Here is a 55,859-nt window from a genome sequence, read left to right on the forward strand (position 1 = left end):
CGATTCGCCGAACTGCATCGCCTGCGCGCAGGCGATGCAGTTCGATCATCAACCGATCGAGCAATCGATTAACCTTGAAACCCCGGACTTCCAAAGTTTGATTGGCAGGGTGGAAGGGGGCAGGTCATCTCGCCCCACGACTCGAGAGATTCAAACGACATCTCTTGCAACTCCAACAACTTGAACTTGAGAAGTACCTTGGCAGCGTGGCCAGCATGTTTGCGAGGGCTGGCACGAAACGCCGCAAGGCGCGAGCGCGCTACATTCAAGGCCGCTGCCAAATCGTGGAAGACCGGCCCATGTCCCGGAACAATTGTGTGCGGCGCAAGTGATTCAATCAAATCGAGCGTGGATGCGACGCCATCGAAGCCATCATCACCCTCAAGTTCTGGAAAGACGACACCAAAGCCGTTTTCCCAAAGCGCATCCGCTGAAACTAAAACACGCGATTGCGGCTCGTAAAGAATCACCGAATGCGGGTCATGGCCTGGCGCGGCATGCACTTGCCACTGCCGATCGCCCAGAAGGAGCGTCGTGCCTGGATTCAAAACGTCATCGATCGAAAAACGCGGACATCCTTGCCCGGTTGGCACGTACGTCAGAGCGACCGTGTCCCAGCTACGCACGGCGTCTGCCTGACCAGGAGGAATCAGAGTCCTCAGCGCAGGATAACGAACTTGCAGTTGCTCGTTTCCGCCGCAGTGATCGCTATGCAAGTGCGTATTGATCAGCAGATCCAGCGTTTGTTCGCCTAGTGCTGCCTGAACCAGACGCAGAGTCTGCTGCGAGTGCGTCCAATACCCGCTATCTATCAATGCCGACCTTGTCGGGCCCACAAATAAAATATTGTTAGACGACAGCCATCCGCGCTCGAAGACAGTCATACCCGGCGGAAGAGCCGCGTTGATTTGCGTTGTGGGCACCGACTACTACTCGGGATGAGATGACTTCACTTGCCGGCCCGCAGTTCGCGCCGAAGGATTTTGCCAACGTTCGTTTTCGGCAGATCGTCTCGAAACTCGATGTACTTCGGGACCTTGTAGCCGGTGAGGTTCTGTCTACAGTACTTTGCAACGTCGTCTTCCGACAATGTAGGCTCGCTTTTCACGACGAACACCTTGATGGCCTCGCCCTGCTTCTCATCGGGTATTCCAATCGCTGCGCATTCAACGACGCCTGGGCAAAGTGAGATCACGTTCTCGAGTTCGTTGGGGAACACGTTGAACCCGCTGACCAGGATCATGTCCTTCTTGCGGTCCACGATCTTGGTGTAACCCTGCCGGTCCATGATGCCGATGTCGCCGGTTCGCATGAAGCCATCGCTGGTAAACGCTTTCTCGTTCTCTGCTGGCTGGTTGTAGTAGCCGCGCATGACGTTCGGCCCCCTGATACAAATCTCGCCTGATTCGCCAATGCCCAAAGACTTACCGTCGTCGTCCTTGATGGCGATATCGATCCCCGGCAACGGTAGCCCGATAGTGCCGGTAAATTCCCTGCTCGTGACAATGTTGTTGGTGCCGATCGCACACGTCTCACTCATGCCCCAGCCTTCGACCATGGGGCAGCCAGTCAATTGTTGCCATTGGCGTGCTGTGCCCTCCGACGCGGCCATGCCGCCCGCCTGGGACAGACAGAGCTGGGAGAAGTCTATCGATTTGAACTGCGGGTGCTGCATCAGCGCGTTGAATAGTGTGTTCACCGCCGGGAACAGATGGAAGGGCCGCTTCTTCAATACCTCGATGAATTTGCCGAAATCTCGTGGATTGGGCACAAGCGTGAGGTGCGAGCCCCATCGGATGGCCAGCAGACAAAGCGTCAGAGCAAAAATGTGATACAGCGGCAATGCCGCGATGCTGTTGGTCTTGCTCGGGTCTCCGATTTTCTTGAGCGCGGGAGTGAACCAAGCCTCGGCCTGCAGGATTGCCGCGACGATGTTTCGATGCGTCAGAACGGCGCCTTTCGATAGCCCCGTCGTGCCGCCTGTGTACTGCAAAAAGGCAATCGAATCCAGCGTTTGCGACACAGACTTCAACGTCATGCTCGACCCATCGGCAATGGCGCGATTGAACGGCGTCACTTTTCGGCCATCCGTCAGTGGCAGCTTGTAAGCCGGCACCATCTTGGCCAGGTGGCGCACCGCAAACGTGATCCAGGTGCCAAAAACAAACCCAAGCAGATCACCCATCGAGGCCATCACCACGTTTTTTACGGGTGTACGGTCGATCACCTCTTCCAGCGTCTTGGCAAAGTTCTCGAGGATGACGATCGTCGTCGCCCCCGAATCTCTCAGCTGATGCTCTAGTTCCCGCGGCGTGTAGAGCGGGTTCACGTTCACGCACGTATAGCCCGCCCGCAGGATCGCCGACATCGTTACCGCAAATTGCGGGATGTTGGGCAGCATGATGGCAACGCGAGCCCCGGGCTCGAGGCCCTGTGCCTGCAACCACGCACCTAGGGCCGCCGACAGCGAGTCGAGCTGGCCGTAGGTCATCCAGCGTTCCATGCAGACGGAAAACGGGCGTGAGGCGTTCTTCCTGAACGATTCCTCCAGTAGCTGCGTCAGCGAGTTGTATTCCGACGGATTCACGTCATGCGGAACACCCTCGGGGTAGGTCTTGATCCATGGCTTGTCCATTGCACACTCCTTACGCGAGCGATTGTCAAAGGCGCCGGTCAAACCGGTTAGCGGGCTTGTCCTAACGTCCGTGCCAAATCCGTCTCGCAGGCGACAAGTTCATCGTCGAACAGGCTGCGGATCAGGTCTTTCTCTCGGCTCGCGATCAGGCCCAGAAATGCCTCGGCGCCCGCCGGCCGGCGCGCCATGGCTGCAAACGTGTCGAAGCCATGCTCCAAAAAGCGCTGCAAGGAACTGAGGCCTGCAGCCGCAGCAGGTGCACGCATCATCTTCAAGAGTGTCCGCAAGCCCGCAGTGCGCGTCAGTTTTGTCATCTCGCGACCGATATCGAGCACAACGGCGAGTTGCCCTTCGCGATCAGCGCGCCGTCCCACTGTTCGCCACGCGGCCACATAGCGCGCCGCCTCGCCTGCCGTATTTGCTTCCAGCCCCGCCGAGGCGACTGCCATGGCGTGATCGAGCTCCTCGGTCAGCGCGTGAAGCTCGGCGAGAGCAACCGCCGTTGCCACAACCTGCGATGGAAAGAATCGTTCGATTGCTCCAGCGATCCGCGCAAACTGGGCGTCTCGCTCCGCGTAATCCTTGTCGCTGTACAGCTCATCGAGGAAGAACTGCGCCGCCTCGGCGTACGGGCCGCTCGCCAGCAGGTCCGTATAAGTGCCCACGAAACGGCGAGCCTGCAGATTCTTCACCTGCACCAATGCACTGCGCACTGACGGTGAAGCAGACGCCGATTCACGCAGCGCACTGACGCGCTGCACAGCGTCACGTATTTTTCGGGCGGCTTCCATGCAAACCCCGAGTCTATCTAGGCTCCGGCCCCTACAGGGCAGGCAGAACCCCATGCCATAGTGCGCCGCATGCAAAGAAGAAGGTTGTTGGCGCTGGGAGCGATCTCGGCAGCCGTTCTTGTCATAGGCGGAGGCTCCCTTGCCCTGCTGCGGCCCGGAATGGCTGATGCGCGGCTCACGCCGACAGGCAGGGGTGTATTTCTCGCGGTCAGCCAGGCCATTCTCGATGGCTCGCTGCCGACGGTGGCGGCGCAGCGCGAGTCCGCAACGGCGGCGCTGCTCGACCGCATCGACGAGCTGATTGCGGCCTTGCCGCCGCACGCGCAAGCCGAGCTCTCCCAATTGATCACGCTCCTCGCCAGTGCGCCCGGCCGGCGCGCATTGATCGGGCTGTCAGCCAGTTGGGCTGAGTCCAGTGTCGCCGAGGTCCAGCAAGGGCTGCAGTCGATGCGTGTGTCGGCCATCAGCTTGCGGCGTCAGGCGTACCAGGCGCTTCACGACATCGTGGGTGGTGCGTACTTTTCCGATTCACAGACATGGAGCGCGCTTGGGTATCCCGGGCCGCAAAAGATTGACCAATGACAGCAGTTCGTGACCCGATCCGCGAAGGTTTAAAACGCGGATGGAAAGTGTTGGGCGGCTCGCACGGCGAATTGCCTGCGACGATCACGTGCGACGTGGCGATCGTTGGCTCGGGTGCCGGCGGTGGCGTTACGGCCGAACTGCTCGCCCGCGCTGGTCTGGACGTCGTCGTCATCGAGGAAGGCCCGCTTCGCAGCAGTTCGGACTTCAAGCAGCATGAAGCAATCGCCTACCCGTCGCTCTACCAGGAGAGCGCGGCGCGAAAGACTGCCGACAAGGCGATCAACATCTTGCAGGGGCGCTGCGTTGGCGGCTCGACCACCGTCAACTGGACGAGTTCCTTCCGCACCCCGAGCAGCACCCTGCGTTACTGGCGCGAACACTACGGGCTCTCGACTTTCGACGATGACACGCTCGCGCCGTATTTCCAGCAAGCCGAGCAGCGCTTGTCGATCGGGCCTTGGCTAGTGCCGCCCAACGAGAACAACGACCTTCTGCGACGCGGCGCGGCCAAGCTGGGCATCGCGGCCGCTTCCATCTCGCGAAACGTCAAAGGTTGCTGGAACCTCGGTTCGTGCGGCATGGGCTGCCCGACAAATGCCAAGCAGTCCATGCTGGTCACGACCATTCCTGTGGCGCTCGACAAGGGTGCGCGCCTGATCGTCGAGACGCGTGTCGAGCAACTGCGCATTGCCAACGGACGTGTTCAGGCAATCGAATGCAAGTCGGTGAAGCCGAATGGAGCGCCGGTTTCGGCAGCCAGCGTACACACCACCATCATCGCCAAGCACTATGTGCTCTCGGCCGGCGCGATCAACTCGCCAGCAGTGTTGCTGCGTTCGCAGGCGCCTGATCCGCATGGGAAGCTGGGCAAACGTACGTTCCTGCATCCGGTGGTGATGTCAGCTGGCGTCATGCCGGCCAAGGTCGAAGGCTGGAGCGGCGCGCCGCAGACCATCTACACCGATCACTTTCTCGAGACGCAAGCCATCGACGGGCCCATCGGCTACAAACTGGAAGCGCCCCCATTGCACCCGGTGATTTTCGCGTCCAGCGTCTCGGGGATGGGCGCGGAGCAGGCGGCCCTGCTCAGGCAATTCCCCAACACGCATGTGTTGCTCGCTCTCTTGCGGGACGGCTTTCATGACCAGTCGCCAGGCGGCGAAGTGTCATTGCGCGCCGACGGATCGGCCAGCCTCGACTACAAGTTGACTGACTTTGTGATGGACGGTGCGCGCCGGGCGATGCTCACAATGGCAGAACTGCAATTCGCCGCAGGCGCCAAGGAAGTTTTGCCGGTGCATGAACTGGCTCGCCCCTACCAGTCCTGGACCGAAGCAAAGGCAGCCATCGCCGCGCTCCCGATGCAGCCCCTGCTCACCAAAGTAGTCAGTGCCCATGTCATGGGCGGATGCGCGGCGGCGGCCGACGAAAAGCGGGGCGTGACGCGCCCTGATGGACAGCACTGGCAACTGGCGAATCTGTCGATCCATGACGGCTCGATCTTTCCGACAAGCATCGGAGCCAATCCACAACTGTCGATCTACGGCATCACCAATCGCCTCGCACAGGGTTTGGCAAGGCGGCTCGGTGCCGACGCTGTGACGCTCGCCTGATGCAAAGTCACTCCGCGCTCGCCCGCCTGCAGCAAGTCGTCACAGTGACGCTCGCCGCCTTGTCGCTTGGGTGGTTCGCATGGCACTGGAATGCATCGCCGGGCATCGCAGTCGCCGGCTTTGTGCTCATTGCCTTTAGCTACGCCGCGTTTCTTGCGGTCGAATTTGTGGCGCTTCACTTCGTCGGTGGCGATCCACAAGCGCGCCCCGGCGCTCTCGACCTGATCCGGGCATGGGTTGGTGAAGTGATCTCGGCACCGCGAGTTTTCTGCTGGCGGCAGCCGTTCAGGTGGCGTGCCGTGCCCGACTTCCTGGGGCCGGTTGATGGCGGCCGGCGCGGCGCCGTGTTCATCCACGGCTTCGTCTGCAACCGTGGTTTCTGGAACCCCTGGCTCGATCGCCTGCGTGCGGCAGGCCACCCGTTCGTGGCGGTGAACCTGGAGCCGGTCTTCGGCTCCATCGACGAGTACGTCCCCATCATTGAAGACGCGGTCGAACGCGTGACGCGGGCCACCGGAATGCCACCCGTACTGATCTGCCACAGCATGGGCGGCCTGGCAGCGCGGGCCTGGTTGCGTGTGGCCAAAGACCATCGACGAGTGCATCGTGTTGTCACGATCGGGTCGCCGCACAACGGCACCTGGCTGGGGCGCTTCAGCCACCTGACGAATGGCCGGGAAATGCGGCTGGATGGCAAGTGGGTCCGTGAGCTTGCCAAGGCGGCAAACAGCCAGTCGCACGCGTTATTTACCTGCTGGTATTCGAACTGCGACAACATCGTCTTCCCGGTTTCCACGGCCACATTGCCCGGCGCGGACAACAGGCTCGTGCGGGGCGTCGCCCACGTGGACCTGGCCTTCGATCGTCTCGTTGTCGAAGAGACATTGGCGTTCGTGCTGGCACCCAGTGGCGATGTGAATTTCTCACAGGAATAGCGTTCATTTTTGCCAGCGCGCAGGCTCGACAGTTCCTATCCTTTGCCTACACAAAGAAGGTTGGGGGCCCGACATGGATGGACTGGCAAAACAAGGCGCTGCCGCAAGCAGCCTGCACGCCGAAGCGACTGCAGGCCTGGGTGCCGGCCTCGCGCTGCTAATGGATGAGCTGGCGCACGGCGTCCTCGTGACGGACATCGCAGGGCGCTTGCTTCACGCCAACCAGGCTGCGCGAATTGAGCTGTCGCGCACCCGTGTGATCGTGCTGCGCGATGAGGCCGTCCATGCCTGCGCGCCGGACAGCGCGCGCATCCTGCAGGAAGCGCTGGCAAGAGTCGCCAATGGCAAGCGGGGCCTCGTGAGCCTCGCCGCCCCGGTGGGTCCGTCGCTGACGCTGGTCATCCTGCCGCTTCGGCCTGCCATCCCGGGCGGGCCGATGCGCGCCGCGTGGCTCTTCTCGCGCGCCATGGTCTGCGACTCGCTCATGCTGTGCTTCTTTGCACGCGCGCATGGCCTTACTGCCGCCGAAGAGCAGGTACTCGGCATTCTGTGCCAGGGGCTGTCTGCACCAGAAGTCGCAGTTCAACTCAAGGTTGCCGTATCGACGGTGCGCAGCCATATTCGCAGCCTCTGCGCCAAGACCAAGTCCAGTGGCGTGCGTGAGCTGGTGAGTCGCATCGCCGTACTGCCACCCGTTGCGCCCGCGTTTTGGCACGAACCGATGCACTGACTGCGCGCAAGCTCGTCGGCGGCGCCCGCTCATGCTAGAGTCCGCCGGAATTGGGGAACGTCGTCATGAACATGCCTGGCCCTTCGGCGGCACAAGAAAAACTGCTCACTGCGCTCAGTCCTGGCCTTCGGCAACTTGCACTGCGCGGCACGCTTCGCAACTATCGCAAACACGCCGTCATCGTCAATGAAGGCGAGATCGGCGATTCGCTCTTTGTCCTGCTCCAGGGCCGCGTCAAGGTGTTCTCCAACGACGCGGACGGTCGTGAAATCACCTACAACGTGGTGGAGGCGGGCGACTACTTCGGTGAAATGTGGCTTGACGGAGGCCCCCGCTCTGCCTCGGTCATGACGCTCGAGCCGTGTACCTGCTCCGTCGTTGGCCGGTCCGCCTTGCGCGAGCACCTGGCGGAGGAGCCGGAATTCGCGCTCGATCTCGTCGCTCAGGTGATCCGCCGTGCGCGCGCTGCCACCGAGACGGCGCGCAACATGGCATTGCTCGACGTGTATGGCCGCGTCATCGTCACGCTTGAAAGCACGCAGGGCCCGGCCAAGCCGGGAGAGCCGATCGTTCTGACCCAAATCACTCACCAGAACATCGCCAGCCGCGTCGGCGCCTCGCGCGAGATGGTCAGCCGCCTGCTCAAGGACCTCGAAAAGGGCGGCTACATCGAACTGGGCGTCAAGCGCATCACGCTGCTGAAAAAGCTACCGGCTCGCTGGTAGCGGGCGCCTTAACCCATGAAACGCATGTCCGGCTGTGTCTGCTTCGCGGTGCCGCGAAAGTTGATCCAGCACCTGGCCGATCAATCAGACGATGAAGGTCGGGCGTTACTGCAAGCGCAGATCAAACACTCCACCGGGCTGCGCGGCCAGCGCTCGGGCCTGAGCGCCGCAGCGGCCCACCCTGAGCCTGCAACCCAGCCCTTGCAGCGCCGCGTGTACGACGCCCAGGGCCGGACCTTGCTGCCCGGCACGCTGCTGCGCGACGAGGACGACGCGCCCACGCGCGACGCGCAGGCCAATCAGGCGTACGACAACATCGGCATCGCGCTGCAGTTCTTCAAGAGCGTCATGGGGCGCGATTCGGCCGACGGCCGCGGAATGCGCATCGACACCTCGGTGCACTACGGTTTTCGATTTGCGAACGCCATGTGGACGGGCGAGCAGATGATCGTTGGCGACGGAGACGGCGCTCACTTCAAGGGGATGGCCCATTCTCTGGGCATCATTGCGCACGAGTTCTCCCATGGTGTGACCCAGCACCTGGTCAAGGGTGGCCTCGGCGTGGTGTGGCCGTCGGGCATGCCTCCCACGCTCAAAGGTGAGGCGGGTTCGCTCAATGAGTCGTTCTCGGATGTCTTCGCCAGCATGATCAAGCAGTGGCACAAGGGCCAGACCGTCGATCAGGCGGACTGGGTGATCGGCGAAGACATCTTCGCCCCGGGTGTCGGCAAGGCGGTGCGCTCCTTGAAGGCCCCCGGCAACCGGCAGGCGACTTGGGCGCAGGACGACCAGATCAGCGACTACCGGCGCTTCTCGCCAACCGACGATGCGCACAAGGCGAGCGGCATTCCCAATCATGCGTTTTATGTTGCTGCGATGGCTCTGGGCGGCAAGTCGTGGGAGACCCTTGGCCAGACCTGGCTCAAGGGGTTCGACAAGTTGCGGGCGCGCTCCACGTTCCTTGATGCAGCCCATGCGACAGTAGACGTTGCAGCGGCGCTACATGGCAAGGGCTCGAAGGCGCACGACGCCGTGAAGGCGGGCTGGAAAGCCGTCAATGTGATGGTCTGACACCGCGCGCGCGTAACATGCGCGCATGGAGTGCCACGGGTGTCACGCACCTAATCCCGAGACGAACCGATTTTGCGAAAACTGCGGCAGCGCGCTCGCGCGGCAGTGTTCGTCGTGCGGTTTTGCCATTGCGCCTGCAGCCCGGTTCTGCGGCGGGTGTGGCACGCCCCTGGGCCGCGCTGCGGCAGCCGCTCCCGCCACGCGGCCTGTCGCACTCGCTGGAGTCACACCTGCCCATGGGTGGGGTGAACTCAAGCAGGCCACAGTCCTCTTCGCGGACGTCGTCAGTTCAACAGAGCAGATTGCATTGCTCGACCCAGAGCAGGCCATGGAGCGCCTGCAGCCTGCAGTGATGGCGATGTGTGAAGTCGTCGAGCGATTTGGCGGCACCGTCATACGCACACTCGGCGACGGCGTGATGGCTTTGTTCGGCGTGCCGCGCGCACTGGAAGGCCATGCGCGGCTTGCTTGCGAGTCGGCGCTGCAAATGCAGGCGGCGTTCAACGAACCACATGGCCTGCGCATTCGCGTAGGCCTGCACTCCGGGCTTGTTGCCTCCGACCCGCATGCGCAAGACGGCGGCAAAGGAGGCGGCGCGCACGGCCTGACGATCCACCTGGCCAGCCGCGTCATCGGCGTCGCACCGCCCGGCGGCGTGACCATCACGCTGGACTGTTACTCGCTCGTGCGCGGGCTCGTCGACGCAGAATCGATCGGCCTCGTGGCACTCAAGGGCATTTCCGAGCAGGTGGAGATATTCGCACTCGAAGGGCTCAAGCCCGCGTTCGCCAGCCAGCACTTCAACCAGGCCAAGCTCACACCATTTCGCGGGCGCGACAAAGAACTCGCGTTGCTGCAGCAAGCCCAGCGGCTGACCGAAGCTGGCAACGCACAAGTCTTCGGTGTGAGCGGTGGGCCCGGCTCGGGCAAGAGTCGCCTGTGTTTTGAATTTGCGCAGTGGTGCCGTGCACGCGGCCGCCCGGTGTTCGAAGTCAGGGCGCAGCTGTATGGCAGCGCAACGCCCCTGCAGCCGGTTCTCGAGTTGATGCGCGTCTTTTTCTTTGGCATCAATGCCAACGATGCACCTGGCGTGGCGCGCACGCGCATCGAAGCGCGGCTGCGGGAGATGGGATCTGCGCAACCGGGTGACTACGCGCTGCTATGCGACTTTCTTGGTGTGGCCGAAGCTGCTGAAGATGCGGCGCCGCCTTTGCCGGCCAAGGCCCGCCGTGCCAGGTTGCTTTCCATCGTCACGGCACTCGTCAAGCACTCTGCGAACACGGTGGCCGTGATCCTCATCGAGGACATGCACTGGCTGGACGACGCCAGCGAGGAATTCGTCGCAGCGCTTGTCGAAGCAGTGGCTTCGACCAAGACGATGGTGGTGCTCAATTACCGCTCGTCTTACCGCTCCCCCTGGGCCGGACTTGAGAATTTCGGCGAGGTTGAAATCGGGGAGCTGAGCGCTGCGGACACCGATGCGCTCGTGCGCGAGCTGATCAGCCATCGCCGCGAATTCCAGGACATCTCGCAGCTGATTGCGAAGCGAAGCGGAGGCAACCCCTTCTTCGCGGAAGAACTGGTCCGCTCAGTGGCCGAGCGCGGGATGCTGTCAGGCGATCCATCGCACGGCAGCAACGGGATCGAGTCGGTCGAGCGGGCGCTGCCAGCCACGGTGCAGGCGGTGATTGGTGCGCGGATCGACAGGCTGAGCGAATCTGAAAAGTCATTGCTGCAGATGTGCGCCATCATCGGCAAGGAAGTGCCGATGGCCGTGCTCGACAAAGTCGCCGGCGCCACGCGCGCGCAGATCGAGCGCGCGATGGACTCGTTGTGCCAGTCCGAGCTGATCCAGCCGCAACCGGCCGCGGGCGGTCGGCGCTTCACGTTCCGCCACCCGTTGATCCAGGAAGTTGCGTACGGCACGCAGATGAAAGCCAAGCGCGCGACCATCCATGCGGCGGTCGCATCAGCGATGGTCACCTACTACGCCGACCAGCTCGACGAATTCTCTGCGCTGGTCGCACACCACTACGAAGCGGCGGGGCAGGTGCTGGAAGCGGCGTCGTACTCCTCACGCGCAGCGCAGTGGCTCGGCTCCACCAACCCGGCGCAAGCCATTGAACAGTGGCACAAAGTGCGTAACCTGCTCTCGGGCTACGCCGCTGATGAGCGGGCCGACAGGCTCAAGGCCATGGCGTGCAGCCAGATATCGCTGTTGGGCTGGCGTGAAGGCCTCAACCTCGAACAGGTCCAGCCCTTCATCGACGAAGCCATGCAGTTGGCTGTCAAGGTCGACAAGCGGCTGACGCAGTTGCTCCTGACGATCGAAGGGCGCATGTTGCAAGCCAGCGGAGGGCCTGCCGACTGGTATGTGCAGCGAGTCGAGGAAGCGCTGGGGATGGTCGATCGCGATGCGGACAAGGGCCGGCTGGCCACTTTGCACTCCGCGCTCAGCCAGGCTTACGGCTGGGCCGGCCTGCTCAATCACGCGCTCGCCGCGAACGATGCTGCGTTGGCGGGCCTCTCGCATATCGATCGGGCAGATCACGAATTCATGGGCTTCTCGGTCGGGCAGTGGGCCATGGGCATGCGAGGCCGCCTTTTGATGCGGTGCGATCGCGCAGCCGAGGCCGACGATGCGTGGCGGGGCATGCTCGAAGTGCAAGGCAACCCGGATCCGACAGTGCACATCATTCGCCATCTGGCGCACGTTGAGTTTGCCTGGTGCAAGGATGACGCCGCGCTCGCGCAAGAGCATGCCGACAGCATTGCGCTGCTCGCCGAACGCCACCCCGTTCCGTACTTGCGGCCCGTCGCACTGAGTTGCCGTGCGATGGCGTTGACGGTGGCGGGCGACTACGCGGGCGCCAGCAAGGCATTCGAAGAGGCGCTCTGGGTCGTACGTACATCGAATGTCGCGACCGAATACGAGACGGACATCCTGTCCGGCCACGCCGAATGCAAGCGGCGCGAAAAGAAGCTCGAGGTGGCCCGCGCCCTGGCCGAGGAAGCGCTTGACGTGTCGCGCCAGCGGACGATGCGCCTGTCTGAGTGTCGAGCCCTCATCACGCTGGGCGCCACCATGCTGCAAGAGCCTGATGCCGACTTGGACGGTGCTGCGCAGATGTTCGAGGCTGCGCACGAGCTGATCGAGCTCACCGGCGCTGCCATCTACCGCGGCCACCTTGACGCCGCGCGTGAGCAGTGGCGGCAAATCGCCCACTCGCTTGCGGCGGCACACGTCAAGGCCTGAACGCGCAACCCGGCGAGCCTCTAGCGCACCAGCAGCGTGAATTCGTTCTGGCCGTAGTCCTCGATGATCTCGACGGCGCGTCGCAATTGCTGCCGACAAAAAGCGACCCACGGATCCGGCTCCGTGCGATAGAGCTGCGGCACGGCGTCCGCGTCATCCACAGGCAACATGAAATTCACCGCAAAGCCGTTCGAGCTGCACGCATTGAGGTTTTGTAGCGTCGCCTGCACAGCGGCTTCCCATGCCTGGCGTGTGGCGTCGAGCTTGACGTTGAAGATGCCGCTTGCAATGGAGTAGTGGGCCATCCGGTCGCATTGGTGGCCGACAGAAAACGCGGTGCGTGCACGTTGCCCCCATTTGCGCCGCGCTTGCTCGATCATCGCAGCCGACAAGTCGATGCCCGAGTAGTCGATGCGCGCTGCGCGGTGGCGCAGCTCGATCAAGTCGAGTGCCGCGCCCCAGCCACAACCCAGGTCGTTCAATGACGTGCCCTGCGCGAAGTCCACAACCTTCAGCAGCTTGACCAGGCGCAGTTGCAGCGAAGGCGTGCTGGGCCAATCTACGCCCAACGCCGTCGCGCCGTACTTTTCGACCTTGCCGGTGTAATACGCCTCCACCGCGCGGTGGACACCGGCATGCGGCGAGGTCACTTCTTGCGCGTGTTCTGCTCGAGCGGCAGCGAGATGACGAGGTAGTCCTGCTTCATGTAGAACAAGGGGCGTGCGCTTTCGGTGATGATCACGCGGTCGCTGTCTTTGGACGCAGTACGGTCATGCAGCTCGAAGTAAACGGGCAATGGCTTCTTGGCCGAGAGATTAGCCACGAGTGCCTTCACGATCGCGGCGTCGCCGGTGAGGCCCGCCACATTGGACTTCGCCTTGCGCAGGCTGCGCAGGTACCCGTGGAACGACTCTGTCACCTGCGCGTTCGAAGAGCCCGCCAGATTGAGCAGAGCGATGCTGCGCTCGAAGGGGCGGCCCACCTTGAACACCTCGAACTCCTTTTGAAGCTCGACCATCTCTTGCAGGCCATGGGGCGGGGATTTGGTCTTCGCGTCCAGTTTGGGCGCGAACCTCAGATTCAACTTCTCCTGCAAGCTGCCGACATAGATGTCGTGCTCTTTCATGAATGCGCCCATGTGGCGTGCCCCTCGATATTGCGTTGATTGGACGCCTGCACACGTCAGACTTGTGCAAGACAAATCAGTGTAAGCAGTAGTTTCAATGTTGACTAGTCACCTGGGCGCGCGGGCTAGTCAATATGGAGGGCGCGTGCGATGCGCTTACTTCTTTTCAAGTACGCCGCGGCGCATCTGGTCAAGCTCCATGGTCTCGAACAGTGCCTTGAAATTGCCTTCGCCAAAACCCTCGTTGCCCTTGCGCTGGATGAACTCGAAGAAGATCGGGCCGAGCTGGTTTTCACTGAAGATCTGCAGCAGCAGGTCACCCGGCTTGCCATCGACCAGGATGTTGCGCGACTGCAGCCCGCCGATGTCTTCGCCGTGGTCAGGTATGCGCTTGGGCAGCAACTCGTAATACGTGTCGCTCGTCTCCAACAACTTGATGCCCTGCAGCTGCAAGGCGTCCACGGTGTCGTAAAGGTTGGTCGAACCCATGGCGATGTGCTGGATGCCTTCGCCCTGGTAGCGGTCGAGATATTCCTGGATCTGCCCGGCTTTCTCGTTGCCTTCCTCATTGATCGGGATACGGATCTTTCCGCAGGGACTGGTCATCGCCTTGCTCTTGACGCCGGTGGACTGGCCCTCGATGTCGAAGTAGCGCACTTCCCGGAAATTGAAGAGGCGTTCGTAGAAGCCGGACCACTCGGCCATCCGGCCGCGATGCACGTTGTGGGTGAGGTGGTCGATGTAGGTCAAACCATGCCCGACGGGGTTGAGTTCGGCTCCGGGAAGCGGCTCGAAGTCCACGTCGAAGAAGCCGATGTTGCCGATGGCGCCCTCTTGCGCGCCGTTCTTGCCGCGCCAGCGGTCGATCAGGTAAATGATCGAGTCGCCAATGCCCTTGATGGCCGGAATGTTCAGCTCGCCCGGGCCGGCCTGGCCTGCATAGCCCCAGGCGCCCAGTGAAATGGCACGCTCATAAGCTGCCTTGGCGTCCTGGACGCGGAACGCGATCGCGCAGACGCTAGGCCCGTGCAAGCGCGCGAAACGCTGCGCGAACGAGTCCGGCTCGGCATTGATGATGAAGTTGATGCCGCCTTGACGATACAGCGTCACGTTCTTGTGGCGATGCCTGGCAATCGCCTTGAAGCCCATCCGCACAAACAAGTCCCCCATGGCCTTGGGGTCCGGCGCAGCGTATTCGATGAACTCGAAGCCATCCGTGCCCATCGGGTTCTCCCAGCCTGCAAATCGATGGGTCAAGGACTCGGGGAGTGCTTTGTTCATGTTGTCTCCAGAAGGTGGCAGGCTACTAAATACGCCTGCAAAGCGGCAAAGGCGTGAAAAGCGAGACTGTAGGTCGCGCTGCGTTCAGTTTTATGGCGTCGCAAAGCGTAAAAAGTGCCGTTTGAGCAATAATCCTGCGTAATGACTGGGATGACTTCATTTGACAAGCTGGATCGCGCCATCCTGCGCCGATTGCAGGAGAACGGGCGTGAAACCTACGATGTGATCGGCGCCGAAGTCGGCCTCTCCGCCAGTGCGGTGTTGCGCCGGGTCAAGCGCCTGGAAGACGCTGGCGTCATCGACCGCTACGTGGCGCTTGTCAAACCGGAATCCGTCGGCCTCGGCCTGACCGCCTACCTGAACGTGCGCCTGGAAAAGCACACGGAGACCCACAAGCGCAACCCGATGGACCTGTTTCGCGCCAGCGTACAGGGCTGGCCCGAAGTCGTCGAATGTGCCGCGCTGACTGGCGAGATGGATTTCCTGCTGCGCGTGCTGGTCCAGGACATGGCGCACTACAGCCGTTTCATCATGGACACCCTGCTCAAGCACCCGTCAGTGCAGGACTGCAAAACCAGCTTTGTGCTCGACCGTGTCAAGGCGACGACGGCCGTTCCGCTTACGTAGAAGTACGTGCTCGCTGCTCAGCAAGACCCTTTTGGCTTGCGCCCCTAGTAAAAACCCTTAAATTGCGTGCATGACTGAGTTACCACAGGTCAGCACATCGCAGGTGGTGGTCCCGATCCGATCATTGGGGCCGAGCCATCGCGAGCGCATCGCCATTCACCTGATGGCGCTCGACCCGCACGACCGTTACTTGCGTTTTGGCTATGCAGCCAATGACGAGCAGATCACGCGCTATGTCGCGGGCCTGGACTTTGACCGCGACGACATCTTCGGAATTTACAACCGCAACCTTGAATTGCTGGCTGTGGCGCACCTGGCCTTTGCCGAAGACGCCAAGCTTGAATCGTGCGCCGAATTCGGCGTTTCAGTGCTCAAGAAGGCGCGCGGCCGCGGCTTCGGAGCCCGGCTCTTCGAGCGCGCTGTCATGCACGCGCGCAACGAAGGCGTGGACATGATGTTCATCCACGCACTGACCGAAAACACGGCCATGCTCAAGATCGCGCGCAATTCAGGCGCCTCGCTCGAGCGTGTGGGCTCGGAAACAGACGCCTTCCTGCGTTTGCCGCCTGCCACGCTCGACAGCCGGATGAGCGAAATCGTGGAAGAGCAGATTGCGCTGACTGACTACCGCCTGAAGGTGCAGGCGAAGAATTTCTGGGACTTTCTTCAGAACGTCGGCGAAGTGCGGCGCGGTGTGCGCGAAGGCCGCCACAGGTCCGGCAGCTGACCTGTTTTCAGCTATCCTGTTGGTCCCCTCACCACAGCAAGTCCTGCACACACGCCTCGTGTCCGACCCGCATCCTGCGCGACCTTCCACCGAACGGGAAGACAAGCGCACCTTCCTGCAGAAGATCGCCGAATTCATCCACCCCGGTCCCGATTCAAAGGCCGAGCTGATCGAGTCGCTGGCTGAGGCGCAGGAGAACGACATCATCGGCGCGGAATCCCGCGTGATGCTCGAAGGCGTGATCCGCATGGCCGACCTGACGGCTGCCGACGTGATGGTCGACGCGCCGCGGATGGACTTGCTGAACATCGATGCACCCTTTGACGAGCTGCTCGCCATCGTGATCGACACGGCGCATTCACGCTTCCCTGTTTTCGAGGGCGACCGCGAAAACATCATCGGCATCCTCATGGCCAAGGACCTGCTCAAGCTGCAGCGTGCACCTGAGCTGAACATCCGCGCCTTGCTGCGCCCGGCCGTGTTCGTTCCCGAGAGCAAGGGCCTTAACGATTTGCTGCGCGACTTCCGCGGCAACCGCAATCATCTCGCCATCACTATTGACGAGTTCGGCCGCACGGCTGGCCTCGTCACGATCGAGGACGTGCTCGAACAAATCGTTGGCGAGATCGAGGACGAGTTCGACATCGACGACAACGAAGGCGACATCTTCGGCCTGGCCGACAGAACCTACCGCGTCAGCGGCGACACCGCCATTGACCGCGTCGAAGAAGCCTTTGGCGTGCGCATCGCCCCCACTGACGCCGAGCAGGACTTCAACACGATTGGCGGGCTGATCGCGCATGAGATGGGCCATGTGCCCAAGCGCGGCGAACACCACGTGCTGGGCGGCCTGAACTTCCTCGTGCTGCACACCAAGGGCGGCGCCGTGCGCTGGTTCAAAGTGTCGCCAGTCAGCGTCGAAGACGCGACGGGCTGACGCCTGTGGGCCTGCACATTGCCATCGCCATGCTGGCGGGAGTGGCACAGGCGATGTCGATTGCCGCGCCATGGGACGGCCAACCGCAATGGTGGCTGCAGATCCTGTCGCTCGCCGTCATCGCATGGAGCATTGCTGCCACACCGAACTGGAAGCCGGCAGCGATGCGAGCCTGGGCATTCGGCACGGCATGGCTCGTCGGCACCTGGTGGTGGCTGTTCATTTCCATGCACACCTACGGCGGTCTGGCGGCGCCGCTCGCGGCCATGGCGGTGCTAGGCCTCGCCGCGTTTCTGTCACTCTATTGCGCGCTCGCAGGCGCCGTGATCCGCGGGCTGCACAGCGGCAACCGCGGCATTGATGCGTTGCTCTTTGCGTGCGTCTGGCTTGCGGCGGAGCTGCTGCGTGTCACGTTGTTCACGGGTTTTCCGTGGGGTGAGGGCGGTTACGCACATGTGGACGGGCCGCTCGCATTTCTCGCGCCGTATGTGGGCGTTCACGGCATCACACTGGTTGCTGCATGGCTCGCTTGCCTGCTCGCGCAACTGGCCATGGCAATGCCGGCGCCAAGGTGGACGGGCTGGGTCGCACCGGGCCTGGCCGTCGCAGTCATCGCCGCAGGCAACCTGGTAGCGGTGCCGGCAGACGGCGCAACCACACAGCCCAAGCTCACCGTCGCGCTGCTGCAGGGGAACATTCCGCAAGACGAGAAGTTCGAAAGCGGCTCCGGCATCCCTCTTGCACTGGAGTGGTACGGCGTGCAGCTGCGCGATACGAAGGCGAGCCTGACGGTCGCGCCCGAAACTGCCATCCCGATGCTGCCGCAGCAATTGCCTGAGGGCTATCTCGACGCCGTCACCCAGCGTTTTTCCAAGGGTGACCAGGCCGCACTGGTGGGCATACCGCTAGGCAGTTTCCGTGACGGTTACACGAACTCGGCGCTTGCGTTCAAAGCCGGCGCCCAGCCCTATCGCTACGACAAGCATCACCTCGTGCCGTTCGGCGAATTCATCCCGCCGCTGTTCAAGTGGTTCGTGCAGATGATGAGCATTCCATTGGGCGACTTCAACCGCGGCTCGCTCACGCAGCCGTCGTTCGAGTGGCAGGGCCAGCGCATCGCGCCCAACATCTGCTACGAAGACCTGTTCGGCGAAGAGCTCGGCGTTCGATTCGCGCAGCCCGAGAGTGCGCCCACCATTTTTGCGAACGTGAGCAACATCGGCTGGTTTGGCGACAGCACGGCCATTGACCAGCACCTGCAGATCAGCCGCATGCGCTCGCTGGAATTCCAGCGGCCCATGCTGCGCGCAACCAACACAGGCGCCACCGTGATCATTGACCACCGCGGCCGTGTGACACATTCGCTTGCGCGCATGACGCGCGGCGTGCTCACCGGCGAAGTCGATGGCCGCACCCATATCACACCCTACGCGGCGTGGGTGTCGCAACTCGGGCTGTGGCCGTTCTGGCTGCTCGCCTTGGGGATGACGGGGTTGGCTGCGTGGCGGCGCCGGGTCACTGGCGGCTAGCGCATCCGCACCAGCCTGCCCGGGCGTGCCTGCGTGATTTCGCCTTCGCGCGCAACCGCTTCGCCTCGCACCCACGTGCCCGCATAGCCTTCTGCCTTCTGCAGGAAGCGCCGCCCGCCAGCGGGCAGGTCGCGCACGAGTTGCGGCATGCCCATGTTCAGGCGCTGCGGATCGATCACATTGATGTCCGCACGCATACCTGGCGAAATCACGCCGCGATCGACAAGGCGCAGGTAGCGGGCATTGCGTGCCGACATCATCTCTACGGCACGGCCCAGCGGAATCTTGTCCTGGGCGCGGTCGCGAACCCAGTGCGTGAGCATGAAGGTGGTGAAGCTCGCGTCGCACACCGTGCCGACATGCGCGCCGGCATCGCTCAGTCCAAACAGAGCGCGAGGGTGATCGAGCATCTTGCGCACAGGATTCAAGGTGCCGTCGTTGTAGTTGAAGATCGGGAAGTAGACGAGGTTGCTGCCGTCGCCTTCGCTGAACCAGTCGTACAGCGCCTCCAGCGCCGACACGCCGCGCTGCTTGGCGCGCACGAGAAAACTCTGCATCACGCTCGGCTCGTAATCAAGCCGGCCGTCGAGCGGGAACATGCGCCCTGAAATCATTTCGATGCGTGCCAGCAGCACATCGACCAGCGGCGGAATCGGCGTGCCATCACCCGCCAGCCGGTCCGACTTTTCCGAGAGGATGCGCGCCTTGCGCGCCGGAATCCGCATGGCGGCAGCGCGCTGGGCCAGCGGCAGATGCGCGATGGCCTTGTAGCCCGGAAAGCCCATGAACGGATGAAAGCTCGCGTCCAGGCCATTGATCACGCCAATGCCGCGCGGAGCGGTCTGCAGGTACAGCGGCAAGCCGCGCTCAACGGCGGCTTCGGCGCGCTGTTGAATGGCGACCACCTGCTCGCCGCCCGGGTCGCGCTGCAACCACGTCATCGACACGGGGCGCTGCGACGCGACGGCGAGTTGCTCGACGAGATCGAACTCCGCATCGAAGCGCTGTGGGCCCTGCATCAGGTCGAAGTCGCTCACCATCTGCACGACGCCGTGGCGCAGATCCTCGAAGGCGCGCGCAATGCCTGTCAGCTCGGCGGCGCTCGCCTCGGCAGCCGGCGTCTCTTTGCCTTCCGCCGTGCGATGGTTGTCGCTGCGCCCGGTGCTAAAGCCCACAGCACCGGCGATGAGCGCATCGCGCAAGAGCGCGCGCATTGTCACGATGTCTGCCAGTGTCGCGGCCTCCCCGGCCACGGCACGCTCGCCCATCACGTACATGCGCAGTGGGTCGTGCGGCACCTGCACGAGGTAGTCGAGGCTGCGCGCCTCGCGCTCGAGCGCATCCATGTACTGCGGAAACGACTGCCAGTTCCAGCGGATGCCTTCATGCAGCGCCGCGCCCGGAATGTCTTCCACACCTTCCATCAGCTTGATCAGGCCGTCTTCGCCGCCTGGCCGCACCGGCGCAAAACCCACGCCGCAATTGCCCATCACGACCGTGGTCACGCCGTGGTGGATGCTGGGGCTGAAGTTTTCGTCCCACGTCGCCTGCCCGTCGTAGTGCGTGTGAATATCGACGAAGCCCGGCGTGACCCACGCACCGCTCGCATCGACGGTCTCACGCGCTGGCGAGGTGATCTTGCCGACTTCCACAATCAGTCCATCGCGCACGCCCACATCAGCGGTGAATGGCTCGCCACCATTGCCGTCGGCAACGGTGCCGCCGCGAATCAGAAGATCAAGCATGCTGCGGCTCCCCTTTGCGTGCACGGCCGTCCTGCCAGCGCCAGAAATAGGCGCAGGCCAGGCCGCTCACGATGTGCCAGATGCCCCACAGGCTGGCGATGGTCACCATGCCGAGGTCGGAGTTGAATTGAACGGCGATGATGCCCAGCGCGAGCCCCGAGTTCTGCATGCCGCCTTCGATCATCACCGCGCGCCGGTCGCGCACCGAGACGCCCATCGCTTTGCTCGTCGCCCATCCGAAGAACAGGCCGCTGGCGTTGTGCACGATGACGATCAGCAGGGTCGAGAGCAGCCCCAACGTCAGCAGCTGCCGTTCCTTGATCAGGCCCACGACGATGAACGCCAGCAGCGCCATCAGCGAAAAATTGGCCAACGGTTTCTGGATGCGGGCTGTGAGCAGCGGCAGCCGGTGGCCGAATGCCAGCCCGAGCGCCATCGGGATCGCGAGCAGCAGCAGCAAGCTGATCCAGATCTCGGAGGCGTCGATGCTCAGCGTGCGCAGCCACGAAGCCGTGACAGGGTTGCTCGCCACCATCCAGCTGAAATTGAATGGCGTGAGGACCAGCGCCATCAACGCCGCGACTGCCGAGACGCTCACCGACAGTGCCGTATTGCCGCGCCCGAAATGCGTGATCACGTTGCTCAGGCTGCCACCCGGGCAGGCGGCGACAAGAATCATGGCGGCCTCCACATTCGGGGGCAGGTCGAGCGCGAGGGTGGCCAGCCATGTGCCCACGGGCAGCAGGATGAACTGCGGAATCAGCCCGCAGATGACGGCACGCGGCGTTTGCGCGACACGGCGGAAATCGTCCAGCCGCAGTTCAAGCGCCACGGAAAACACCATTGTGGCGAGCACCAGGCTCAGGATGATTTGCTGCGTCGTCATGCCTTGACCTCCCAGGGGCTGAAGGTTAAACCAGTCTGGAGCCGTAAAATCGAGTGTTTACGCGGGCGCATCGCCCATTTGCCGGTTCCATTTCCGGTTCACATGCCGGGCCAAGACCCGCTGATTGCGGCCCCACTTCACCACCATGTTGACCTTCCAGCAAATCATCCTCTCGCTGCAGTCCTATTGGGACAAACAGGGTTGCGCACTGCTCCAGCCCTACGACATGGAAGTCGGCGCGGGCACATCCCACACCGCCACTTTCCTGCGCGCGCTCGGGCCCGAGCCATGGAAGGCCGCCTATGTGCAGCCCAGCCGCCGGCCCAAGGACGGCCGCTACGGCGAGAACCCCAACCGTCTGCAGCACTACTACCAGTACCAGGTTGTTCTCAAACCCGCGCCCGCGAACATCCTCGAGCTGTACCTCGGCTCACTGGAAGCATTGGGCTTCGACCTGAAGAAGAACGACATCCGCTTTGTCGAAGACGATTGGGAAAACCCGACGCTCGGCGCCTGGGGCCTGGGCTGGGAGGTGTGGCTCAACGGCATGGAAGTCACGCAGTTCACGTACTTCCAGCAAGTCGGCGGCATCGACTGCAAGCCGATCACGGGGGAGATCACTTACGGCCTGGAGCGCCTGGCGATGTACCTGCAGGGCGTGGACAACGTCTACAACCTGGAGTGGACGCAAGGCCTGTCGTATGGCGACGTTTACAAGCAAAACGAAGTCGAGCAGTCCACGTACAACTTCGAGCACAGCGACCAGGACTTCCTGTTCACCGCCTTCACGGCGCACGAGAAGCAGGCGAAGTACTTGATGGAGCAGCAGCTCGCATTGCCGGCCTATGAGCAAGTGCTCAAGGCCGCGCACAGTTTCAATTTGCTCGACGCACGTGGCGCGATCAGCGTGACAGAACGCGCTGCCTATATCGGCCGCATCCGCAACCTGGCCCGTGCTGTCGCGCAGAGCTACTACGAAAGCCGCGAGCGGCTGGGCTTTCCCATGGCGCCGCGCGAGTGGGTCGACCCAATGAACAAGAAGGCGGCCTGAAGTCATGGCAACACAGAACCTTCTCATTGAATTGTTCGTCGAGGAACTTCCGCCCAAGGCGTTGAAGAAACTCGGCGAGGCGTTTGCCGGCGTGCTGTTCGAGCAGATCAAGGCACAGGGCCTTGCGGGCGCTGATTCGAAGCTCACGTCGTTTGCATCACCGCGCCGTCTGGGCGCGCACGTCACGCAGGTAGCGTCGCAGGGCGCCGACAAGGCTGTCTCGCAAAAGCTGATGCCCGTGAGCGTCGGCCTCGACGCCGCAGGCAATCCGACACCTGCACTCACGAAGAAGCTGCAGGCGCTCGGCGCAGACGCGTCTGCGGTCGCGAGCCTGAAGCGCGCGATGGACGGCAAGGCCGAGGCGCTCTTCTACGAAAGCAACGTCAAGGGCGCCACACTGGCCGAAGCCCTGCAAAAAGCATTCAACGAATCGGTTGCCAAGCTACCCATCCCGAAGGTGATGACGTACCAACTCGCCGACGGCTGGACCGACGTGAAGTTCGTGCGCCCCGCGCATTCGCTGCTCGCCTTGCATGGCAGCGATGTGGTGGCCATCGAGGCACTGGGCCTGAAGGCCGGCACCATCACGCACGGCCATCGCTTCGAGGCGACTGTTGACCCCGTTGTGATCAAGCACGCTGACGACTACGCGGCGACGCTTGAAAGAGATGGCGCCGTGATTGCAAGCTTTGCGCAGCGCCGCGCGGACATCGTCCGCCAGCTGGCTGCAGCCGCATCGAAAGTCGGCAACGGTGCACGCGCTATCGACGACGACGCGCTGCTCGATGAGGTCACCGCACTCGTCGAGCGACCGAACGTCCTCACGTGCGAATTCGAGAAAGAGTTTCTCGATGTGCCGCAGGAATGCCTCATCCTGACGATGAAGGCCAACCAGAAATACTTTCCGTTGCTCGACGCCACTGGCAAGCTCACGAACCGCTTTCTCGTCGTGAGCAATATCAGCCCCGCCGATGCGAGCGCCGTGGTCGGCGGCAACGAGCGTGTGGTGCGCCCGCGCCTGGCCGACGCGAAGTTCTTCTTCGACCAGGACCGAAAGAAGACGCTCGCGTCGCGTGTCGCGGGCCTGGCCAAGGTCGTGTATCACAACAAGCTGGGCACGCAAGGCGAGCGGGTTGAGCGCGTGCGCAAGCTGGCCACTGCGATTGCCACACAACTTGGCGGCCATGACCTGGCCCAGCAGGCTGATCAAGCGGCTCAGTTGGCGAAGGCTGATCTAGTGACGGACATGGTTGGCGAGTTCCCTGAACTGCAAGGCATCATGGGCCGCTACTACGCGCTCAACGACGGCCTTTTGCAAGACGTCGCAGACGCGATCGAAGACCACTACAAGCCGCGGTTTGCTGGCGACGAGTTGCCGCGCAACCAGACAGGCGTTGCCACGGCGCTTGCCGACAAGCTTGAAACACTTGCAGGCTTGTTTGCCATCGGCCAGTTGCCCACTGGCGACAAAGACCCCTTTGCGCTGCGCCGCCACGCGCTGGGCATCGTGCGCATGCTGATCGAAAAGGACTTGCCGCTGTCCTTGCACGAGCTGCTCTCGCATGCCGTCGCGCTGTTCCCGCAAGCAGATGCCAAGACGCAAGAGCTGCTCGCCGACTTCATCTTCGACCGCCTGGCGGGCACGCTGCGCGACCAGGGCTACAGCGCACAGGAAGTCGATGCGGTGCTGGCTTTGCGGCCGCAGCGCCTGGGCGACGTGGCCCAGCGCCTGGCCGCCGTGCGCGCATTCGCTGCTTTGCCCGAAGCGCCCGCACTAGCTGCTGCCAACAAACGCATCGGCAACATCCTGAAGAAAGCCGAGAAGGCCGATGCGCATGTGAGTGCGGCCCTGTTGAAGGAAGACGCCGAGAAGGCGCTGCACACCATGACGCAGAAGGTGGCGCCGCAAGCGCTTGCGCAGTTTGAAGCAGGCGACTACACCGGCTCGCTTCAAACGCTCGCACAGCTGCGCGACACAGTCGATGCATTCTTTGACGGCGTGATGGTCAATGCAGAGGAAATGGATTTGCGCCTCAATCGGCTTGGTTTGCTCGCGACGGTGCATCAGGCGATGAATCGCGTGGCCGACCTGTCACGCCTTGCCTCCTAGCGCCTGCGTCCTAAGTTCGACACACCATGAAGCTCGTCATCCTCGACCGCGACGGAACCATCAATGCCGACAGCGACGACTTCATCAAGTCGCCCGAGGAATGGACGCCGCTGCCCGGCGCGCTCGAAGCCATTGCACGCCTGAATCACGCCGGCTGGCATGCGGTGATCGCCTCGAACCAGTCGGGCCTCGGGCGCGGTCTCTTCGATGTCGCATCGCTCAATGCCATGCACGCCAAGATGCACAAGATGCTGGCGGCGCAGGGCGGGCGCATCGACGCGGTCTTCTATTGCCCGCACACGCCTGATGACAACTGCACGTGCCGCAAGCCCTTGCCAGGCCTGTTCGAGCAGATCGGCGAGCGCTTTGGCATTGAGCTCAATGGCACCCCCGTGGTGGGCGACGGCCTGCGTGACCTGCAAGGCGGCGTCGCTGCAGGCTGCGAGCCGCATCTCGTGCTCACCGGCAAGGGTGCGGAGTTCCGTGGCCGCCAGCTGCCCGAGACGTTCCCCGCCGGCACGATCGTGCACGAAGACCTCGCCGCTTTCGCCGACTGGCTGATCTCCAGGCAGCCCGTTGCCAAACCCACGTCCCCCACCGCCTGAATCCCATGCCGCTGATCCGTTCGCTTGTCCACGCGCTGTGGATGCTTGTCACCGTGATTCCGTGGGGCATCTGGATGGTCGTGTCGTCCACCTGGAGCAATGGCGAGCAGATGTGGTGGAAGGCGCAGCAGTGGCTGGTGTGGGCAGCAGGCCCGATCGGCCGCGGCATCCTCGGCATTGAAGTGCGTGTGACGGGCTACGAGAACCTGCCCGTGGGCAAGACAAGCCCGGCCATCCTGCTCGTCAAGCACCAGTCCACGCTTGAGACTTTCCTGATCCCCACGCTGATGCCGCATCCGCTGGCGTATGTGTTCAAGCGTGAGCTGATCTTCGTGCCGTTCTTCGGCTGGGCCATGGGCCGCATGGACATGATTCACATTGACCGCAGTGCGCGTGCGCAGGCGTTCAACAAGGTGGTCGATCAAGGCCGGCGTTTGCTGGCGCAAGGCGTGTGGGTCATCATGTTTCCCGAGGGCACGCGCATTCCGCGCGGGCAAAAGGGCACTTACAAAACGGGCGGCACGCGTCTGGCGTGCGAGACCGGCGCGCCCGTGATTCCGATTGCCGTCAATTCAGCGCGCGTGTGGCCGCGCAAGGCGTTCATCAAGCATCCCGGCGTGGTCGATGTGGTCATCGGCAAGCCGATCCCGAGCGAAGGCCGGGCGCCTGAAGAGTTGATGCGTGAGGTGGAGGCATGGATCGAGTCCGAGATGCACCGGCTTGATCCGGAGGCTTACGCTTAAGTCACATTGGTCGGGGGGCTCTTTCAGAGCGCCCTGAACAAGCGTGCGCCCTGCAGGGCAGCGCACGCGCCGATTACACTCAAACCCCATGCACCGGCTGTTGCAGTTCACCCTCGATCTGTTCGATACCGCGCCTGCCGCCGAGCCGGCCACACCCGCGCCGCGCCGCCAGCGCCATCGCGCACAGCCCTCACTGCCAGTTTCATCCGCGCAGACACCCGCCACGGCCACGCCAGCCGCACCGGCGCAACCCTACATTCCCGGCGAACACTTCGACGACGTGTTGCAGCCTGCGTCATTTCGGCATCCACGCGCCAACCGCGAGGCGTTGATCGGCGACTCCGTCGTCGCCTTCGAATTCGTGCGGCGCAAGCGCCGCAGCATCGGCTTCAGCGTGGGGCCTGAAGGCCTCACCGTGAGCGCGCCCCGGTGGGTGTCGCTCACCGAAGTGGATGCGGCGGTGAAGAGCAAGTCGGCGTGGATCCTGAAGAAGCTTGACGAGTCGCACGAGCGGCACCGGCGCATCGAATCGGCGCGCATCGAATGGAAAGACGGCGCGACGTTTCCGTACATGGGCGAGGACGTCATCGTGGTGCTCGATCCGCGCCACAACTTCAGCGAAGCCGGCGCCGTGCTCAACACCGATGGCGAGGCACTGCCCGGCATGCCGCGCCACACCCTGCATGTCGGCCTGCCGCATGCCGCGAGCGAGTCGCAAGTGCGCGATGCTGTGCAGGCCTGGCTGATGAAGCAGGCCAAGCGGTTGTTTACCGAGCGGCTCGATCACTATGCGCCGCTGCTCGGCGTGAAGTGGCGCAAGCTCGTGCTCAGCAATGCCGGCACACGCTGGGGCACCGCGCACGCGGATGGACTGATCCGGCTGAACTGGCGACTCATCCATTTCCGCTTGCCTGTCGTGGACTACGTGGTCGCGCATGAGCTGAGCCATCTGCGCGTCATGGACCACAGCCCGCGCTTCTGGGAAACCGTCAGCACCGTCGTGCCCGACTACGCGCAGCTGCGCGGCCAGCTCAAGCAGGAAACACTTCCTCCCTGGTAGCGATGCCCAGCACGGCCTTACACTGGGCCGAACGATGCCTTAGTTTTGACAGGGAGGGCACACATGTGGGGTTCGACTAGCTTGCAGGTGCGCCTGGCAGCCTTGGTGCTTGCTGCGGTGGTGCCGCTGGCCGTCCTGTCTCTTTGGTTCACGACGCGCGAAGCAGCCGAGGCTGAGCAGCGCATTCGCGGCCAGCTGCAGCTGGCCGCGTCCCTGGTGGCTTCAGGCCAGGACCGCACGATCGAGGCGGTGGAGCACCTGCTCGGCGCGATGAGCGCCATGGATCAGTTCCGCGCCGTTGATCGTCCCGCCTGCGACCGTTACTTCGAATCGCTTCGCGACCGCTTCCCGGTTTATTCCAACATCGGAATCGCCGACCTGAACGGCGATGTGCAGTGCAATGCGAACGGGCGCGGCGTCAAGTTCAACATTCACGACCGCCCGTATTTCCGCGAAGTGCTCAAGACGCAGCAGTTCGTCATGGGCGAGCCGATCATCGGGCGCCTGACAGGGCGCTTCGTGATCCCGTTCGTGCGGCCGGTGATGGATGGCCAGCGGATGGTAAGCGTCGTTTTTGCCACGCTGGACCTCGAGCGCGCTTCCAAGTCGCTCTCGCGCATCGAGCTGCCGACGAGCGCCCGAGTGATGGTGCTCGACGGGCGCGGCGCGCCGCTGATGTCCAACCCGGCGCTGCCCAGTGCGCCGGCCAGCGTGCCTGCCAGCGCGCCGGCCAGCGTGCCTGCCAGTGCGGTGGGCAGCGCGCACCTCGCAATCGTCCAGCGCGCCTTGCTTGCAGGTGCAGGTGTCACTGAACTGGACGATGAGGCGGGCCAGCATCGGCTGTACGGTTTCGCCACGACCCGGCAAATCGGCGCTGAGCGGTGGGTGGCCATCGTCAGCATGTCGCGCGCCGACATCGCGGGCGCATCGGGCGACGCACTGCGAACCGAGATTCTCGTGATTGCAATGGGCCTGCTGCTGGCGGCATCCGGCGCGTGGATCATTGGCGGGCGGATCTTCGTGCAGCCCGCGCGCCAGATCCTGGGTGTTGTGCAGCGGCTCGAGCGCGGCGAGCTCGACGCCCGTGTCCCGCTTCAGGCGCGCACGAGTCGCGGCGACTTTGGCCGCATTGGCGGTGCATTCAACCTGATGGCCGAGTCCCTGCAGCTGCGCCAACACGATCTGGAAAGCGAGCTGGAGCGAAATCGCGCCGCCTACGAAATGCTGGACCAGGTCGTCAACAGCATGCAGGAAGCACTGGTCGCCATGGACAACTACGGCCGGATCCTGATGCACAACCAGGCCGCGCAGCAGTTGTTTCCGTTGAGTGCCCACGTCACTGCAGCGACGCGGGCGCAGACGTGGGGCCTGTTCCATCCGGATGGCAAGACGATCTACCACGCCAATGACGTGCCCATGGCGCGTGGCCTTCGAGGCGAAAGCGGCGGGCAGCTCCCCATCTTCGTTCGCAACTCGCTGGTACCCCAGGGGCGCATGTTGCAGGCGAGCTACCAGCCAATTCGCGGCCCGCAGGGAATAGCAGGCGCGCTCGTGGTGTGCACCGACGTCACGGAGTTGCGCGAGCGCGAAAACGACCTGTACGAGCTCAACGCCGGGCTCGAAGCGCGCATTGCCGAACGCACAGCAGAGCTCACGCGACAAGAGGCGCTGTACCGCACCCTGGCCGAGCAGGCGCCGGAGGTTGTGTGGAACACTGATGCGAGCGGCACCCGGCTGACATTCCTGAATCAGGCGTGGTACGAACTGGTTGGCGGCACGCCGCAAGACTGGCTCGGGCGCAGCGGCATCGGCGCGATCCACCCGGACGACCGGGCCGCGGTGGCCTCGAACTGGCGGCACTCACAGGCCGCGCTGACACCGTTCGCAGGCGTGCGCCGGCTTCGCGCCAAAGACGGCACATATCACACGACGTCCTATCGCGGCACGCCCGTGCTGGACGACCAGGGAGAGGTGATGTTCTGGGTCGGTATCGACGCGGACATCACGGGCCTGAAGTCCATCGAACGCGCTTTGCGCGCATCGAACCAGGAGCTGGAAGCTTTCTCCTATTCCGTGTCGCATGACCTGCGCGCCCCGCTGGGTGCCATCGCCGGATTCAGCCAGGCGCTCAATGCCAGGCTGGGCGACAGCGGTGACGAGCGCTCGCGGCACTACCTCGCCCGCATCCAGGCTGGCGTCGTGAAGATGGAGCAGCTGATCGAGGGCCTGCTGTCGCTCGCACGCGTTGCGCGCTCGACGCTGGTATGGGGCCCGGTGAACATCACGGGGCTTGCGCGCGAACTGGCCGCCGAGCTGCAGGAGCAGCACCCAAAGCGATCCGTGCAAGTGACTGTCGAGGACGGGCTTTCAGCGCAAGGCGACGCGCGCCTGCTGCGCATCGCGCTCGAAAACCTGCTGGGCAACGCCTGGAAGTTTTCCTCTGAGCGAGGTGATGCGCGCGTGGAAGTCGGGCGGCGGGACGGCGTGTTCTTCGTGCGTGACAACGGCGTGGGCTTCGACATGGCCTATGCCGACAAACTCTTCGTCGCCTTCCAGAGGCTGCACACCGACAAGGAATTTCCAGGCACCGGCATTGGCCTGGCCACAGTGCGCCGCATCGTCGCGCGCCATCAGGGCCGGGTGTGGGTTGAGTCGCGCGAAGGTGCGGGCACGACCTTCTTCTTCACGCTGGGAGACTCGCCGCCGCCTACGTGGAAGATGGCTGAGTCGCAGTAGACGCGGCCCGCGAAAAGCGCCACACGCCTGCGGCATCTTTGGCGCGGTCGAGCTGCCCCGTGAACCACAGTGCGTGCAAATGCGCGACGGCCTCGCCCATCGCGAAAGTCGTTTGATGCAGGTCGAGCGCGCGCCTGAAAATGATGCCCATTGCGTCAAAGCCCGATAGCGGTGACGTGGCACTGGCCTGCAGCACTTCAGCGAGCCGGTCGCGATGGTGGTCGTGCAGCTGCGTGATGCGCTCGTGCAGGCCGCGAAACGGCTTGCCGTGCGAAGGCAGCGTGAGTGTGTCGGCGGGCAGCGGCGCAAACTTGTCGATCGAATCGAGAAACTGCTGCAGCGGATTCGATTCCGGCTCGATGTCGTGCACGCTCACGTTGGTGGAAATCCGCGGCAGCATCATGTCGCCGGAGACGAGCACGTGCAGGTCATCGCAATAAAGCGCAATGTGTTCCGGCGCGTGGCCGTAGCCGCTGATACAGCGCCAGTCACGCCCGCCAATGCGAATGACATCGCCATCCTGCATGCGGCGAAACGTGTCCGGCACCGAAGGAACCATCGACGGGTAGTAGTTCACCCGCGCGCGGATCTTCGCAAGCGATTCGGGATCGACGAGGCCGTTCGCAGCGAAGAAGTTCGCCGAATGCTCGCCACCGAAGGCGGACATGTTGTGCGTTGCCAGCCGCGCCACGTTGTAGTCGGTCGCGCTGATCCACAGCGGCGCATTCCAGCGTTCGCACAGCCACGCGGCGTTACCCATGTGGTCGGGGTGCATGTGCGTGACGATCACGCGCAGGATGGGCAGGCCGGCCAGCTGCGTCGAAAAAATCGTCTCCCACTGCGCCTTGGATTCGTCGCGTGAAATGCAGGTGTCGATCACCGTCCAGCCGTCTCGCCCGTCGATGCGGTCGCGAAGCAGCCAGAGATTGATGTGATCCAGCTGGAAGGGCAGCGCCATGCGGATCCACCTGACGCCCGGCGCGACCTCCAGCGTGTCGCCCAGCGCGGGGAGGGTGTCGCCGAACGGATAGTCCAGCCGTTGTTCAAGAGCGTTCATGGAGCCTGCGCAAAGGGATGATTGACGTTGACGTAAACGTCATATGTAATCACATTGTAGGGACGGGGCCATGCCCCTCATGTCCCGTGAAGTACACGAACACTTATGCCTGCAAGCCCGACGACCTACACCATCAGCGACCTGGCGAAAGAATTCGACCTCACCACGCGCGCCATGCGCTTTTATGAAGACATGGGCCTGCTGCAGCCCGAGCGGTCCGGCCCGGGCGGGCGCAACCGGGTGTACAGCCCGCGCGACCGCACCCGCCTGAAGCTCACGCTGCGTGCCAAGCGCCTGGGCCTGTCGCTCACTGAAGCGCGCGAGATCATCGACATGTACGACTCGCCGCGCGACACGGGGCCGCAGCTGAAGAAGTTCCTGGCCGTGCTGGCGCTGCACCGCAAGCAGATCGAGGAGCAGATGGCTGACCTGCAAGCCAACCTCGATGAGGTGAAAGTGCACGAGAAAGAGGCGCGGGTGCTGCTGGCACGCGCCGAAAAATCGCGGGCATAATTGACGTTTACGTAAACGTCAATCAATGGCGTCGCCGTCAATCAACGTACTCCAGGGGCTGCGCGATGGCCGATCCGCGTTTCGATCCGCAAGACACTGACTTCGCCAACCGCGTGCGCGCGAGCTTCGAGCGGCAAGACGCGATGAAGACCATCGGCGCCACGCTCACCAAAGTCGAGCCGGGCGTCGTCCATATCGAGCTGCGCTGGGCGCAGGCACTGACCCAGCAACACGGATTCCTGCACGCCGGCATGCTGGCCACCGCGCTCGATTCCGCCTGCGGCTACTGCGCGTTCACCCTGATGCCCGTTGAGGCGGCCGTCTTGACGATCGAGTACAAAATCAACTTGCTGGCGCCCGCCAAAGGTGAGCGTTTTCGCATGGAAGGCGTCGTCATCAAGCCCGGGCGGACCGTCACGGTGGCGGAAGGCCGGGCCTATGCCATCGACGCCGGCAAGCAAAAACTGATCGCGACCATGGGTTGCACGCTGATGGCCGTGGTCGGGCGCGACGGCATCAAGCACTGACATCGAAGAAGACGAACACATCCAGCAGGAGACAACCCCATGAATCTTCCAGGCCTTAACTTCCAGCTCGGCGAAGACATCGACGCGCTGCGCGACGCCGTGCGCTCTTTCGCCGAAGCGCAGATCGCGCCGCGCGCCGCCGAGATCGATCGAAGCGACCAGTTCCCGATGGACCTGTGGCGCAAGATGGGCGAGCTGGGCGTGCTGGGCATCACGGTGCCGGAGGAATATGGCGGCGCGAACATGGGCTACCTGGCGCACATGATCGCAATGGAAGAAATCTCCCGCGCATCAGCTTCGGTCGGCTTGTCCTACGGCGCGCACTCCAACCTGTGCGTGAACCAGCTCAAGCGCAACGGCACGGACGACCAGAAAAAGCGCTTCCTGCCCAAACTGATCTCGGGCGAACATGTGGGCGCATTGGCGATGAGCGAGCCCGGCGCGGGCAGCGACGTGATTTCGATGAAGCTCAAGGCTGAGGAAAAGGGCGGCTACTACGTGCTCAACGGCACGAAGATGTGGATCACCAACGGCCCCGATGCCGACACGATGGTCGTCTATGCCAAGACCGAGCCCGAACTCGGCGCGCGCGGCGTGACAGCGTTCATCGTCGAGAAGGGCATGAAGGGCTTTTCCACCGCGCAAAAGCTCGACAAGCTGGGCATGCGCGGCTCGCACACCGGCGAGATGGTGTTCAACAACGTTGAAGTGCCCGCGTCGAACGTGCTGGGTGCGCTCAACGGTGGCGCCAAAGTGCTCATGTCCGGGTTGGACTACGAGCGCGCCGTCCTCGCCGCGGGCCCCATCGGCATCATGCAAGCCGTGATGGATAACGTGGTGCCGTACACGCACGACCGCAAGCAGTTCGGCCAGAGCATCGGCGAGTTCCAGCTCATCCAGGGCAAGGTTGCCGACATGTACACCGTGCTGCAGGCCGGCCGCGCCTTCTGCTACACGGTGGGCAAGAACCTCGACATGCTGGGCGCCGAGCACGTGCGCCAGGTGCGCAAGGACTGCGCGAGCGTGATCCTGTGGTGCGCAGAAAAGGCAACGTGGATGGCGGGCGAAGGCATACAGATCTTCGGTGGCAATGGCTACATCAACGAGTACCCGCTGGGCCGCCTGTGGCGCGATGCAAAGCTCTACGAGATTGGCGCGGGCACCAGCGAGATCCGCCGCATGTTGATCGGGCGCGAGTTGTTCGCAGAGACAATGTAGGGGAGGTTGTACGGGAGGTTGAGCGTTGGGCGTTTGGCGTTTAGCGAAAATCCCAACCCATAAGCCCAACCCCCAACCCCCAACCCCCAACGCTCAACGCTCAACGCTCAACCTCCCCAAAATGTCCATCCACGATCTCTTTACACACAACCGCGCATGGGCTGCGGAGATGGAGCGCACGCGGCCCGGCTTTTTCACGAGCCTCACCAAGCAGCAGACGCCCAAGTTCATGTGGATCGGCTGCAGCGATTCACGCGTGCCGGCCAACCAGATCACGGGGCTGGAGCCTGGCGAAGTTTTTGTTCATCGCAACGTCGCCAACATCGTTGTCCACTCCGACCTGAATGCGCTCTCGGCGATCCAGTTCGCCGTGGACATGCTCAAGGTCGAGCACATCATGGTCGTGGGCCACTACGGCTGCGGTGGCGTCATGACGGCGCTGGCAGGCGGGCGCATCGGACTGGCCGACAACTGGATTCGCCACATCCAGGACGTGCGCGACCGCCATCGCAGCCTGCTCGAATCATTGCCCCAGGACAAGCGCGGCGACGCGCTGGTGGACCTGAACGTGATCGAGCAAGTCGTCAACGTCTGCGTCAGCACCGTAATGGTCGATGCATGGGCCAAAGGCCAGAAGGTCACGATTCACGGCTGGGCATTCGGCGTGCACGACGGCCTGCTGCAGGACCTGAAGATGTCGGTCAGCAGCCCGGATGAGATCGAACCCCTGTATCGCGCCGCCGTTGAAAGCATCACGGCGAGCCGGCTCTAGCGCGCAGCAGGCACCGACATGTTTCCCCAGCGCCTCGACTCGCCGTTAGCCTACGACATCGCCAAGGCGATGATGGATGGCTTCAACCGCCACTACCGGTTGTTCCGCACCGAGTCCGCACGCGCCAAGCACCGGTTCGAAACGGCCGACTGGCACGGCCAGCAACGTGCGCAGCGTGAGCGCATCGAGTTCTATGACCTGCGCGTCAAGGAAGCGACGACACGGCTCGAAAAGGAATTCAAGGCAGGCGAGCAGCCGATGGACGTGTGGCAGCAGGTCAAGTTGCACTACATCGGCCTGCTGGTCGATCACCACCAGCCCGAACTGGCCGAAACGTTTTTCAATTCGGTCACGACCAAGATCCTGCACCGCACGCACTTCCACAACGATTTCATTTTTGTGCGGCCGGCCGTGAGCACCGAGTACATCGAAAACGATGAACCTGCTGCATTGCCGACGTATCGCGCGTACTACCCCACCAGCGAAACGCTGGGCGAGACGATCACACGCATCATCACCAATTTCCAGCTGCAAAAGCCCTTTGCCGACCTGGAGCGCGACAGCAACTACGTGCTGCAGGAAATGTCGGCGCGCATGCAGGGCGCGAAGCTGCGCGCGAACTTCCAGATCCAGGTGCTCACGTCGCTGTTCTTCCGCAACAAGGGCGCCTACATCGTCGGCAAGATCATCAATGGCTTCAGCGAAGTGCCGTTTGTGCTGCCGGTGCTGCACGACAAAGACGGCAAGCTCACCATCGACGCGTGCCTGTTCGGTGAAGACGACCTGCAGGCGCTGTTTTCATTTGCGCGCGCGTACTTCATGGTGGACATGGAAGTGCCGTCGGCCTATGTGCAGTTTTTGCGCTCGCTCATGCCGCGCAAGCCGCGCAATGAAATCTACAACGCGCTGGGCCTGGCCAAGCAGGGCAAGACGCTCTTCTATCGCGACTTCCTGTATCACACGAAGCACTCGAGCGACAAGTTCCGCATTGCGCCCGGCATCAAGGGCATGGTCATGCTGGTGTTCGACCTGCCGTCGTTCCCGTATGTCTTCAAGCTGATCAAAGACTACTACCCGCCGCAAAAAGACACCACGCGCGAGCAGATCCAGGGCAAGTACCTGCTGGTCAAGCAGCACGACCGTGTGGGCCGCATGGCCGACACGCTGGAATACAGCGAAGTGGCTTTTGCGCGCGACCGCTTCGAGGAAGACCTGATCGAGGAAATCCGCAAGTTCGCGCCAAGCCAGCTTGAGATTTCAGACCGCGATGGCGATGGCCATGAGGAAGTGATCATCAAGCACCTGTACATCGAGCGCCGGATGATCCCGTTGAACATCTACCTGCAGGAAGCATTCGATGCGGGCTCGCAGGGCCCTGCGGCCGAGCAGATCGAGCGCGCGGTGCTCGAATACGGCAATGCGATCAAAGACCTCGTCGCAGCCAACATCTTCCCGGGCGACATGCTCTGGAAGAACTTCGGCGTGACGCGCAACGGCAAAGTGGTGTTCTACGATTACGACGAGATCGAATACATCACCGACGTGAACTTCCGCAAGGTGCCGCAGGCGCGCACTGAGGAAGAAGAGATGTCTGGCGAGATCTGGTATCACGTGGGGCCGAAAGACGTGTTCCCCGAAACATTCGGGCCGTTCCTGCTCGGCAACCCGGCTGTGCGCGAAGTGTTCATGCGCCACCACGCCGACTTGCTCGACCCCGCCTACTGGCAAAGCGCGAAGGAGCGCATCCAGGCCGGCTATGTGCACGATGTGTTTCCGTACGACCGCGACAAGCGCTTCAACGTGATGCATGGCAACGCTACATCAAGTGAGGCGATGTCATGAATGCGCGCGACGCATGGGAGCTCGCGAGCTTTGTCGTCACGGCGCTCGGCTTGCCCTTTGCGATCTGCTTTTTCGCGTGGGAGCAGCGCAAGGAGCGCGACAACGAGGAAGAAGAGCAGTACCAGCTGCTCTCCAATGCGTACAACGACTTCCTGAAGATCGTGCTCGCCCATCCTGACTTGCACCTGCGACTGAACGAGCCACTGGCCAACCCCACGTCGGAGCAGAACGAGCGCATGCTCGTGATCTTCGACATGCTGATGTCGCTGTTCGAGCGCGCCTATCTCGTCGCCTACAAAGAGCGGATGAGTGAGACAGAGCGCCGCCGCTGGAACAGCTGGGACGACTACATGCGCGAGTGGTGCCGCCGCGAAGATTTCCGCAATGCCATGCCGTTGCTGCTGCGCGGTGAAGACCCCGAATTCCAGAGTTACCTGCGCCGCATTGCCGATGGGGAACGCGGCGGATTGCTCACTGTCTAACGTTTCAAGAGTCTCAAGAGCCAAGCTGAAAGGAGCTTTACATGTCCGAATCCATTGTTATCACCGGCGCCGCCCGCACCCCCATGGGGGGCTTCCAGGGAGACTTTTCTGCGCTGGCCGCGCACGATCTTGGCGGCGCCGCCATCAAGGCCGCCATCGAGCGTGCCGGGGTCTGCTGCGACTCGATCGGTGAAGTGCTGTTCGGCAATTGCCTGATGGCCGGCCAGGGCCAGGCACCAGCGCGCCAGGCAGCATTCAAGGCTGGCTTGCCCAAGAGTGCAGGTGCAGTGACGCTGTCGAAGATGTGCGGCTCCGGCATGAAGGCCGCCATGTTCGCCCACGACATGCTGCTGGCCGGCACGCATGAGGTGATGGTCGCTGGCGGCATGGAGAGCATGACCAACGCGCCATATCTCCTGCTCAAGGGCCGGGGTGGCTATCGCATGGGCCACGACAAGGTGTTCGACCACATGATGCTCGACGGCCTGGAAGACGCCTACGAAGCCGGCCGCTCGATGGGCACCTTTGGTGAAGACTGCGCGGCCAAATACAACTTCACGCGCGAAGCGCAGGACGCATTCGCCACAGCGAGCGTCAAGCGCGCCAAGGCTGCAACTGAATCAGGTGCGTTCGCCAAAGAGATCACGCCTGTGACGGTGAAGGACCGCGCGGGCGAGCGCGTGATCTCCATCGACGAGGGTCCCGGCAAGGTCAAGCTCGACAAGATCACGCAGCTCAAGCCGGCGTTCAAGAAAGACGGCACGATCACCGCCGCATCAAGCTCATCCATCAATGATGGCGCGGCCGCTCTCGTGATGATGCGCGAATCGACCGCCACGAAGTACGGCAGCAAGCCGATTGCCCGCATCGTCGCGCACGCCATGCATGCGCAGGAGCCGAACTGGTTCACCACGGCGCCGATAGGCTCGGTGCAAAAGCTGTTGGCCAAGGCGGGCTGGAGCGTTGGCGATGTGGACCTGTGGGAAGTCAACGAAGCATTCGCTGTCGTGCCGATGGCGTTGATGGCGGAGATGAAAGTCAGCCACGACATCGTGAACGTGAACGGCGGCGCGTGCGCGCTGGGCCATCCGATTGGCGCATCGGGTGCGCGGATTCTGGTGACGTTGATTCACGCCCTGCAAGCGCGTGGCGGCAAACGCGGCGTCGCGACGCTGTGCATCGGCGGCGGTGAAGCCACCGCAGTTGCCATCGAGCTCTGCTGACCGGGCAGCCAGACGCGCGAGTTATTCGCGCTGGAGTCGCGCGGTGAATTCGGTCCCGCCCTCGAGGGTCGAGCGGGCCGTTACCGCGCCGCCGTGCATGCGCGCGATTTCACTCACGATGAAAAGACCCAGGCCCACACTGCGGCCACTGGCGTTTCCATTCTCGCCACGCACCATGGGCTGGAAGATCGTGTCGAGCAGGTCCTGGCGGATCGGCTCGCCGTGGTTGTGGACGGTGATGGAAAAAGTCGGCCCGTCCACGCAGGTGCGCACAGTCACAGGAGCGTCACGGCTGCCATATGCCATGGCGTTGGCGACCAGGTTGCCGACGAGCTGCACCAGCCGGTCCGGGTCTGCATAGCAGGGTGCGTCTCCCGTGCCTTGCTCGTGCTGCAGCACACGGTTCGCAAAGGCCATCTTCAACTCTTCGACACTCTCGCGCACCAGCGCGTGCAATTGCACGGGTTGCCGGGTCACGGCCAGCCCCTTGCCCATACGCGCCTGCGTGAAATCGAGCAACTCCGATATCAGCCGGTTGGCACGGTCTGTCGAACGCGTGATGCGCGCGAGCACCGTCTGCTGCTCCTGCGTCGCTCCCGTCCTGGTCAGTAGCGCCGCGCCCATGTGAATGGCCGAGAGGGGGTTGCGAAGGTCGTGGCTCACGATGCCCATCATCTGCTCGGCGAAGAGGGCACGGTCTTTGGCCTCGGCCTGAAGACGGTTGGCCTGGGCAACAGCATCTTCAAGCTTCGTGCGCGACTGGATCAGCTCGCGTTCGTATTTGTCGCGATCACGTGCCACGTACATTGCGATCTCCTGCTGCACGTGGCCGTCGCGCTCGCGCAAAATCGCATTCATGATCATCGGCAAGCGCTCGCCGCTGCGTGTGACGATCTCCAGCTTCACTTCCGCGATGGAGCCCTGGATCTGCAGCAGCGGCGCCCAGTGCGTCTGGTGAAAGATGCGCCCGCCCACGGTGAACAAGTCCTGCAGCCTGCGCTGGCCCACCAGCTCTTGCGCGCCGTAACCCACCCATTGGCAGAACGTGCGATTGCTCCACACGATCGCGCCGTCCGCGTCGGTCTGCAGCAGGCCGCACGGCGCATGCTCGATGGCCGACTGCGAATCGGGAAAGGGCCCGCCACCGTGCGCCATGCCTGCCCTAGAGCCCACGCTGCATCAGGAATGAGTCGATCGCGTCGCTGCTGGCGCCCGGCGCGCTCAGGTGCGGGCAGTGGCCCTGGTTCTTGATGATGGTGAGCGTCGAGTCGGGCAACTGCCGGTGCATGTACTGGCCCACGGCAAGCGGTGCAATCAGGTCCTCGCTGCATTGCAGGATGAGCGTGGGCGCCTTCAGTTCGGGCAAGTCGGCGCGATGGTCCGACAGGAACGTCACGCGAGCGAAGTGCTTGGCGATCTCGGGGTCGGTGCGGCAGAAACTGTTGGTGAGCTCGATGCCCAGCTCTGGCCGCTCCGGTGCGCCCATGATGGCAGGTGCCATCGTGCTGGACCAGCCCAGGTAGTTGCTTTCCAGCGTTTCGAGCAGGCCATCAATGTCCTTGCGCTCGAAGCCGCCCACGTAGTCGCCATCGTTGATGTAGCAGGGTGACGGCCCGATCATGACCTGGGCCGCAAAAAGCTCGGGTGCCTTGATGTTGGCCAGCATGCCGATCGTCGCACTGACCGAATGGCCCACGAAGATCACCTTGCCGCTGCCGAACTCCCGCGCGAGTTCGATGACGTCGTCGGCATAGCCGTTCAACGTGGCGTACTTGTCGTAGTCATAGGTGCCCAGGTCGGAGCTGCCGCTGCCGACCAGGTCGAACAGCACAGTGCGGTAGCGCTGCGCGTAGGCCGGCGCCATCAGCCTCCACATGTGCTGGTCGCAGCCGAAGCCATGGCAGAACATGATCGTCGCCGGGGCGTTGCCGGTTACGGTCACATTGTTGCGGCGCTGGATGCTCATCGGTAATCTCCCACTCGGCTCGAGCGGCAGACTTGCGCACCCACCTTCATTGTCGAGCCTGCGAAATCCGCGCGGGGCGTGAAGGCGTGCGGGGCCGTGCAACGTAGGACAATCGTGAAATGTTACTCACCCAAGACCAGGAAATGATCCGCGACGCGGTGCGCGCTTTCGCCCAGGATGAGCTATGGCCGCATGCGCCCCAGTGGGATCGCGACCGCCACTTTCCGCATGAAGCGCACAAGGGACTCGCCGCGCTGGGCGCCTATGGAATTTGCGTGCCGGAAGAATATGGCGGCGCGAACCTCGACTACGTCACCCTCGCGCTGGTGCTGGAGGAAATCGCTGCGGGTGATGGCGGCACCAGCACAGCCATCAGCGTCACCAACTGCCCGGTCAACGCAATCCTCATGCGCTACGGCAACGAGGCGCAGAAGAAGAAGTGGCTGACCCCCCTCGCGCAAGGCGACATGCTTGGCGTGTTCTGCCTGACCGAGCCCCATGTGGGCAGCGACGCGTCGGCGCTGAAGACTTCTGCAGTCAAGACGGGCGACGGCTGGGTGATCAACGGCGTCAAGCAGTTCATCACCAGCGGCAAGAACGGACAGCTGGCCGTGGTCATCGCCGTCACGGACAAAGGCGCCGGCAAGAAGGGCATGAGTGCGTTTGTCGTGCCGACCGACACACCGGGCTATGTCGTGGCCCGGCTGGAAGAAAAGATCGGCCAGCACTCCAGCGACACTGCGCAGATCAACTTCGACAACTGCCGCATTCCTGCGGAAAACCTGATCGGCGAGGAAGGCGAGGGTTACAAGATCGCGCTGTCGTCGCTCGAAGGCGGGCGCATCGGCATTGCAGCGCAAAGCGTTGGCATGGCGCGCAGCGCGCTTGATGTGGCCATTGCCTATGCGAAAGACCGCGTGAGTTTCGGCACGGCCATCATCAACCACCAGGCAGTGGGCTTTCGCCTGGCCGAGTGTGCGACGCAGCTCGAAGCGGCGCGCCAGCTCATCTGGCACGCGGCCACTTTGCGCGATGCAGGCAAGCCCTGCCTGAAAGAAGCCGCCATGGCGAAGCTGTTTGCCAGCGAGATGGCCGAGAAGGTGTGCAGCGCCGCCATCCAGACGCTGGGCGGCTATGGCTACGTCAACGACTTTCCCGTCGAGCGCATCTGGCGTGACGTGCGCGTGTGCCAGATCTACGAGGGCACGTCTGACGTGCAAAAAATCATCATCCATCGCGCGCTGTGAATCGTGGCGCTTGAATGGCCCACCACTGCCGAGGCGCTCATGCGCTCGCGCTATGCAGCGTACGAGGCGCTGGATAGCGATTGGTTGCTCGCAAGCTGGCATGCGTCCACGCGCCCGGCAACGCTTGAGCTCGACGCTTCCACCAAATGGCTCGGCCTGGAAGTGCGCGATCACCGCAGCATTGACGACACACATGCCGAAGTGGAGTTCGTTGCGCGTTACCGCGTAGGCGGCGGGCGCGCTGTGCGGCTGCACGAGCGAAGCCGCTTCGTGCGCGAACAGGGTCGTTGGTACTACGTGGATGGCGACATCCGATAGCATGAAATTCGATGCCGTCCTTTTTGACTGCGACGGTGTGCTCGTCGACAGCGAGCTCATCACCAACGGTGTGCTGCGCGACATGCTTGAAGAGCTCGGTTGGGCGATGACGCGCGAAGAGTGCATGCGCGTCTTTGTTGGCAAGGCTGTGAAAGATGAAGCAGCGCTGATCGAGCAGCGCACTGGCCAGCCCCTGACCGATGCCTGGCTGACGCAGTTTCGCGAGCGGCGCAACGCTGGACTGATGCGTGAACTGGTGGCGATTGAAGGCGCAGTCAGCGCGGTCGCGCGCATCCATGACACTTTTGGCGGGCGAATCGCCTGTGCCTCCGGCGCTGACCGCATCAAGGTCGAACTCCAGCTGCACAAATGCGGCCTCATGCCCTACTTCGAGGGCCGCATATTCAGCGGCCATGAAATGCCGCAATCCAAACCGGCGCCTGATGTTTACCTGGCCGCCGCCAAAGCATTGGGCGCCGATGCCATGCGTTGTGCGGTTGTTGAAGACACGGTGACGGGCGTCAAGGCCGGCGTCGCGGCGGGAGCCACAGTCTTTGGCTACAGCCCCGGCGCAGCGGGTCATGACGCGCCGCAGGCATTGCGCGCGGCAGGCGCCACTCTTGTCTTTGCCCGAATGCAGGACTTGCCGTTGCTGCTCGCGTGAGCAGCGCCGCCAGCCCTGCATCAAGCCTGGAGTTCAGCCTTCAGGTCGGTCAACGGCACGAGCCCCTGATCGCCATCTTCGTAGACGAGGTGCACCATGGCACCCGCCTTGCGCCAGCAGGCGGAAAACGTCTGGCCGTGCACCACCGCTGACGCCTGCATGTACTCCGACTGGAACTGCGCGGGCACGATCTCCAGTACGCCAGCGTTGGCGCACGGTACATCGGCGAGCCGGATCATGTCTTCCCCTTGTCGCGCAACGAGGTTTTGCGACAGGGCCGGAGCAGCAGCTGCGAGGGCCGCACAAAGCACAAGAACAGTTCTCATGACCAACTCCCGTAAGGGATGCGGCGGGAAGTGCCGCACCGTCGCATTCATCATGAGAGGCTTGCATGCAGCAGCACTGTAGGATGCGGCGCGCACGCAGAGTCCGCCGCCAGCCACGCCTGCTGTGGGCGGGCTTTCCCATCAGAAAGATTCAAAAACCGAAGCCCTTGCCGGCGCCCAGCAGCGTGGCGATTCCCAGCACCGCAAAGATGCCCGCGGCGATGGAATGAACCAGCTTCATCGGGATCCGCTTGGCCAGCTTGTCGCCAATGAAGACGGCTGGCACATCGGCGATCAGCATGCCGAGCGTGGTGCCTGCCACGACGACGAGTGGCGATGCGTAGTGGGCGGCCATGGCCACAGTGGCGATCTGCGTCTTGTCGCCCATCTCGGCGAGAAAGAATGTCACGAGCGTTGCGCCGAACACGCCAAAGCGCGTGGCAACCTTCGTCTCGTCGTCTTCGATCTTGTCGGGAATCATCGTCCACACGGCCATGCCGATGAACGACAGGCCGAGCACCCAGCGCAAGACGCTAGGGGTGAGCGCGGTGGTGATCCATGCGCCGAGCGCGCCCGCCAGACCATGATTGACGATCGTCGCTGCAAAGATGCCTGCAATGATCGGCAGCGGCTTCTTGAAGCGCGCCGCCAGGATGAACGCCAGAAGTTGAGTCTTGTCGCCGATTTCGGCGAGGGCAACGACGCCCGTTGAGATGAGAAATGCTTCCACGGACTGATCTCTTTACCGGGCCGGATGAACACACTTGACCATCGGCTCCGCCCGGCCACAAGACGCGGGGCGCGATGGTCAAAGGTCTTGCCAGGTGGATGGGACTGCCAGCGCCATGGCCATGAGGGCCAAGTGTGTTGACGCAGGCCTCTTTCGCGAAAAACGAAAGAGCGGCTACTCCCCAATGACTGGGCGATTTTACTCCCGCAAGCGGGCGAAGAGGGCTCGACAGGAGCACAATCCCGCCGCATGGACATCAACCCCATCGACAGCGTCGACGCAAAACCCTCGCGGCTCAATGCGGCAGTTGCCATATCGGTTGCGCTCGTGAGTACCGTCATGGGCATCTGCAAAGTCAAGGACGACAACATCGTTCAGGCCATGCAGCAGGCGCAGGCTGACAAGATCGACCACTGGGCTTACTACCAGGCGCGCAACCTGCGCGAAGAAGTCGCCAAGTCAACGCTCGTGCAATTGCGTCTGCAGGCGGCTGCGGCAAAGCCGGAGCAAAAGACCGCGTACGACATGGCCATCGCCAGTTACGAGAAGCTCGCCGCCGACCAGGCGCAGAAGAAAGACGACTTACGCAAGCAGGCCGAAAGCGACCAGCAGACCTACGACGCGTTGAATTACCGCGATGACCAGTTCGACCTTGCCGATGCGGCATTCGCCATTGCAATCGCCTTGCTGGCCATTGCATCCCTCACACAGCAATGGGGATTGTTTCTGGTGGCGATGTTCCCATCGGCTTTCGGTGTGGCCATGGGCGTGGCGGGGCTGGCAGGCTTGAAGTTGCATCCAGGCTGGCTCGCGCAACTGCTGAGTTGATTTCGCGGTCAGAATGCTTCTTCCCTGGAGTATTCATGACCCCCATCAAAATTGTCGGCATCATCCTTATCGCCCTGGGCGCGCTCGCGCTCGTGTATGGCGGGTTCAGCTATACGAAGGACACGACGGCCGTGAAGCTCGGGCCGATCGAGCTCACTGTGAAGGAAAAGGAAACCGTGAATGTGCCGCTCTGGCTGGGCATTGGCGCGATCGTCGCCGGTGCGCTCGTGCTGGTGATGGGAGGCAGGAAGTAATGCACAACCGCAAGCTCGGACGCTCCGATCTGTCTGTGTCACCGATCTGCCTCGGCGGCAACGTATTCGGCTGGACTGCAGACGAAGCCACGTCGTTCTACATTCTTGATGCATGGGTGGATGCGGGCTTCAACTTCATCGACACGGCTGATGTGTATTCGCGCTGGGCGCCTGGGCATCAGGGCGGCGAATCGGAAACGGTGATTGGCAAGTGGCTCAAGCAAAGCGGCAAGCGCGACAAGGTGGTCGTTGCCACCAAGGTCGGCATGGACATGGGCGATGGCAAAACCGGCCTTGCGCCCAAGCGCATCCGCGAAGCCGTCGATGCATCGCTCAAGCGCCTGGGCGTCGACCAGATCGATCTTTACCAGGCGCACCAGGACGATCCGTCCACGCCCTTGCAGGCAACGCTCGAGACGTTCGCCGAGCTGGTCGAAGCGGGCAAGGTGCGTGCGATAGGCGCGTCGAACTACAGCGCCGCGCGTTTGAAAGAGGCACTGGACATCAGCGCCAGCCAGAAGCTGCCGCGCTATGAAAGCCTGCAGCCGCTCTACAACCTCTACGACCGTGCCGTGTTTGAAAGCGAATTGCAGCCGCTGTGCGTGAAGCAGGAGGTCGGCGTGATCAACTTCTATTCACTGGCCGCCGGTTTTCTTTCGGGCAAATACCGCAGCGCGGCAGATGCGGGCAAGAGCGCCCGCGGCAAGGGCGTGGTCGGCAAATACGTGAACGAGCGCGGAATGAAAATTCTCGCCGCGCTCGACCTCGCATCGAGCCGCACGGGTGCGCCGGCAGCGCGTATCGCCATCGCGTGGGTGATGGCGCAGCCGGGTGTGACGTCTCCGATTGCAAGTGCCAGCACCGTGGAGCAGCTGCATGAAATAGTAAGGGCATCGCAGCTCTCGCTCGATGCCCAGACGTTGGCGCTACTCGACGCCGCCAGCGAACAGTAAACAGGTCTTTACTGGGCGTTGACCGGCGTGCCGGCCAGGCGTGTGAACGACGGTGCTGCGTCATGCTTGGCCAGGTAGGCCGAGCCGCTGTCTTCCGACGTCATCGCTGCAACAGCGTCACGGTTGGCCAGGTAGTCCGCTTGCACAGCAGCGCGGCTGCGTTCGCTGTTGAACTTGGCCAGCTGGTTGTACTGGATGGACCAGGGGCTCGTGCCGGCTTGCTTGAATTGCGTCAAGTCGGCCTGCACTTGCGCGCGGGTCCTGGTGCTGTTGAATTGCGTGGCGAACTGCGAGCCATCGGCTTCATCGGCCTGGGCGCCAAAGGCAACGGCGGCAAGAGCTGCAACGATCAGGGTACGGGATACATTCATGGTGATCTTCCTATTCATCAAAACGTTCCGGCATCCAGGGCCTTCCCTTTCAGTCCGGATCGCTTCGGGGGCTTGTTTCTTTTCAGTCCTCGCTGCGATGAATGAACTGTAGGTTTTGTCAGCCGCCAGAAAAACCGCCCGCAGCGCAAATGCTCATTGCTGCATTCGCAATAATTCCCCGCTAAGAAAGCACATCCAATGGACCGACTGCAATCGATGCGTGTCTTCCAGCAAGTCGTCGATGAAGGCGGCTTTGCAGCGGCGGCACGCAGGCTCGACATGGCGCCCGCTGCGGTCACGCGGCTGGTGGTTGACCTGGAAACGCACCTGGGCGTGCGGCTGCTGCAGCGCACGACGCGGCGCCTGTCGCTCACGCCTGCGGGCGAAGACTACCTCTCGCGCGTGCGCTCGATCCTTGAAGACATCGCCGAAGCCGACGCGAGTGCACAGACTCACCGCAAGGAAATGAGCGGCACGATGCGCGTGCTCGCACCACCGGGCATCGCTGCACATGTGGTGGCGCCTGCTGCAGCGCGCTTCCAGCAGGTGCACCCTGAAGTCATGTTCGACATCCACGTCGAAGACGCAGCAGACCCCGCGATTGAAGACTACGACATGACGCTGCTGCCCGGCACGGTGTCGTTGCGCTCAGGTGTTGTCGCGCGAACGATCATCGATACGCAGATCGTGTTCTGCGCTTCGCCGCACTACCTGGCGGCGCATGGCACGCCCGCCACGCCGCAAGACCTGGCGCAGCACCGCATGCTGCGCATGCGCACGCCGGGCGTACGCCTGAGGCCGCTCGTCGTCGTCGATCCGCGCAAGCCGGGTGCGGACATCGAGATCGAAGTCACGGCATTCATGACGGCCAACCACAGCGACACGTTGCTGCGTGCTGCGCTGGAAGGCGCGGGCATCACGGCGCAGCCGGAAGAGCTGATTGCGCCGCACTTGAAGTCCGGCAATTTGCAACGGGTGCTGGCACCGTGGATCACTGCGCGCCTGACCGTCGTGGCGGCATTGCCCAGCCGCAAGTTCATGCCCGCCAGGACCCGCGCGTTTCTCGATCACCTCGTTGAGTATGCGAAGCGGTCGGTCGCCGATGTGAGGGCGATGGACGCGCCTGTGAAGCGCGCGAAGAAGTAGGCACGCAGGCCCTCAGGTGGCGGCGTTCTCCACACCGCGCTCGGCGCCCTTGCTCACCGCCTCACCATCGTCACGCTTCAATTTCCAGAACGACAGTGACGACACGATCGTGATGATCGCCAGCGTGACAAAGGCGTGGTGCAAGGCGCTGGTCACCTGCACACGATCGCCCTGCGACGTGCCGCCCAGAAACCACGCCGCCGCGAGCGAGCCTGTGGCCAGCCCGAAACTCATCGACAGCTGCTGGATCGAACTCGCCAGCGTGCTCGCCATGCTGGTGTGCGGGCCTTCCACATCCGCATAGGCCAGTGTGTTCATCGACGTGAACTGCAGCGAATTGCAAAGGCCCAGGTACAGCGCGAGCAGCACGATGAGTGCCGTCGGCGTGCCCGCATCCACCAATGAGAACAGGCCGATCGCGCAGCCGATCAGCAGCGTGTTGATCGTGAGCACGCGCTTGTAGCCGAGCCTGCCCAAGATGGGCTTGGTCGCGAACTTCATCGTGATCGCAGCCGCCGCTGACGGCATCATCATCAGGCCCGATTGCCATGCGGGCAGACCCAGCCCGAGCTGGTAGAGCAGCGGCAACAGAAAAGGCATGCCGCCCATGCCGATGCGGGTGATAAACCCGCCCATCACCGACACGCGAAATGTGCGCACCCGAAACAGCGCGAGCCGCAGCAGCGGATATGGAATGCGCGATGCATGCAGGCCGTACGCACCGAGCAGCCCGAGCGCGATCACCAGCAGCACGATGGTCGATGTGATGTCCAGCCGGTGCTCGCCAAAAATCTCCAGCAACCACGACAGCAGCGCAATGCCCGAGCCGAACAGGACAAAGCCGACAACATCGAGAGGCCGCGGCGTTTGCGCTTTGTAGTCGGGCAAGTACCGCCAGATCATCGTCAATGCAATGGCACCCACTGGCAGGTTCACGAGGAAGATGTACCGCCACGACGCGAGGTGAACGATGATGCCGCCCACCGTCGGCCCGAGCAGCGGGCCTACAAGCGCTGGCATCACGACGAAGTTCATCGCGGACAACAGCTCAGCCTTGCTGAAGGTGCGGATGATCGTCAGGCGCCCCACGGGCATCATCATCGCGGCGCCCACGCCTTGCAGCAGCCGCGCGGCCACAAGCATTGGCGAGTTGACGGACAACGCACAGAGCAGCGATGCCGCGGTAAAGATGCTGACTGCGCTCAAAAACACCCGCCGCGTGCCGAAGCGGTCGGCCATCCACCCGCTGATCGGGATGAACACCGCCAGGCTCAGGATGTAGCTCGCGACAATTGCCTTCAGGCTGAGCGGCTCCACGCCGAGACTCGCCGCAATCGACGGGACCGCCGTGTTGACGATGGTCGTGTCGAGCGTCTCCATGAAGAGCACCGTGGCGACCACCCACGGCAGGTAACGTTTGACGTCTTGCACCCGCCGGATTGTTCCCTAGTTGCGAAAGTTCTGTGTGACCATCAAGCCGAACTTGCCGCTGTCGAGCACGGCAATACCGACGCGCGTGAACTGCGGCCGCAGGATGTTGGCGCGGTGGCCGGGTGATTTCATCAGGCCTGTGTGCGCCGCCTGCAGCGTCTGTGCATAGGCGAGGTTTTCGCCCGCGACGAGGTAGGTCACCTTGGCCGATTTCAGGCGCTGCGCCATGTCCACGCCGTCCGGGCTCGCGTGGGCGAAGTAGCCGCGAGCGAGCATGTCGCGGCTGTGCGCGCGTGCCACTTCGGCGATCTCGGGGTCGGCCCGCAAGGGCCGCAGACCTTGCCGCACGCGCTCCTGGTTGACCAGCACGAGCATGCCCGCTTCAAGGTCCGGTCGCGTTCGCGCATCGCTCACCCGGAAATGCAGTGGCACGCTTGCATGTGGCTCTTGCGGCGCGGTGAAGGCGCGCAGCGTGCTGCGAACGGCCGGATCGAAGATCGGTGTGAGTTCGGCCTCGACGAGCGAGGCGGGCTCGGTAAAGAGCTGCGCCAGTTCGCTGTCGCGCGCCGCGGCGCTGATGGAGTCGGTGAGCGGCGCCGTCTGCACGAGCATCGCCACGAGCAAGGCATTGATGAGCCCGCTGGCAACACCAGGCAGGACACCCAGACTGCGGTTGGCGGCGTGCTGGTGCGCGCGCTGCGGCAGTGACAGCGATAGCCGACGTGCCAGCGCGCCGGCCAGGATGTGCGTTGCGATGAAGACAGCGACGAAGGCGGCAGGCGCCGACCGTACGCCCACAGCAGGAAGGTATTCGGCGAGCCACGCAGCCAGCCATGGATAAGAGGCCAAGGCGAGCACCAGGCTCGCGATGAGCGTGGCGAGTTGTAGCGCGGCCAGCAGAAAGCCGCGCCGCACGCCCGCCCAGGCGCCAAGCAGCACAACAAGAAGAAGCAGGGCGTCGATGAGGGTCGGGCTCATTGCCCCATGCTAAGCGCTTGGCTTGCTCAGCCGTGCCGCTGTCGGTGGCCGGGCATTCAGACCGGCAGGTGCGGCGTGCCATGCAGGCCGCTGGGCCCGGCATTCATTGGCGTGTGCGATGCAGCCAGAATGCCCTGCCACATCTGGCCGCCGTGCCGCGCGACATCCGAGATGCCTTGCCACAGTTCCTGCGCCGTGAGCGCCTCCAGCAGGCGCACCTTCATGGTGATGACCACGTCATCCGACGCGGGGTAAAGGCTGAAGACGCATTCGCCGCCGTACCCGCTGATGTAGTTTGCTTCGAGAATCGCGCGGGTCAGGTCTTCGGCGTTGTCGGGCAGCGTGCCCAGGCGCATGCGCACTTGCAGCAGGTCGGGGTCGTAGTTGGGCTCGTGTTCGAGCACGGCATCAATATCGCCGATCTTCACGCGACCGTGCTCCAGCAGGCCAGAGGGATCAGACAGGCCCGACAGCCGGACGAGGTCTTGCAGCAGGAGTTGGTATTGCTCGGAGGTCATGCGGGAATTCCTTTCACATGGATTCGTAACCGCCGCCCCGCATTGGTTCCAGTTGACGGTGAATTGCGCTGCTACTGCTCCGCGAACGCCCGCTCGATCACGAAGTCACCGGGCTTGCTGGTGTTGCCTTCCTTGAAGCTGCGCGCTTCCAGCATCTGCTTCAGGTCGCGCAGCATGCCGGGGCTGCCGCAGATCATCACGCGGTCATGCGCGGCGTCCAGCGGCGGCATGCCGAGGTCGGCGAAGAGCTTTCCGGATTCGATCAGGTCGGTCACGCGGCCCATGTTCCTGTAGGTCTCGCGCGTCACGGTGGGGTAGTAGCGGAACTGGCTTTGCGCCATGTCGCCCACGAGCTCATGCGAGGGCAGATGCTCGACGAGCAGATCGTGATACGCCAGCTCGTCCTTTTGCCGCACGCCATGCACAAGGATGACTTGCTCGAATTTCTCGTAAGTGGCCGGGTCGTGGACGATGCTCATGAATGGCGCGAGACCCGTGCCGGTGGCGAGCATGAACAGGCGCTTGCCGGGCAGCAGGTAGTCGATCAGTAGCGTGCCGGTGGGCTTCTTGCCGACGATGATCGTGTCGCCGACCTGGATGTGCTGCAGCCTGGCGGTGAGCGGTCCATCCGGCACCTTGATCGACAGGAACTCAAGATGCTCTTCGTAGTTGGCGCTCACAATGCTGTAGGCCCGCAGCAGTGGCTTGTCATTGACGCGCAGGCCGATCATCGTGAAGTGGCCGTTGGAAAAGCGCAGCGATGTATCGCGCGTGGTCTTGAAGGTGAACAGCCGGTCGGTCCAGTGGTGGACGGACAGCACCTTTTCTTCGAGGAAAGCACTCATGAGTCAGGCAAAGGTAGTGAAAGTGATTGGCCGCAATGGTAGTCAATCGTGCAAAGCCCCGGCTGCGGCGGGCGTGGCGCGTGCCGGCGGTCTTGACCCCGGTCAAGCGACAGGTTTGCGCCTGCGTGCTAAGCTGATTCTCCGCCTGACAGTCCACCTGCCAGCGGCCCCCTAGGAGACACAACATGCCCGGCCTTTTGCCCAACGTCGATCCCGACGGCCTGCTCGAATTTTCGGTGGTCTACACGGACCGCGCCCTCAATCACATGTCGCGCAGTTTCCAGGGCGTCATGAAAGACATCTCCTCGATCATCAAGGAGGTCTACAACGCGAAATCGTCGGTGCTCGTGCCCGGCAGCGGCACCTTCGGGATGGAAGCCGTGGCGCGCCAGTTCGCCGGCGGCAAGGACGTGATCGTCATTCGCAACGGCTGGTTCAGCTACCGCTGGACGCAGATCTTCGAGATGGGAAACATCCCCGCTTCATCGACGGTGCTCAAGGCCCGCCGTGCCGGCAGCGGCCCGCAGGCACCATGGGTGCCGGCACCGATCGCCGAGGTGCAGGCAGCCATTCGCGAGAAGAAGCCTGCAGTTGTCTTTGCGCCCCACGTTGAAACCGCGGCCGGCATGATCCTGCCCGACGCCTACCTCAAGGCCGTGGGCGACGCAGTGCATGAAGTCGGTGGCCTTTTCGTGCTCGACTGCATTGCATCCGGCGCCATGTGGGTCGACATGCAGGCGTGCAGCGTTGATGTGCTGATCTCCGCGCCGCAAAAGGGCTGGAGCTCGTCGCCGTGCTGCGCCATGATTGCCTTGAGCGAGCGCGCTCGCACGGCCATCGACTCCACCACCAGCTCCAGCTTTGCCTGCGACCTGAAGAAGTGGCTGGCGATCATGGAAACGTATGAAGGCGGCGGCCACGCGTATCACGCCACCATGCCGACTGACGCACTCACCCGGCTTCGCGACACGATGGCTGAAACGCGCTCGCTGGGCTTTGCCAAGATCAAGGCCGCGCAGGTGGAACTGGGTGGCAAAGTCCGCGCCCTGTTCGAGTCACGGGGCCTGCCGAGTGTGGCAGCCGAGGGTTACAAGGCGCCCGGCGTGGTCGTGAGCTACACGAGCGATCCGGAAATCCAGTCGAGCAAGAAATTCCTGGGCCAGGGCCTGCAGACGGCTGCCGGTGTGCCGCTGCAATGTGACGAGGGAAGCGATTTCATGACGTTCCGCATCGGCCTGTTCGGCCTGGACAAGTGGACGCATGTGGACCGCACGGTGGCGCAGCTGGATGACGCACTCGACAAGGTCGGTGTCATGGCGCCGAAGGAACTGCCTCAGCCCGTAGCGGCCTGAGGCCTCACGCTGCCCGGCGGGCGACGACTTCAACCTTCGGCAGTTGAACGACTTGCACGTGGGCAGTGCGCGCAAAGCTCTGTGCGCAGGTCTCGACAGCCGTGTGGCTTGCCTGCGCCGTGCCTGCGCCAACCAGGCCGATGACAGCGGCCACACCGATGGCGGCGATGGCGCGCACGGTGGTGGACAGCAGGGGTTGCGGGGCGGTGATGTGGGCGTGTGTCATGGTGTTCTCCAGGGGGCGTTGCGTTTCGATGGAGTGAATGTAGGCGCCGCCTTTGCAGCAGAAAACCGGATTGCGACGAATTGCGCCGTGGTGCGATAAAGCGCTGAAAATCCCCCAGAACCTGCTGACCGACACTCGACCTGCTCACGTCCATGTGCGCCAATTACCGCCCCGTCACCACTGAAGACCGCATGCTCACGTTCTTTGGCGTGGAGCGCGAGCCGCATGAGATCCCGGTGGATGCGTGGCCTGGGTATCTCGCCCCCTTCATTCGCCTGGCCGAGCCGGGCAGCGGCAACAAGCGTATCGCCGAGATCGGCCAGTTCGGCCTCTTGCCCGCTTTTGGCGCAGAGATGGCGCGAGGCAAGCGGCTGCACAACGCACGCAGTGAAACGGTGGCGCGGCTCGCGAGTTTTCGCGACAGCTGGCGCGAAGGGCGCCGCTGCATCATCCCTGCCGAGTGGATCTACGAGCCGAACTGGGCGAGCGGCAAGCCTGTGCGATGGCGTATCGAGCAGGCGGGCAATATTCCGTTCGGCATCGCCGGCATCTACAAGTGGGACCGCGATCGAAAAGACGATGTCGAGAAGTGGTTCTTCTCGATGCTCACGATCAACGCCGACGATCACCCGGTGTTCTCCCGGTTCCATGCGCCGGGTGATGAGAAACGCTCGGTGGTGATCCTCAAGCCGCAAGACTACGAAGGCTGGCTGACTTGCAGCGTGCAGGACGCGCCACGCTACTTCGTGCCGTGGGAGGGCCCGCTGGAGGCAACACCCGATCCCGTCGAACCCCGCGTGCCCAAAGCGAAGAAGCCGCCCGAGCCGCCGCGCCTGGAAGACCCTGGGCTGTTCTAATTTGCCCATGCCTCTACTCGGACAAGCCGCGATCGCCATGTGGTGGGATATGGCGCCTGCCCACCGCGATGAATTCGAACACTGGCACTCGCACGAGCATTTTCCCGAGCGGCTGGGCATTCCGGGCTTCAGGCGCGGATCGCGATGGGCCGATGCAACCGGCGGCCCGGGCTTTTTCGTGATGTACGAGCTCGACGACTACGCCACGCTGTCGTCGCCGCACTACCTGGAGCGCCTGAACAACCCGACGCCCTGGTCGCGCAAGCTGATGCCGCACCACAGCAACATGGTGCGCAGCCTCACTCGTGTGTTGGGGAGCTTCGGCGGCGGCCTGGGCCAGTCGATGCTGACGCTGCGCCTGTCACCCGCGGCGGGGCAGGGCGAAGCCTTGCGTGCGAGCTTGTGTGCGACGTTAGCCGCTCTACCCCTGCGCCCGGGCCTGGCCAGTGCCCACCTGTTGCAGACCCAGGCCCCCGCCATCGCGCCCACACAGGAGCAGTTGATTCGTGGCGGGGTCGATCCGGCAGCCGACTGGATCGTGCTGGTCAATGCCTATGACGCTGCGGCGATCGCGCTGCTGCTCTCGGGCGAACTCTGCGCACGCGCGCTGGCGGATGCAGGTGCCGCTGGCGCACCCGTCAGTGCGATCTACGACCTGCGCCTGGCCATGACGCCATCCGATCTTCTGCCGATGCCCTGATGCCGCCTAAGCGCGCACGCGCACCTTGCGAACCAGGCCTGACGCATCGAACAGCACGACGCGCTCTTGCGGCGGGGTCTGCGATGCGTTCGTGGCCGCACCGCGGTAGAGCCAAACCTCCCAGCCGCTGTCGAAGGTGATCACGTTCGCGGCGCCGAGCGCGGCCGCCACCTCCTGCCTGGTGCTGCCCAGTGGCACGAACGGTTGTGCAGGCGGCTGTGCGGCAAGCGGCGCGTCTTCCATGTAGTCGAACTGCACGAGCGTGTCGTCGGGCCAGTCCGTGTCGCCCAGCGGCAGGTAGTAAGTGCGATCCAGCATCACTTCGCAGTCGCAGAAGGGAAGGTCGGCCTTCAGGCCCGGGTCGTCGCTTGCCTCGGCGTAGAGCCGGTTCATGGCAAGCACTTCGCGCCGGTCGGCCGACACGAGTGTCACGCTGAAGATCGCGCGCTCGGCAAAGAACAGGTACTTCGCATCCTTGCGGCCGCAGTAGCCGGTCGGGCTCCTGAACAGGTTCGAGACCATTTCGGTAAAGGCGTTGCTGTTGGAGACGAGGCCCGACTCAATCCCCACCAGGCACTCCAGCCGCAAGTCGCCCAGCCGGCGCATGCCATCCGGCACGCCGGGTGAGCGAATGTCGGTGCGCCATGTCATGCTCAGCTGGCGACGGTTGGGCGAGACCACCGCATCTTCGGCGAGTGCTTTCGGGTCGCGCGCCAGCGCGAAAGTTCGGTCGGGCGCGACATCGACGGCGTACGAAAACGTCCGGCCGATCACTTCCAGGTCCACATCCTGCATGTTGGTGCCCGGCTTGCGCGGCAGCAACTTGAAGCGAAGCGGCGCCTGCGGCGCATGCGCATGCATGCGCTCGAAAAGCAGCGCGCCCTCCATCATCTTGCGGTACGACTTTTCGACAGGGTTGCCCAGGGCCTTGACCGACACGGGCGGCAGCGCCCTGCTGCCTGGCTGCTGGGCATGTGCGCAGGTGCAGCCCAGCAAGGCGATGCAGAGCCATGATTGCCAGGACGGTCGCTTCATGCGCGCAAGCGTCAACCGCTTCGAACCGGGAGGCAATCAGCGCGCGGCCAGAAGCCCTGTAGGAAGGCGCACACAGGCGACGCTGCAACGCAGAGGCGGCCCGTAACTTGCTGCGCACCGCATAATTCCCGCACTCATCCACGCACCACCTGGCCGCTGCCTGAGCAGAACTTCATGGCGCTCTTCGAACTCGTGATCCTGCTGCTGCTGAGCGCCGTTGCGCTCGGCTGGATCGCGCGCCACTTCAAGTTCCCGTACCCGATTGCGCTGGTGGCGGGTGGCGCGGTGCTGGGGCTGGTGCCGAGCCTGCCGCAATTCGTCTTCGATCCGCAGCTCATCCTGGTGGCGGTGCTGCCGCCCATCCTGTACCAGGCCGCGCTGCTCACCTCGTGGTCGGATTTCAAGGCGAACATCCGGCCCATCGGCATGCTCGCCATTGGCCTGGTGGTCGTGACCACGCTCGCGGTTGGTGCTGCGCTCAAGTGGATGGTGCCGGATGTGCCGTGGGCCGCGGCTTTCGTGCTGGGCGCCATCGTCTCGCCACCCGACGCAGTGGCAGCCACCACCATCCTTTCGCGGCTGAACATGCCGCGCCGCATCGTCACGATTCTGGAAGGCGAGAGCCTCGTCAACGACGCGTCGGGCCTTGTCATGTACAAATTCGCCGTCGCCGCTGTGCTGACCGGTGCGTTCTCACTGACCGATGCGGCCATGCAGTTCGCGATCGTGTCGGCCGGTGGTATCGCGGTGGGCGCATTGCTGGCCTTTGTGTACATCGCCATTCACCGCAAGCTCGGCGACCCGTTCATCGAAGTGCTCACGGTGCTGACGATTCCGTATGTCGCGTACATCGCGGCGGAAGATCTGCATGTGTCAGGCGTGCTTGCGGTGGTCGCCGCAGGCCTCATACGCGGACGCTACGCGCCAGAGATTGTTTCCGCAGAAATGCGCATCATGGCGCGCTCAGTCTGGAACCTGCTCGTCTTCCTGCTGAACAGCCTGGTGTTCATCCTGATCGGCTTGCAGATGAACGGCGTCGCCATCGAGATTCTGGGGCGCTATTCGCCAGGGCAGCTCGTTTCAATCGCGGCGGTGGTCACGGCCGTTGCCATCGTCGTGCGCTTTTTGTGGGTGTTCCCGATTGCTTACCTGCCGCACTGGATGATCGGCAACCTGCGCGACGACGACGACCCGCGGCCCAACCCACGCGAGCTCGCGATCATCGGCTGGTGCGGCATGCGCGGCATCGTGTCGCTTGCGGCGGCGCTGGCACTGCCGCTCACGTTACCGGGCGGTGCGCCGTTTCCGCATCGCGACCTGATCGTGTTCATCACGTTCGTCGTCATCGTGGCCACGCTGGTGGGCCAGGGTCTGTCGCTCGCGCCGTTGATCCGGCGGCTGAAGGTCGGCTCGAAGTGGAGCGTGCACGAAGAGCAGTTACGCGTGCGCGCAGCCATGAGCTCCGCCGCGCTGGCCGCGATCGATGGCGTGATCCGCAAAGAAGGCGTGCCCGAGCAATGGGCACTGGGCCTGAAGACCGAGATCGCCGATCGCATTGCCGTCGCGGCGACCGAAGGCGACGACCTCACGCCGCGCATGGAACTCGTCAATCGCCTGCGCCATGCAGCAATCCGCGCCGAGCGGCAAGAGCTGATACGCCTGTGGCGCGGCAATGAAATCGGCGATGAGGTGATGCATCACCTGATGGAGATGCTCGACTACGAGCAGGCGCACCTGCCTGCTGTGGTGCGTGCGAAGCCGAAGGAGCGCAATGCTGTGGCGCCAGGTGCATCTGGCGTTGTGGGGGAGTAAGCCCTACTGCAGGAACCTCGCCGCCAGGCCTTCCTTGCCGGGGTAGTACTGGAAGAACGGCTTGGCCTCGGTGAGGGTGCGCGCAACCGAAGGGCGCGCGACGAGCCGTTCGAAGTACGCAGACAACAGCGGATGGTTGTCGCCATACGGCACCAGTGTGCAAG

Annotated in this window: 54 protein-coding genes, 2 pseudogenes and 1 riboswitch (1 of these 57 running past the window's edge); of the genes and pseudogenes, 35 read left to right on the forward strand and 21 right to left on the reverse strand. The window is 63.2% G+C overall.

Translation table 11 applies throughout. From position 1 onward, the window contains the following. Positions 1-68: 68 nt before the first annotated feature. From GHT07_RS19695 to GHT07_RS19705, 3 genes are read right to left on the reverse strand one after another with little or no spacing between them, the layout of a single operon-like run. On the reverse strand, positions 69-923 hold the full coding sequence (locus GHT07_RS19695) for an MBL fold metallo-hydrolase (RefSeq protein WP_323741028.1): 855 nt from the start codon (positions 921-923) through the stop codon (positions 69-71). 26 nt (positions 924-949) lie between these two features. After that, positions 950-2,635 carry an AMP-binding protein gene (locus GHT07_RS19700; protein WP_153586818.1) on the reverse strand — a complete coding sequence of 562 codons (1,686 nt, stop codon included), beginning with the start codon at positions 2,633-2,635 and terminating at the stop codon, positions 950-952. Between the two features lie 47 nt (positions 2,636-2,682). Continuing rightward, positions 2,683-3,333, reverse strand: coding sequence for an FFLEELY motif protein (locus tag GHT07_RS19705; RefSeq protein WP_323741033.1), 651 nt, complete (start codon positions 3,331-3,333; stop codon positions 2,683-2,685). A gap of 162 nt (positions 3,334-3,495) precedes the next feature. Between GHT07_RS19705 and GHT07_RS19710 the strand changes: the two genes are divergently transcribed. The 7 genes from GHT07_RS19710 (at position 3,496) to GHT07_RS19740 (ending at position 12,341) form a co-directional block, all read left to right on the forward strand. Then, the gene (locus GHT07_RS19710) at positions 3,496-4,008 is read left to right on the forward strand and encodes a hypothetical protein (protein ID WP_153586819.1); all 513 of its coding nucleotides are present in this window, start codon (positions 3,496-3,498) and stop codon (positions 4,006-4,008) included. Continuing rightward, positions 4,005-5,624: a GMC family oxidoreductase gene (locus GHT07_RS19715; protein WP_153586820.1), complete on the forward strand. Its 1,620-nt coding sequence runs from the start codon at positions 4,005-4,007 to the stop codon at positions 5,622-5,624. Before GHT07_RS19710 ends, GHT07_RS19715 begins: the two co-directional genes overlap by 4 nt. Then, a complete protein-coding gene (locus tag GHT07_RS19720) occupies positions 5,624-6,559 on the forward strand; it encodes an esterase/lipase family protein (RefSeq protein WP_153586821.1) in 936 nt (311 codons plus the stop codon). The genes GHT07_RS19715 and GHT07_RS19720 overlap by 1 nt, the downstream gene beginning before the upstream one ends. Positions 6,560-6,632: 73 nt before the next feature. Further along, a complete protein-coding gene (locus tag GHT07_RS19725) occupies positions 6,633-7,289 on the forward strand; it encodes a helix-turn-helix transcriptional regulator (protein WP_153586822.1) in 657 nt (218 codons plus the stop codon). Between the two features lie 65 nt (positions 7,290-7,354). After that, positions 7,355-8,014: a Crp/Fnr family transcriptional regulator gene (locus GHT07_RS19730; protein ID WP_153586823.1), complete on the forward strand. Its 660-nt coding sequence runs from the start codon at positions 7,355-7,357 to the stop codon at positions 8,012-8,014. 15 nt (positions 8,015-8,029) lie between these two features. Next, positions 8,030-9,085, forward strand: coding sequence for a M4 family metallopeptidase (locus GHT07_RS19735; RefSeq protein ID WP_153586824.1), 1,056 nt, complete (start codon positions 8,030-8,032; stop codon positions 9,083-9,085). Between the two features lie 25 nt (positions 9,086-9,110). Beyond that, a complete protein-coding gene (locus GHT07_RS19740) occupies positions 9,111-12,341 on the forward strand; it encodes an adenylate/guanylate cyclase domain-containing protein (protein WP_153586825.1) in 3,231 nt (1,076 codons plus the stop codon). 20 nt (positions 12,342-12,361) lie between these two features. Here the strand turns inward: GHT07_RS19740 and GHT07_RS19745 are convergent, their stop codons facing one another. The 3 genes from GHT07_RS19745 to hppD form a co-directional block, all read right to left on the reverse strand. Continuing rightward, positions 12,362-12,991: a methyltransferase domain-containing protein gene (locus GHT07_RS19745; RefSeq protein ID WP_153586826.1), complete on the reverse strand. Its 630-nt coding sequence runs from the start codon at positions 12,989-12,991 to the stop codon at positions 12,362-12,364. Next, positions 12,988-13,479, reverse strand: a complete 492-nt coding sequence (locus GHT07_RS19750; protein WP_153586827.1) for a hypothetical protein — start codon at positions 13,477-13,479, stop codon at positions 12,988-12,990. Before GHT07_RS19750 ends, GHT07_RS19745 begins: the two co-directional genes overlap by 4 nt. 144 nt (positions 13,480-13,623) lie before the next feature. Then, positions 13,624-14,748: a 4-hydroxyphenylpyruvate dioxygenase gene (gene hppD, locus GHT07_RS19755; protein ID WP_153586828.1), complete on the reverse strand. Its 1,125-nt coding sequence runs from the start codon at positions 14,746-14,748 to the stop codon at positions 13,624-13,626. Positions 14,749-14,898: 150 nt separating this feature from the next. Here hppD and GHT07_RS19760 point away from each other — a divergent pair, with 150 nt between their 5' ends. The 4 genes from GHT07_RS19760 to lnt all read left to right on the forward strand — a co-directional run bounded on the left by GHT07_RS19760 (position 14,899) and on the right by lnt (position 18,568). Beyond that, complete coding sequence (locus GHT07_RS19760) at positions 14,899-15,375, forward strand: Lrp/AsnC family transcriptional regulator (protein WP_395689179.1); 477 nt, start codon at positions 14,899-14,901, stop codon at positions 15,373-15,375. Positions 15,376-15,445: 70 nt separating this feature from the next. Continuing rightward, the gene (locus GHT07_RS19765) at positions 15,446-16,102 is read left to right on the forward strand and encodes a GNAT family N-acetyltransferase (protein ID WP_153586830.1); all 657 of its coding nucleotides are present in this window, start codon (positions 15,446-15,448) and stop codon (positions 16,100-16,102) included. A 58-nt stretch (positions 16,103-16,160) separates the two neighbouring features. Next, positions 16,161-17,039 carry an HlyC/CorC family transporter gene (locus tag GHT07_RS19770; protein ID WP_323741029.1) on the forward strand — a complete coding sequence of 293 codons (879 nt, stop codon included), beginning with the start codon at positions 16,161-16,163 and terminating at the stop codon, positions 17,037-17,039. Between the two features lie 29 nt (positions 17,040-17,068). Next, complete coding sequence (gene lnt, locus GHT07_RS19775) at positions 17,069-18,568, forward strand: apolipoprotein N-acyltransferase (protein ID WP_153586869.1); 1,500 nt, start codon at positions 17,069-17,071, stop codon at positions 18,566-18,568. On the opposite strand, the gene GHT07_RS19780 is transcribed toward lnt, so the two are convergent. Further along, positions 18,565-20,313, reverse strand: a complete 1,749-nt coding sequence (locus tag GHT07_RS19780) for an N-acyl-D-amino-acid deacylase family protein (RefSeq protein WP_153586831.1) — start codon at positions 20,311-20,313, stop codon at positions 18,565-18,567. The two genes, lnt and GHT07_RS19780, sit on opposite strands and share 4 nt — an antisense overlap. Next, positions 20,306-21,199, reverse strand: a complete 894-nt coding sequence (locus tag GHT07_RS19785; protein WP_153586832.1) for a bile acid:sodium symporter family protein — start codon at positions 21,197-21,199, stop codon at positions 20,306-20,308. Before GHT07_RS19785 ends, GHT07_RS19780 begins: the two co-directional genes overlap by 8 nt. 145 nt (positions 21,200-21,344) lie before the next feature. Here GHT07_RS19785 and glyQ point away from each other — a divergent pair, with 145 nt between their 5' ends. The 6 genes from glyQ (at position 21,345) to GHT07_RS19815 (ending at position 29,504) form a co-directional block, all read left to right on the forward strand. Next, positions 21,345-22,250, forward strand: coding sequence for a glycine--tRNA ligase subunit alpha (glyQ, locus tag GHT07_RS19790; protein WP_153586833.1), 906 nt, complete (start codon positions 21,345-21,347; stop codon positions 22,248-22,250). 4 nt (positions 22,251-22,254) lie between these two features. Further along, the gene (gene glyS, locus GHT07_RS19795) at positions 22,255-24,360 is read left to right on the forward strand and encodes a glycine--tRNA ligase subunit beta (protein WP_153586834.1); all 2,106 of its coding nucleotides are present in this window, start codon (positions 22,255-22,257) and stop codon (positions 24,358-24,360) included. 26 nt (positions 24,361-24,386) lie between these two features. Then, positions 24,387-24,965 carry a D-glycero-beta-D-manno-heptose 1,7-bisphosphate 7-phosphatase gene (gmhB, locus tag GHT07_RS19800; protein ID WP_153586835.1) on the forward strand — a complete coding sequence of 193 codons (579 nt, stop codon included), beginning with the start codon at positions 24,387-24,389 and terminating at the stop codon, positions 24,963-24,965. Positions 24,966-24,970: 5 nt separating this feature from the next. Continuing rightward, entirely contained in the window at positions 24,971-25,708 is a 738-nt protein-coding gene (locus tag GHT07_RS19805) for a lysophospholipid acyltransferase family protein (RefSeq protein ID WP_153586836.1), read from the forward strand. Positions 25,709-25,796: 88 nt separating this feature from the next. Then, positions 25,797-26,768 carry a M48 family metallopeptidase gene (locus GHT07_RS19810; protein ID WP_153586837.1) on the forward strand — a complete coding sequence of 324 codons (972 nt, stop codon included), beginning with the start codon at positions 25,797-25,799 and terminating at the stop codon, positions 26,766-26,768. Between the two features lie 63 nt (positions 26,769-26,831). Then, the gene (locus tag GHT07_RS19815; protein ID WP_153586838.1) at positions 26,832-29,504 is read left to right on the forward strand and encodes an ATP-binding protein; all 2,673 of its coding nucleotides are present in this window, start codon (positions 26,832-26,834) and stop codon (positions 29,502-29,504) included. Here the strand turns inward: GHT07_RS19815 and GHT07_RS19820 are convergent. Then, complete coding sequence (locus GHT07_RS19820) at positions 29,476-30,561, reverse strand: MBL fold metallo-hydrolase (RefSeq protein ID WP_153586839.1); 1,086 nt, start codon at positions 30,559-30,561, stop codon at positions 29,476-29,478. The two genes, GHT07_RS19815 and GHT07_RS19820, sit on opposite strands and share 29 nt — an antisense overlap. A gap of 105 nt (positions 30,562-30,666) precedes the next feature. Here GHT07_RS19820 and GHT07_RS19825 point away from each other — a divergent pair, with 105 nt between their 5' ends. The 7 genes from GHT07_RS19825 (at position 30,667) to GHT07_RS19855 (ending at position 37,138) form a co-directional block, all read left to right on the forward strand. Then, a complete protein-coding gene (locus tag GHT07_RS19825; protein WP_153586840.1) occupies positions 30,667-31,074 on the forward strand; it encodes a MerR family transcriptional regulator in 408 nt (135 codons plus the stop codon). A gap of 65 nt (positions 31,075-31,139) precedes the next feature. Next, positions 31,140-31,601 carry a PaaI family thioesterase gene (locus GHT07_RS19830; RefSeq protein WP_153586841.1) on the forward strand — a complete coding sequence of 154 codons (462 nt, stop codon included), beginning with the start codon at positions 31,140-31,142 and terminating at the stop codon, positions 31,599-31,601. 39 nt (positions 31,602-31,640) lie between these two features. Beyond that, entirely contained in the window at positions 31,641-32,819 is a 1,179-nt protein-coding gene (locus tag GHT07_RS19835) for an isovaleryl-CoA dehydrogenase (RefSeq protein WP_153586842.1), read from the forward strand. Between the two features lie 121 nt (positions 32,820-32,940). Beyond that, complete coding sequence (gene can, locus GHT07_RS19840; RefSeq protein ID WP_153586843.1) at positions 32,941-33,591, forward strand: carbonate dehydratase; 651 nt, start codon at positions 32,941-32,943, stop codon at positions 33,589-33,591. Between the two features lie 18 nt (positions 33,592-33,609). Next, a complete protein-coding gene (gene aceK / locus GHT07_RS19845) occupies positions 33,610-35,433 on the forward strand; it encodes a bifunctional isocitrate dehydrogenase kinase/phosphatase (protein ID WP_153586844.1) in 1,824 nt (607 codons plus the stop codon). Continuing rightward, on the forward strand, positions 35,430-35,915 hold the full coding sequence (locus tag GHT07_RS19850) for a hypothetical protein (protein WP_153586845.1): 486 nt from the start codon (positions 35,430-35,432) through the stop codon (positions 35,913-35,915). Before aceK ends, GHT07_RS19850 begins: the two co-directional genes overlap by 4 nt. 41 nt (positions 35,916-35,956) lie before the next feature. After that, complete coding sequence (locus GHT07_RS19855; RefSeq protein ID WP_153586846.1) at positions 35,957-37,138, forward strand: acetyl-CoA C-acyltransferase; 1,182 nt, start codon at positions 35,957-35,959, stop codon at positions 37,136-37,138. A 21-nt stretch (positions 37,139-37,159) separates the two neighbouring features. Here the strand turns inward: GHT07_RS19855 and GHT07_RS19860 are convergent, their stop codons facing one another. Then, the gene (locus GHT07_RS19860; RefSeq protein ID WP_323741030.1) at positions 37,160-38,311 is read right to left on the reverse strand and encodes a PAS domain-containing sensor histidine kinase; all 1,152 of its coding nucleotides are present in this window, start codon (positions 38,309-38,311) and stop codon (positions 37,160-37,162) included. Further along, positions 38,301-39,104, reverse strand: a complete 804-nt coding sequence (locus GHT07_RS19865; RefSeq protein ID WP_153586847.1) for an alpha/beta fold hydrolase — start codon at positions 39,102-39,104, stop codon at positions 38,301-38,303. The genes GHT07_RS19860 and GHT07_RS19865 overlap by 11 nt, the downstream gene beginning before the upstream one ends. 119 nt (positions 39,105-39,223) lie before the next feature. Here GHT07_RS19865 and GHT07_RS19870 point away from each other — a divergent pair, with 119 nt between their 5' ends. From GHT07_RS19870 to GHT07_RS19880, 3 genes and pseudogenes are all read left to right on the forward strand, one after another. Continuing rightward, positions 39,224-40,351, forward strand: coding sequence for an acyl-CoA dehydrogenase family protein (locus tag GHT07_RS19870; protein ID WP_153586848.1), 1,128 nt, complete (start codon positions 39,224-39,226; stop codon positions 40,349-40,351). Between the two features lie 27 nt (positions 40,352-40,378). After that, positions 40,379-40,669 (forward strand): annotated as a pseudogene (locus GHT07_RS19875) (YchJ family protein); the annotation flags it as partial. A 1-nt stretch (position 40,670) separates the two neighbouring features. Then, entirely contained in the window at positions 40,671-41,333 is a 663-nt protein-coding gene (locus GHT07_RS19880; protein ID WP_153586849.1) for an HAD family hydrolase, read from the forward strand. 20 nt (positions 41,334-41,353) lie between these two features. On the opposite strand, the gene GHT07_RS19885 is transcribed toward GHT07_RS19880, so the two are convergent. Together GHT07_RS19885 and GHT07_RS19890 are read right to left on the reverse strand one after the other, a co-directional pair. Then, on the reverse strand, positions 41,354-41,659 hold the full coding sequence (locus tag GHT07_RS19885; protein ID WP_153586850.1) for a hypothetical protein: 306 nt from the start codon (positions 41,657-41,659) through the stop codon (positions 41,354-41,356). Positions 41,660-41,810: 151 nt separating this feature from the next. Then, positions 41,811-42,389, reverse strand: a complete 579-nt coding sequence (locus tag GHT07_RS19890) for a TMEM165/GDT1 family protein (RefSeq protein WP_323741031.1) — start codon at positions 42,387-42,389, stop codon at positions 41,811-41,813. A gap of 14 nt (positions 42,390-42,403) precedes the next feature. After that, positions 42,404-42,584: riboswitch (yybP-ykoY riboswitch) on the reverse strand. Between the two features lie 54 nt (positions 42,585-42,638). Between GHT07_RS19890 and GHT07_RS19895 the strand changes: the two genes are divergently transcribed. The 3 genes from GHT07_RS19895 to GHT07_RS19905 are packed head-to-tail and all read left to right on the forward strand — an operon-like array spanning position 42,639 to position 44,424. Beyond that, positions 42,639-43,217, forward strand: coding sequence for a DUF4337 domain-containing protein (locus GHT07_RS19895; protein WP_153586851.1), 579 nt, complete (start codon positions 42,639-42,641; stop codon positions 43,215-43,217). 35 nt (positions 43,218-43,252) lie between these two features. Next, a complete protein-coding gene (locus tag GHT07_RS19900; protein WP_153586852.1) occupies positions 43,253-43,471 on the forward strand; it encodes a hypothetical protein in 219 nt (72 codons plus the stop codon). Continuing rightward, entirely contained in the window at positions 43,471-44,424 is a 954-nt protein-coding gene (locus GHT07_RS19905) for an aldo/keto reductase (RefSeq protein ID WP_153586853.1), read from the forward strand. Before GHT07_RS19900 ends, GHT07_RS19905 begins: the two co-directional genes overlap by 1 nt. A gap of 238 nt (positions 44,425-44,662) precedes the next feature. On the opposite strand, the pseudogene GHT07_RS21805 reads toward GHT07_RS19905, so the two are convergent. Further along, positions 44,663-44,795: pseudogene (locus GHT07_RS21805) on the reverse strand (DUF4148 domain-containing protein); the annotation flags it as partial. Positions 44,796-44,993: 198 nt separating this feature from the next. On the opposite strand from GHT07_RS21805, the gene GHT07_RS19915 reads away from it, so the two are divergent. Next, on the forward strand, positions 44,994-45,941 hold the full coding sequence (locus tag GHT07_RS19915) for a LysR family transcriptional regulator (RefSeq protein ID WP_153586855.1): 948 nt from the start codon (positions 44,994-44,996) through the stop codon (positions 45,939-45,941). 12 nt (positions 45,942-45,953) lie between these two features. On the opposite strand, the gene GHT07_RS19920 is transcribed toward GHT07_RS19915, so the two are convergent. The 4 genes from GHT07_RS19920 to GHT07_RS19935 form a co-directional block, all read right to left on the reverse strand. Continuing rightward, entirely contained in the window at positions 45,954-47,381 is a 1,428-nt protein-coding gene (locus GHT07_RS19920) for a DHA2 family efflux MFS transporter permease subunit (protein WP_407646670.1), read from the reverse strand. Between the two features lie 6 nt (positions 47,382-47,387). Continuing rightward, positions 47,388-48,350 carry a CvpA family protein gene (locus GHT07_RS19925; protein WP_153586856.1) on the reverse strand — a complete coding sequence of 321 codons (963 nt, stop codon included), beginning with the start codon at positions 48,348-48,350 and terminating at the stop codon, positions 47,388-47,390. Positions 48,351-48,406: 56 nt separating this feature from the next. Then, positions 48,407-48,868, reverse strand: a complete 462-nt coding sequence (locus GHT07_RS19930; RefSeq protein WP_153586857.1) for a CesT family type III secretion system chaperone — start codon at positions 48,866-48,868, stop codon at positions 48,407-48,409. Between the two features lie 71 nt (positions 48,869-48,939). After that, a complete protein-coding gene (locus GHT07_RS19935) occupies positions 48,940-49,713 on the reverse strand; it encodes a ferredoxin--NADP reductase (RefSeq protein ID WP_153586858.1) in 774 nt (257 codons plus the stop codon). A gap of 185 nt (positions 49,714-49,898) precedes the next feature. On the opposite strand from GHT07_RS19935, the gene GHT07_RS19940 reads away from it, so the two are divergent. After that, entirely contained in the window at positions 49,899-51,065 is a 1,167-nt protein-coding gene (locus GHT07_RS19940) for an aminotransferase class V-fold PLP-dependent enzyme (protein WP_153586859.1), read from the forward strand. Between the two features lie 4 nt (positions 51,066-51,069). Here GHT07_RS19940 and GHT07_RS19945 read toward each other — a convergent pair whose 3' ends face one another. Continuing rightward, complete coding sequence (locus GHT07_RS19945) at positions 51,070-51,291, reverse strand: hypothetical protein (protein ID WP_153586860.1); 222 nt, start codon at positions 51,289-51,291, stop codon at positions 51,070-51,072. 152 nt (positions 51,292-51,443) lie between these two features. On the opposite strand from GHT07_RS19945, the gene GHT07_RS19950 reads away from it, so the two are divergent. Together GHT07_RS19950 and GHT07_RS19955 are read left to right on the forward strand one after the other, a co-directional pair. Further along, on the forward strand, positions 51,444-52,148 hold the full coding sequence (locus GHT07_RS19950) for an SOS response-associated peptidase family protein (RefSeq protein WP_153586861.1): 705 nt from the start codon (positions 51,444-51,446) through the stop codon (positions 52,146-52,148). 7 nt (positions 52,149-52,155) lie between these two features. After that, positions 52,156-52,848 (forward strand): hypothetical protein, encoded by a 693-nt coding sequence (locus tag GHT07_RS19955; protein WP_153586862.1) that lies wholly within the window; start codon positions 52,156-52,158, stop codon positions 52,846-52,848. A gap of 6 nt (positions 52,849-52,854) precedes the next feature. Here GHT07_RS19955 and GHT07_RS19960 read toward each other — a convergent pair whose 3' ends face one another. After that, the gene (locus GHT07_RS19960) at positions 52,855-53,883 is read right to left on the reverse strand and encodes a hypothetical protein (protein WP_153586863.1); all 1,029 of its coding nucleotides are present in this window, start codon (positions 53,881-53,883) and stop codon (positions 52,855-52,857) included. A 174-nt stretch (positions 53,884-54,057) separates the two neighbouring features. Here GHT07_RS19960 and GHT07_RS19965 point away from each other — a divergent pair, with 174 nt between their 5' ends. Next, positions 54,058-55,695, forward strand: coding sequence for a Na+/H+ antiporter (locus GHT07_RS19965; protein ID WP_153586864.1), 1,638 nt, complete (start codon positions 54,058-54,060; stop codon positions 55,693-55,695). A 3-nt stretch (positions 55,696-55,698) separates the two neighbouring features. Here GHT07_RS19965 and GHT07_RS19970 read toward each other — a convergent pair whose 3' ends face one another. Continuing rightward, a protein-coding gene (locus tag GHT07_RS19970) for a glutathione S-transferase family protein (RefSeq protein WP_153586865.1) crosses the window boundary here: on the reverse strand, positions 55,699-55,859 show its 3' end. Its footprint extends 511 nt past the window's final position; 161 of the gene's 672 nt are visible here — the last part of the coding sequence; the start codon falls outside the window, past its right edge; its stop codon occupies positions 55,699-55,701.

Source organism: Caenimonas koreensis DSM 17982 (genome assembly GCF_009646335.1).
Taxonomy (GTDB): domain Bacteria; phylum Pseudomonadota; class Gammaproteobacteria; order Burkholderiales; family Burkholderiaceae_C; genus Ramlibacter; species Ramlibacter koreensis.

Bases quoted from the DNA above. Each gene is read 5' to 3' on its own strand.
- GHT07_RS19825 (WP_153586840.1), top strand. From the start codon at position 30,667: ATGCCTGCAAGCCCGACGACCTACACCATCAGCGACCTGGCGAAAGAA.
- can (WP_153586843.1), top strand. From the start codon at position 32,941: ATGTCCATCCACGATCTCTTTACACACAACCGCGCATGGGCTGCGGAG.
- GHT07_RS19925 (WP_153586856.1), bottom strand. From the start codon at position 48,350: ATGAGCCCGACCCTCATCGACGCCCTGCTTCTTCTTGTTGTGCTGCTT.
- GHT07_RS19715 (WP_153586820.1), top strand. From the start codon at position 4,005: ATGACAGCAGTTCGTGACCCGATCCGCGAAGGTTTAAAACGCGGATGG.
- GHT07_RS19865 (WP_153586847.1), bottom strand. From the start codon at position 39,104: ATGAGCATCCAGCGCCGCAACAATGTGACCGTAACCGGCAACGCCCCG.
- glyS (WP_153586834.1), top strand. From the start codon at position 22,255: ATGGCAACACAGAACCTTCTCATTGAATTGTTCGTCGAGGAACTTCCG.
- GHT07_RS19835 (WP_153586842.1), top strand. From the start codon at position 31,641: ATGAATCTTCCAGGCCTTAACTTCCAGCTCGGCGAAGACATCGACGCG.
- GHT07_RS19700 (WP_153586818.1), bottom strand. From the start codon at position 2,635: ATGGACAAGCCATGGATCAAGACCTACCCCGAGGGTGTTCCGCATGAC.
- GHT07_RS19720 (WP_153586821.1), top strand. From the start codon at position 5,624: ATGCAAAGTCACTCCGCGCTCGCCCGCCTGCAGCAAGTCGTCACAGTG.
- GHT07_RS19740 (WP_153586825.1), top strand. From the start codon at position 9,111: ATGGAGTGCCACGGGTGTCACGCACCTAATCCCGAGACGAACCGATTT.
- GHT07_RS19930 (WP_153586857.1), bottom strand. From the start codon at position 48,868: ATGACCTCCGAGCAATACCAACTCCTGCTGCAAGACCTCGTCCGGCTG.
- GHT07_RS19725 (WP_153586822.1), top strand. From the start codon at position 6,633: ATGGATGGACTGGCAAAACAAGGCGCTGCCGCAAGCAGCCTGCACGCC.
- hppD (WP_153586828.1), bottom strand. From the start codon at position 14,748: ATGAACAAAGCACTCCCCGAGTCCTTGACCCATCGATTTGCAGGCTGG.
- GHT07_RS19905 (WP_153586853.1), top strand. From the start codon at position 43,471: ATGCACAACCGCAAGCTCGGACGCTCCGATCTGTCTGTGTCACCGATC.
- GHT07_RS19950 (WP_153586861.1), top strand. From the start codon at position 51,444: ATGTGCGCCAATTACCGCCCCGTCACCACTGAAGACCGCATGCTCACG.
- GHT07_RS19750 (WP_153586827.1), bottom strand. From the start codon at position 13,479: ATGGGCGCATTCATGAAAGAGCACGACATCTATGTCGGCAGCTTGCAG.
- glyQ (WP_153586833.1), top strand. From the start codon at position 21,345: ATGTTGACCTTCCAGCAAATCATCCTCTCGCTGCAGTCCTATTGGGAC.
- GHT07_RS19960 (WP_153586863.1), bottom strand. From the start codon at position 53,883: ATGAAGCGACCGTCCTGGCAATCATGGCTCTGCATCGCCTTGCTGGGC.
- GHT07_RS19935 (WP_153586858.1), bottom strand. From the start codon at position 49,713: ATGAGTGCTTTCCTCGAAGAAAAGGTGCTGTCCGTCCACCACTGGACC.
- lnt (WP_153586869.1), top strand. From the start codon at position 17,069: ATGCTGGCGGGAGTGGCACAGGCGATGTCGATTGCCGCGCCATGGGAC.
- GHT07_RS19810 (WP_153586837.1), top strand. From the start codon at position 25,797: ATGCACCGGCTGTTGCAGTTCACCCTCGATCTGTTCGATACCGCGCCT.
- GHT07_RS19915 (WP_153586855.1), top strand. From the start codon at position 44,994: ATGGACCGACTGCAATCGATGCGTGTCTTCCAGCAAGTCGTCGATGAA.
- gmhB (WP_153586835.1), top strand. From the start codon at position 24,387: ATGAAGCTCGTCATCCTCGACCGCGACGGAACCATCAATGCCGACAGC.
- GHT07_RS19785 (WP_153586832.1), bottom strand. From the start codon at position 21,199: ATGACGACGCAGCAAATCATCCTGAGCCTGGTGCTCGCCACAATGGTG.
- GHT07_RS19760 (WP_395689179.1), top strand. From the start codon at position 14,899: ATGACTTCATTTGACAAGCTGGATCGCGCCATCCTGCGCCGATTGCAG.
- GHT07_RS19765 (WP_153586830.1), top strand. From the start codon at position 15,446: ATGACTGAGTTACCACAGGTCAGCACATCGCAGGTGGTGGTCCCGATC.
- GHT07_RS19965 (WP_153586864.1), top strand. From the start codon at position 54,058: ATGGCGCTCTTCGAACTCGTGATCCTGCTGCTGCTGAGCGCCGTTGCG.
- GHT07_RS19815 (WP_153586838.1), top strand. From the start codon at position 26,832: ATGTGGGGTTCGACTAGCTTGCAGGTGCGCCTGGCAGCCTTGGTGCTT.
- GHT07_RS19885 (WP_153586850.1), bottom strand. From the start codon at position 41,659: ATGAGAACTGTTCTTGTGCTTTGTGCGGCCCTCGCAGCTGCTGCTCCG.
- GHT07_RS19820 (WP_153586839.1), bottom strand. From the start codon at position 30,561: ATGAACGCTCTTGAACAACGGCTGGACTATCCGTTCGGCGACACCCTC.
- GHT07_RS19955 (WP_153586862.1), top strand. From the start codon at position 52,156: ATGCCTCTACTCGGACAAGCCGCGATCGCCATGTGGTGGGATATGGCG.
- GHT07_RS19730 (WP_153586823.1), top strand. From the start codon at position 7,355: ATGAACATGCCTGGCCCTTCGGCGGCACAAGAAAAACTGCTCACTGCG.
- GHT07_RS19780 (WP_153586831.1), bottom strand. From the start codon at position 20,313: ATGCTTGATCTTCTGATTCGCGGCGGCACCGTTGCCGACGGCAATGGT.
- GHT07_RS19870 (WP_153586848.1), top strand. From the start codon at position 39,224: ATGTTACTCACCCAAGACCAGGAAATGATCCGCGACGCGGTGCGCGCT.
- GHT07_RS19895 (WP_153586851.1), top strand. From the start codon at position 42,639: ATGGACATCAACCCCATCGACAGCGTCGACGCAAAACCCTCGCGGCTC.
- aceK (WP_153586844.1), top strand. From the start codon at position 33,610: ATGTTTCCCCAGCGCCTCGACTCGCCGTTAGCCTACGACATCGCCAAG.
- GHT07_RS19855 (WP_153586846.1), top strand. From the start codon at position 35,957: ATGTCCGAATCCATTGTTATCACCGGCGCCGCCCGCACCCCCATGGGG.
- GHT07_RS19805 (WP_153586836.1), top strand. From the start codon at position 24,971: ATGCCGCTGATCCGTTCGCTTGTCCACGCGCTGTGGATGCTTGTCACC.
- GHT07_RS19880 (WP_153586849.1), top strand. From the start codon at position 40,671: ATGAAATTCGATGCCGTCCTTTTTGACTGCGACGGTGTGCTCGTCGAC.
- GHT07_RS19940 (WP_153586859.1), top strand. From the start codon at position 49,899: ATGCCCGGCCTTTTGCCCAACGTCGATCCCGACGGCCTGCTCGAATTT.
- GHT07_RS19735 (WP_153586824.1), top strand. From the start codon at position 8,030: ATGAAACGCATGTCCGGCTGTGTCTGCTTCGCGGTGCCGCGAAAGTTG.
- GHT07_RS19850 (WP_153586845.1), top strand. From the start codon at position 35,430: ATGAATGCGCGCGACGCATGGGAGCTCGCGAGCTTTGTCGTCACGGCG.
- GHT07_RS19900 (WP_153586852.1), top strand. From the start codon at position 43,253: ATGACCCCCATCAAAATTGTCGGCATCATCCTTATCGCCCTGGGCGCG.
- GHT07_RS19945 (WP_153586860.1), bottom strand. From the start codon at position 51,291: ATGACACACGCCCACATCACCGCCCCGCAACCCCTGCTGTCCACCACC.
- GHT07_RS19830 (WP_153586841.1), top strand. From the start codon at position 31,140: ATGGCCGATCCGCGTTTCGATCCGCAAGACACTGACTTCGCCAACCGC.
- GHT07_RS19710 (WP_153586819.1), top strand. From the start codon at position 3,496: ATGCAAAGAAGAAGGTTGTTGGCGCTGGGAGCGATCTCGGCAGCCGTT.